The sequence below is a fragment of the Desulfofalx alkaliphila DSM 12257 genome (genome assembly GCF_000711975.1).
Lineage (GTDB): Bacteria > Bacillota > Desulfotomaculia > Desulfotomaculales > Desulfohalotomaculaceae > Desulfofalx > Desulfofalx alkaliphila.
In genome coordinates this window covers 1-57,671 of the sequence record NZ_JONT01000013.1, presented here as the reverse complement: position 1 = coordinate 57,671, position 57,671 = coordinate 1, and the positions used below count along the sequence as shown (strand labels likewise).

Here is a 57,671-nt window from a genome sequence, read left to right as displayed (position 1 = left end):
ATGCCCAACCTCTTAGCCTTAAGGAGCAACTCCTTATTTAAAGGCTGTCCCTTGGCCACCAGTTCTTTTATTGTTTCTTCCATCTGTATTATATTGTTAATGGCATTTAAAAACCACTTATCCACCTTGGTAAGGCGGTTTATACTGTCTACTGACTTGCCCCGGCGCAGCGCCTCGGCCAGGACAAAAAGCCTTTGGTCATCAACCTGCATCATTTTTGCCAGCAGTTGTTCATCGTTCAATTGTTCAAGGCCCGGCAGTTGTAAATCCGTCACCCCTATTTCAAGGGAACGAACGGCCTTTTGTAAAGCCGCCTCAAAGGTGCGGTCAATGGCCATCACCTCTCCGGTGGCCTTCATTTGGGTGCCTAATTTACGGTCTGCACTTTCGAATTTGTCAAAGGGCCACCGGGGAAATTTCACCACCACGTAATCAAGGGTGGGCTCAAAGCAGGCATAGGTTTTACCGGTTACGGAGTTTACGATTTCATCCAGGGTTAAGCCAATGGCAATTTTAGCTGCCACCTTGGCTATTGGATAGCCGGTGGCTTTTGAGGCCAGGGCAGAAGAACGACTGACCCTGGGGTTTACTTCAATTACATAATATTGGTCACTATGGGGATCAAGGGCATACTGTACGTTACATCCGCCCTCTATTTTTAAAGCACGGATTATTTTTAGCGCCGCAGAGCGCAGCATCTGATGCTGTTTGTCAGTCAAGGTTTGGCTGGGGGCCACCACTATGCTGTCACCGGTATGCACTCCAACGGGATCGATGTTTTCCATATTGCAAACGGTGATACAGTTGTCAGCACCGTCCCTGATTACCTCATACTCAATTTCTTTCCAGCCCGATACACTGCGCTCGATGAGAATTTGCCCAATTAAGCTGTGCTTTAGCCCCCGCACTGCGGTGGACTTTAATTCAGCCAGATTATTAACTATACCGCCGCCGGTGCCCCCCAAGGTATAGGCAGGGCGGACAATGAGGGGAAATCCCACTTCTTCGGCAAAATCTACCGCTGCATCCAAAGAGTCCACAATGGTGCTCTCGGGAACAGGCTGGTCAAGCTCATCCATCATATCCCGAAACATTTCCCGGTCTTCGGCTTTTTTAATGGCTAATAATTGAGTGCCCAGTAATTTTACCCCGTTCTTTTCCAAAATACCGCTATCGGCCAATTGCATGGCCATATTTAGGCCCACCTGTCCCCCGAGGGTGGGCAGCAGGCCATGGGGCTTCTCTTGTTCTATTACCCGGGTAACAAAGTCCAGAGTAATGGGTTCTATATATATTTTATCTGCCATGTTAGCATCGGTCATAATGGTGGCGGGGTTAGAGTTAATTAGCACCACTTCTAAGCCCTCTTCCTTTAATGCACGGCAGGCTTGGGTGCCGGCATAGTCAAACTCCGCTGCCTGCCCAATTACAATGGGGCCGGAACCGATAACCAGCACTTTTTTTATGTCAGTTCGTAACGGCATAGGCACTCATCCTTTCATTAACTGCATTTTTTTACAAACTCGTCATACAAATATATGCAATCCTCCGGACCGGGTGCACCTTCGGGATGATATTGAACGGAACTGATTGGGAAAATTTTATGTTTTATGCCCTCCACGGTGTTATCGTTTAGGTTGAGGTGGGATATAGTCACCTCTGGGGGCAGTGAATCTGCATCTATTACAAAACCGTGATTTTGAGAAGTAATAAATACTCGGCCGGACTCCAAATCCTTCACCGGGTGATTGGCACCCCGGTGACCGAACTTTAATTTATAGGTTTTAGCCCCCAGGGCCAGCCCAAGTACCTGGTGGCCCAGGCCGATGCCAAAGATGGGTAATTTACCTGCCACTTCTTTTACTGTTTCCACAGCAAAGGGTACATTCACAGGGTCCCCCGGACCATTGGACAGTATTATACCGGCGGCATTTAACCCCAATATATCCTCGGCTGTGGCGGTAGGCGGTACCACCACCACCTCACAGGCCCTTTTAGATAACTGCTGCACAATACTTTGTTTGGAGCCAAAATCAATTACCGCCACCCTGGGCCCACTGCCCGGCACAGTATATATCTCTTTGGCGGCCACCTCTTCTACAAATCTTTGTCCGGTAAGATCCGGCAACCCCTTTATTTTTTCCAACAGCACCGCCGGATCACCTTCTACGGTACTGATAATCGCCCGCATGGTTCCTTTATCCCTTATTACCTTAGCCAAGGCCCGGGTATCAAGGTCCGAAATACCCACCACTTCCTTGCGGGTCAAAAATTCATCTAGACTGCCGCCGGAACGCCAATTGCTGGGCTGATCACATTTTTCACGCACCACAAAACCGCGCACAAAGGAGTCTTTCTTTTCTATACTGTCTTTATCAAAACCGCTGTTGCCAGCCAGCGGGTAAGTCATCACCACAATTTGACCGCAGTAGGACGGGTCAGTTAAAATCTCTTGATAACCGGTCATGGCAGTGTTAAACACTATTTCACCCCAGCTCTCACCGGTGGCCCCAAAGGCCCTACCTTTAAATACTGAACCGTCTTCCAAAACCAGCAGTGCTTGCATACTTTAGACCTCCGTTTGTTTATCCAAAGTCATAGTAACTATGCCCTGCTATGACATCACCCGTCTATCTTGCATTACAATCCTTCCGCCAACCACCGTCATGAGGGGTACCCCCCTTAAGAGGCGGCCTGCAAAGGGAGTGTTCCTTCCCTTGCTTGCAAAATTATCGGGGTTTACTTCTTCCTGGGCCTTTGGATCTATTATTGTAATATCGGCTCTTTCTCCCTCTGCCAGTATTCCCCCGGGAACACCCAGCACCTTAGCGGCATTTAAACTGAGTTTTGCTATAGCCTGGGCTGAGGTCAACACCCCCGTTTCCACCAGCTCAGTAAATACCAAACCCACCGCCGTTTCTAAACCAACCAGCCCAAAGGGGGCATACTGGTACTCCACCATTTTTTCCTCAACGGTGTGCGGCGCGTGGTCAGTGGCGATAACATCAATGGTGCCGTCTGCCAATCCCTGTTTTATAGCCTCCACATCCGCCGACGTCCTCAGGGGTGGGTTTACCTTGGTGGCTGTATCATAACCTGTAACCGATTGATCGGTAAGTGTAAAATGATGGGGGGCCACCTCACAGGTTACCTTGATACCCTTTTCCTTAGCCCGCCGCACAAGTTCCACCGAGCCGGCGGTGCTCACATGTGCTATATGCACAGCACAGCCGGTGTTTTCAGCTAAAATAAGGTCCCTGGCCACCATCACCTCTTCCGCAGCGGCTGGTATACCGGGCAGGCCCAGTACAGTACTGTAGTACCCTTCATTCATCACACCCTTATCCACCAAGCTTTTTTCTTCACAGTGAGGTATGATGGTTAAATCCAGCATACTGGCGTATTGCATGGCCCGGCGCATTACTCCGGCATCAGTCACCGGCAGGCCGTCATCAGATAAGGCAACGGCCCCTGCCTCCTTTAAATCAGCCATTTCAGTCAGTTCCTGTCCCTTAGAACCTTTAGTGATGGCCGCCACGGGATATACCCTGACAAGACCTTCCGCCGCCGCCCGTTCTAAAATATAGCGCACCACCGAAGCATTGTCAGCTACCGGGTTAGTGTTAGGCATACAGGCCACCGCAGTAAAACCGCCCCTTGCCGCCGCCCTTGTTCCGCTGGCTATGGTCTCCTTAGCTTCATAACCCGGTTCCCGTAGGTGCACATGCATATCTATTAAGCCGGGGCAAACCAATTTGCCCTTGGCATTTACCACCTGGGCACCACTTGCAGGTAAATCCTTGCCAATGGCAGCAATGATGCCATTGTCTACCAATACATCCACTCTTTCCAATAGGCATTTTTCCGTGTTGACAAGTTCTCCGCCCTTAATAAGTAGTTTCAACGGTTTCCCCTCCTGTTAGCAGATACAACAAAGCCATGCGCACCGCCACTCCGTTGTTCACCTGCTCATTTATCACTGCCTGTTGACTGTCTGCCACCTCGGCGGTAATTTCTATCCCTCTGTTCATAGGCCCGGGGTGCATTACTAAAACATCGGCCTTTGCAAGGGCAATACGTTCTTTATTAATGCCGTATAACTGTGCATATTCCCGCAAGCTTGGGAACAGCCCTTGTTTTTGCCTTTCCAACTGAATGCGCAACACGTTAACCACATCGGCACCCTCCAAGGCATCCTCTACCCTGGTAAACACTTTGACACCGAGTTTGTCCATCTCAGGGGGAAGTAGGGTTGCAGGGCCGGCCACCCTAACCTCTGCACCCATTTTTGTTAAACCCCATATGTTAGAGCGGGCTACCCGACTGTGAAGGATGTCGCCAATTATAGCTACCTTTAAGCCCTTTATTTTGCCCTTGTGTTCCCTGATGGTGAACATATCTAACAAGGCCTGGGTGGGGTGTTCATGAAGACCGTCCCCGGCATTTATCACCGCACAGTTCACCGTTTTAGCCAATAACTCTGCGGAACCCGACGCCGGATGCCGTAGCACCACCACATCTGCACCCATTGCTTCCACCGTGCGGGCAGTGTCTATCAATGATTCACCCTTTTGCACGCTGCTGCTGGAGGCGCTTAAGCCCACCGTGTCGGCGCTGAGGTATTTTGCAGCCAAATCAAAGGACATTCTTGTACGGGTGCTGTTTTCATAAAAAACTGTGACCACCGAGCGGCCCCTTAAGGTAGGTACTTTTTTAATTTTACGCCCTATGATGTCCTTCATGGGCTTAGCGGTATCCAATACTTTTTCAATGTCTTGCACTGAAATGTCTTGCAACCCTAGCATATGTTTACATTGTAGGCCCATTTCCAAACCCCCTGTCTTATCAGTGAAAACAAAAACCCCGGTCCCGCTAATTACGGGCCGAGGCCAACAAAACAAGAACCAAAAAATTAGGTTCTCCCTTTGTAAGCCTCTCGGGACCAACTTAAAAGGAAACCGTTCATTCTGGCTTTTCCATTATTACCACACTATCTTCATTGTCAATTTCTTTAACCCGCACCGATACCAATTCCCTCTTGGATGTGGGAACGTTTTTACCCACAAAGTCTGCCCTAATGGGAAGTTCACGGTGTCCCCTATCCACCAGCACCATCAATTGTATGGTTTGCGGTCTGCCTAAATCCATTATTGCATCCAGTGCCGCTCTTATGGTACGGCCGGTAAAGAGCACATCATCCACCAAAACAATAATTTTGCCGGTCACCGGAAAATCCACTATAGTTTGGTGCACCACCGGCTGGTGTGCTAAAGTTGTCAAATCATCACGGTACAGGGTGATGTCTAATATGCCCACCGGCACTTCCGTTCCTTCTATTTCTTTAATACGTCGGGCCAGCCTATCGGCCAAGGGTACACCCCGGCGGCGAATACCCACCAATGCAACATTTTCTATACCTTTGTTGCGCTCAATAATTTCATGGGCTATACGGGTTAATGCCCGCCGTATTCCGTTGGCATCTAGAATTTGCGCCTTTTCTTTACCTACTTTCATATTGAGGAAACACCTCCAGAACAGTGCATAAAACCTGACTTGCGCCAAGTCCTTTAGACGCAGGCGAAAGCAGCCGGTTTTGTCCTGTGCCGTCAGCTCCCTGACAGCACAAAAAAGCCTATTACCCCACTGGCAATAGGCATAGTTTGACCTTTATACGGCAACTCTATTATCCTTACCAGCCTCACGGGACTGTGTTAAAGGGTTTTCAACTGCAATAATTCTATAGTAAGGGGATGAAACTGTCAAGACTAATTCTTGGCCACACCGATAAAAATTAAGCATACCCCGGCTGCTATACAGAGCATTTTGCTCAGGGGAATTTTGCCGGCCAAACCCACTAAGCCTAAGGTTGTAACAATCACCAGCACCGTGGGGCCCACAAGGGCCAAGAGGGCATTAATTTTAAAAGCCGTTTCCACCTTATTAAACTTTAGCATTAACAGTGCTGCAGAAAACTCTATAAAAGAAGATAAAAAGCGCATGGCAGCCATGCTGAAGACTATTTTATCGAAAACATGAAACAAACACATCATCCTCCGTTATAAAAATTTTACTTAATCATTTCTTATGACGTATTTGTTTCTTTATGAATACCTTCAAGTGGGCGGGGGAAAATAATTTTGTGCCACATGAAAGGGTGAGACAATGTAATGAAAACAAACAAATTAACGCTGGCTGCACTGGCCGGCGTGCCTCTGGTTATGGTATTAGGAAACTCCTTACTGATACCTGTGCTTCCATCAATTCAAAATGCCTTAAACTTAACTGCGGTGGAAGTCAGTCTGGTAATTACATTATTTTCAATACCGGCCGGATTGGTAATCCCTCTGGCTGGTTTTTTGTCAGACCGTTACGGCCGCAAAATTGTCATTATACCGTCATTAATACTTTACGCCTTGGGAGGTGTAGTGGCCGGGCTGGCAGCAATTTTTTTAAAAGAAAGTGCCTTTTACCTGATTTTAGGCGGTCGGGTCCTGCAGGGCATTGGGGCTGCCGGTACTGCACCCATTGCCATGGCCCTGTGCGGCGATCTCTGGCAGGGCACAGAGCGAGCAAAATCATTGGGAATCATTGAAGCAGCCAACGGCATGGGTAAAGTTATCAGCCCGGTGCTAGGTGCAGCCATTGGTCTTATTTTTTGGTATGCGGCCTTTATATTCTTTCCCCTTGTAATCATCCCTGTGGTATTGGCCATGTGGTTTTTTGTAAAAGAACCGGAAAAACAAAAGGAACCGCCCGGCTTAAAATCATACCTTAATTCCATTAAAAATATTTTTAAAGAAAAAGCCCCCTTACTCTTATCCTGTTTTCTGGCCGGAGCTTCAGCCTTGTCTTTAATTTTTGGGGTATTGTTCTTTTTATCAGATTACCTGGAAAGATCCCTTCACTTGACTGGTATTATTAAGGGTCTTGCTTTGGCGGTACCGGTACTGTTCATGAGTACAACCTCCTATATCACCGGGGCTTTAATCAAAAAACAAGTGGTTTTAATGAAAACCTTAGTGGTGTCCGGTTTAGTGCTGATAGCAATTTCTTTGGCGGTGCTGTCCTTCTTTGATAACATCTACATATTTTATGTTTCCATATCAATGGCGGGGGTTGGCACCGGCTTAGTTTTACCTTGCTTGAACATGTTAATTACCAGTGCAACATCGTCAGAAGAAAGGGGTATGGTTACCTCCCTGTATAACGGCGTAAGGTTTATCGGCGTCGCCCTGGGACCGCCGGCCTTTGGTTTGCTAATGGGCTACGGCCGACCGGTGATGTTTTGGGCTGCCGCCGGTCTTGCCGGTGTCTCAGCGGGAATTTCATTTTTCTTTATTAAAATCAGGGCCATTAAAAGCTCATCCCAAAAAGAGGAGCAAGGTGAAAAGGAAAAGGATAGTGAAAAAAGGCATAAGCCCAGTACAGAAGCCTGCGAAATTTCCGGCGGTGGAATGTTAGTATACCTTTCACCTAAGGGAGATACCACAATAATAGCCCAACAGCCTGCTAAAAAACCCCTGGATAACTATTTAGAGGGGCAAGAGGTAAAAAATGGGGAAGGCAATAACCAGTAACCGTTGGCAGTTGTTGCGAATACACTACAGGCAGAGGTGCAAAACACGGGTTATATTTGTCCGGGAGGTGCCAGAAATCACAATGTCTAGTACATGGTGATTAAACCCGTGAAAGGAGTTGTGGAAATGACCGAGCCTCGGGTCACCAACTGCTGGCTAAATATTTTAAACTTTCCCCTGGATGGTCGCAGTTGTAAACCAAGAAATGACGGTTTAACAATGGTAATTGACAAGGGTATGGGGTTGGATGAAACAAGAGATTTGCTCAATTTAGGTGGGCAATACATCGATTTTCTAAAGCTTGGTTTTGGAACCTCTGCTCTCTATGCCGGTGATGTTTTAGAAGAAAAAATAAACCTTGTGCGTTCCTATGGCATAGATATATACCCAGGGGGTACCTTTTTCGAAGTGGCAGTGTTGCAAAATAAGCTTGAGCAGTATCTGGAAACAGTGAAGAAATTAGGATTTACTGCTGTGGAGATATCTGATGGCACAGTGGATATAAGTGCAGAAACAAGAAAAAGGGCCATCAACATGGCGGCAGAAAAGGAATTAATTGTGCTCACAGAGGTGGGCAAAAAAGATCCCCGTACCAGATCTCCCCTCAGTGATTTGATACGCCAGGTATTGTCTGATTTAAAATACGGTGCTGCCAAAGTCATTGTAGAGGGACGCGAATCCGGCAAAGGTGTTGGCCTATACGATTCCATGGGACAATTGATTGTTTCGGAAATGGAAGAGTTGATAACTACTTTACCGGATCCGTCGGTTTTAATTTGGGAGGCACCCATAAAGGAACAACAACAGGAACTGTTGTTGCGTTTTGGTTCAAATGTAAATCTTGGCAATATCAATGCCCATGAAGTATTGGCATTGGAAGCACTGCGCGTGGGATTACGGGCAGACACCTTAAAATTAGTATGTAGGTAAAAGTAAAATCCAAAAACGGCTGCCGGCAGCCGATGGCAAACCGCCCTGGCCAGGCGGTTTGTCTCTTTTTTTGTTATTCCAAGGGCTGGGTCTGCATATAGATTAGACAAACCCTGTTAGTGAGGCGAAGAATATTGCGAGCGGAAATAATGTTGGTGGCCCTGCTGATAATTGGCATCATATCCCGTTCTAACTTAATTGCCACCGCCGCATGTGTACTGCTAATTTTAAAACTGTCCAACCTCAGTTTTATCTTCCCACTGCTGGAAAGACGCGGCTTAGAACTTGGACTGCTGTTTTTGCTGTTGGCAATATTAATTCCCATGGCAACGGGCCAAATTACAGAAAAAGATTTTTTTTATAGTTTTACCTCAATCCCCGGCATCATGGCCATTATTGGCGGTGCCTTGGCCACCCACTTGAACCAGCACGGGTTAAAGCTGTTACAAATTAACCCTGAAATAATATTTGGCCTGGTGCTGGGCTCAATTATCGGCATTGTATTTTTCAACGGTCAGCCGGTGGGGCCGCTAATGGCTGCCGGCGTGGCTGCCTTGTTTCTAGAGGTTTTCAGTTATTTCAACCGCTAACAAGGATATTGAAAAAGTAATCATTGGTTTCTAATTTTATTAATTGCCGCCAGAAAATGTTTTGGTAAAGGTGACTTAAATTCAATTTGTTCTCCGGTGCGGGGGTGTTTAAAACTTAAGAACATGGCATGTAAAAGCTGCCCTGTTAATTTAAAAGCTTTGGTTTGACCGCCATATTTGGCATCACCCACCACCGGGTGTTTTATATATGCCATATGAACGCGGATTTGGTGAGTGCGCCCTGTTTCCAATTGGCACTCCACCAATGTATAGCGGCCAAAACGTTCTTTGACAGTAAAATGGGTCACCGCTGCCTTAGAATTCTTATGGACAACGGCCATGCGCTGGCGTTCCTTGGGGTCACGACCTATGGGTGCATCGATGGTACCCACATCACTTTTTATATTTCCATGTACCAGGGCCAGGTACTTTCTAATCACCTTGTGTTCTTTTAATTGCTGAGCCAAGTGGGTGTGGGCACTGTCATTTTTAGCCACCACCAATAAGCCGCTGGTATCTTTGTCTATGCGGTGCACAATACCCGGCCGCAATTCCCCGTTGATGCGCGAAAGTTCTTTGCAGTGATACAGCAAGGCGTTCACCAGGGTGCCGGTATAATTGCCCTCTGCCGGGTGCACCACCATACCCTGGGGCTTGTTTACCACTAAAATATCGCTGTCTTCATAACAAATATCAAGGGGTATGTTTTCCGGTTCAATGGAAAGCTCCACCGGGTCGGGCTCTTCCAAGACAATGGTGTCACCCTCTTGAACTTTATAACTGGCCTTTGTCTTTGCGCCGTTAACCGTTACCAAACCATCATCCAGTAAAGATTGAATATAGGTGCGAGTGAGATTATTTATTTCCTGGGCCAAATACTTGTCCAGCCGCCGGCCGGCCTCATTTTCTCCAACCTGCAAACGATGCAACATCGGCATAATTTACTTTGCCTCCTCACCCTTATCAATATCCGGTCTTGCTAATATGTCATATATTAAAAATGCCACTCCGATTACAATAAAGGTATCCGCCAGGTTAAAAACGGGCCAGATGCGAAAATCTAAAAAATCAACCACCTCGCCATAACGAATGCGGTCAATTAAATTGCCCACCGCACCCCCTGCAACCATACCTAAGGCCAACTGTACCGGCAACCCTTCATTTTTAATATGTTTATAAAAAAAGGCTATGCCCAAGAGTACCAATACTGTAACCACTATGAAAACAGTGGTTTGGTTAGCCAAAATACCAAAGGCGGCTCCCGGATTATGTATATAAGTGATATGGAATATGTTTTCTATTACCGGTATGGACTGGTACAAGTTCAGCTTAGTCATTACAATATATTTAGACCATAAATCCAAAAATAATACTACCAGCGCAGTAAGAACTAATCTCAAGGGGACAACCTCCACTCACATAATTTACAGCCAAATACTATTAATATAGCATAATTATCCTAAAAATAAAAACATGGGCGTTTTCTCTAAAAAAACACCCATGTTATATTTGATTAATATTTTACTTTATTTTCTCATTGTTTATCATGTCATAGTCTTGGGGGCTTTCGGTGTTCTTGTGGTGTTGTTTACCCACATTAATTTTTTCCACCGGTTCACTGCCAAACTCCTCCATGGGCCTAAAACTTTCGTAAAACATCCCATCGTCACCAAGCTCATAGGGAATATTTTCCACCTCTTCGGCTGCACCCTGAACCTGGCCTTGGTCACCCTCCGGGTCTATGCTGTCCACCTCATATTCCGGATCAATTTCATAGCTGGTGCCATGTCTGGCCACCTCCTGCCAGGTATCCTCCCCGTCGTAAAAGTTTTTTTCTGTATTATCATTAAAACTGCGCTCAAAGGGCGCTAGCAGCACCTCTTCTTCTACGGGCCGGGAATACCTGCCTGTGGCTGCATTCTCATCTTCAGTTTTACAATGCTTACATATGGTGGTATATGGCATTGCCTCTAGACGCTCGTAGGGAATATTTGCCCCGCACCTTTCACATTTACCATAGGTACCCTCATTCATGGCCTGCATAGCTTTGTCTATGGCCTTAATTACCGTGCTGGCCTGTTCCTTCAATGCAAAATCTTTACTGCGTTCAAACATTTCTGTGCCCACATCTCCGGGGTGATTGTCTATGGTGGACAGTTCACCAAAGGAGTTGTCCATCGATTCCCCCAAACCGCCTTCATTAATGCTTCTGATGCGTTCTAGTTGTTGCTGCTTTTCCTTCAGCATTAAATGCTTCAAATATTGCAACTGTCTGTGCTGCACCCTGCATCACCCTCCACGCCTCTAAAGTAAGAAAAACACAGCCGTCAATATGTACCCAGTCTTATTTGTACAATTTCAATTATCTGGGCCACAAAGTTGCCGATCACCGGAACAGTCACCAAAGATTTTAAAATATAAACCACAAAGGCACCCAGCACTGCAAAGCCTACGCCAATTCCCAACCCCCTGGCCACACCGCCAATAAAGTTAATCCATACCAATTTCAGGGGACTTTCTAACAGTTGAACATATTCAGCCAGCCTCATTTTTTCCATATTAAAGGCCAACTTATGAATGCGCTCTTCCAGGGCTTTTAAAGTTTTATCAGTCACTTCAGCCATTATTCATCCCCCTGGATAATTTATATAAGTCAATGATGAAGATGAATTATTACTTAAACTATTTGCCCTGCTGTTAATTTGCCCTATAATACATTTTTTATCATTTCATCAAAAAAGAAAAATTATCAGCAAAATACACGCCCTGAGTTGGAAACTGCTTATAAAGGAATAATACCCCAAGGATATTTGGATGAACTTAAAGATGATTTTTAGGTCAATGCCTTTTAAAATTGGATAGGTAATAACATTCTTACTGTAAAACTTTTATATGTTAATGAAACCCCCGTTGGCTGTATTGCTTTTGGGAAAGCAAGGGATATAAAGTTTTTAGATTGGCGGGAAATTGTTAGTATATACATACTTCCTGATTATTGGAGAAAAGGGTACGGACATAGGCTGTTAAAAACAGCATTAACTGATATGAAAAGTAAGGGGTACAAGAATTGTTATTTATGGGTGTTGTGGGATAACCATGGGGCGAGAAAGGTTTTATGAGAAGTTTGGTTTTTACTGCAATAATGATGAATATGAATTAGAAATTAATAATAAACCACTGACAGATGTACGCTATGTTCTCAGCTTATGAAGGGCAACAAAAGAAAATAGAAAGGACCTTTAGTATAAATAATTTTCAACTAAGGGGGGCCGTTAGTTGAACAAGAAAGGACATAACATATTACATGTGACTAATATGTTATGCCCTTATAAATTAGGCCTTGGTAAAAAATAGCCCGCCCATCTTCTAGACAGTCCTACCCTGACTGCCCTTATTTCCGTCCCAATGTATTTATACCTAGTTCTTCAAACTGTGAATGGGCGCCGGTATTCTGCCTCCCCTTTTCACAAAAAGACTGGATGAAGCTTGTTTTACAGGCATCACCGGGGCTTTGCCAAGTAAACCGCCGAACTCGACGCTGTCCCCTACTTTTTTGCCAAGGGCCGGAATTATTCTGACGGCAGTGGTTTTCATATTTATCATCCCAATGGCCACCTCGTCTGCTATAATGGCGGCAATTGTTTCCGCAGGGGTATCGCCCGGCACCGCTATCATATCTAAACCCACTGAACATACACAGGTCATGGCCTCCAGTTTTTCCAGGGTTAATACCCCTTCTTCCACGGCCCTGATCATCCCGGCATCTTCACTTACCGGTATAAAAGCACCGGATAAACCACCCACGTAGCCCGAAGCCATGGCGCCGCCCTTTTTCACCGCATCATTTAAAAGGGCCAAGGCAGCAGTGGTGCCGTGGGTACCGCAGCGTTCCAGTCCCATGGCTTCGAGAACTTCAGCCACACTGTCTCCCACCGCAGGGGTAGGGGCCAGCGAAAGATCCACTATGCCAAAGGGAACATTTAATTTTTTTGCCGCCGTCCGTCCCACCAGTTCACCCATGCGGGTAATTTTAAAGGCGGTTTTCTTAACGGTGTCAGCCAGCACACCAAAATCCTGATCCTTAACCTTTTCCACTGCATTCTTAACCACACCGGGCCCGCTCACCCCAACGTTTATTACACATTCCGGTTCCCCCACCCCGTGGAAAGCCCCGGCCATAAAGGGGTTGTCTTCAGGAACGTTGGCAAATACCACCAGCTTGGCACAGCCCAGTCCATCCCGATCGGCAGTGCGCCGGGCAGTTTCCACCACCACCTGGCCCATCCGATACACCGCATCCATGTTGATGCCGTCTTTAGTGGTGGCCACGTTCACCGATGAACATACCCGGTGGGTGACATCCAATGCTTCCGGGATGGAATCTATCAGTATTCTGTCCCCCTTGGTAAAACCCTTATGTACCAGTGCGGAAAAACCGCCGATAAAGTTTACCCCCACCTGTTCGGCAGCTTCATCAAGGGCCTTGGCAAAGATTACATAGTCATCGGTATCGCTGGCCTCAGCCACCATAGATATGGGAGTTACAGAAATCCGCTTGTTAACTATGGGGATTCCATATTCCTTTTCTATTTCTTCCCCTGTCACCACTAATCGTTCTGCCAACCTGGTTACTTTATCATATATTTTTCCCGTTGCAACTTTAGGGTCCGGGTGGGCACAGTCCCTTAGGCTTATCCCCATGGTGATGGTGCGAATATCCAAGTTTTCTTCCTGTACCATGCGTATAGTTTCTAATATTTCCTTCATCGTCAGCATCCCTTACTGCCCCCTATATCCTATGCATGTATAAAAATACATCTTCATGTTGGGCATCAATGCGAACACCCAATTCTTCACCCTTGGCGATGAGCAGATCTTTTAATTCCGCCATGTCTACTTTACTTTCATTCATATCGGCCACTAATATCATGGCAAATAAATCCTGCATAATGGTTTGACTAATATCTAACACATTTATATTGGACTGCTGTAATATGGTGGTAACTTCGGCAATTATACCCACCCGGTCTTTTCCAATTACCGATATGATAACTCTATTGCCACCTTCACCTTTTTTTAAATGTTTCAACTGCTTACCCCCCTCAAAGGATCATGAGCTTTTTTATAAGTATAAAAAAATCACGCGGGCTAACCCGCGTATTTTATTATTTAACTCTGTTCACCCCGCACCAGCCTTTTACGGCGTCTTTCACCGATTATGTCATACCACAGGGTACCGGCCAAGAACATTGATGAATAAGCCCCGGCAGTAACACCGATGATCAAGGCCAGGGCAAAGCCCTTTAAGGTGGTGCCGCCAAAAATAAACAAGGGCACCAGCACAAACAATACTGTAAGTGAAGTATTAACGGTTCTATTCAAGGTTTGCCACACACTGATGTTAATAACTTGGTCTACTTTCATGCCCCTTTTTAATACCATATTTTCCCTGATTCGATCAAAGATTATAATGGTGGCGTTAATGGTATAACCAACTATGGTTAAGACAGCGGCAACAAAGGCACTGTCAACTTCCAACTGTAACAGTGATATTATACCCACCGTCACCAGCACATCATGTACTATGGTGGCAATGGTTGCAAGGCCCTTGGTAAATTCAAACCGCCAAGCAATATACAACATCATTAACACCGCAGCAATGGCTAAAGCTATCAGTGCATTGCGGGCAATTTCCGCGCCGATGGTGGGGCCAACCTTATCGCTGCGCAATAGGGTCATGCCACCCAATTCTTCATCCAGTGCAGCCAGCAAAGCATTAGTCTCTTGCTCTGTCAACACTTCGGTACGTATTAAAAATACACCGTCGGTACTTTCTTGAATATACCGATCAGTCAGCTCCTGATTTCTTACCACTTCCCGCACCTGGGCTGTGGTCACTGATTGATCCACCCTAATCTCAGTGATATTTCCGCCGGTAAAGTGGATACCCAGGTTTAACCCTTGGAAAAACAAGGATATAAGACCGGGGATGATGAGTATTGCCGATATAATATACCAGTATCTCCGCTTATGAACTATATTGAAAGGATTAAAAGGCACGCTTCTCCCCCCTTATGCCCCAAAATACTTTGTATTTTTAATCAACCGGGTATCCACCGTAAGATGTAGCAACCATCGTGTTAATGTAACAGCGGTAAACATGCTCACTGAGATGCCGATAAACAGCGTAAGCGCAAAGCCCTTGATTACACTGTGTCCAAGGAAATACAGCACTCCCGCCGCCAGCAGTGTGGTGACGTTGGCATCAAGCACAGCCGTAAAACCTCTTTTAAACCCTGAATCCACAGCTGAACGTAAACTTTTACCGTTTTTCAATTCTTCCTTAATGCGCTCAAATATAACAATGTTGGCATCCACCGCTATACCCACCGACAGAATAAATCCGGCAATGCCGGGTAAGGTCAGCACAACATTAAAGGCAGTAAAGAGCCCCAATACAATTAATGAATAGATAAGCAAGGCTATATTGGCAATTAATCCCGGTATGCGGTAATAGGTAATCATAAAGGCAAGAATCAGTGTTACACCGATTATCCCGGCTTTAACAGAGCTGTCCAATGAGTCCTGGCCCAGGGTGGGGCCGACGGTGCGCTTCTCTTCCACTTCCACCTTTACCGGCAAGGCCCCGGAACGCAACAGCACAGCCACATCATGGGCCTCCGGCAAACTGCTGTAACCGGTGATCATAGCCCTACCATTTAAAATTGGCTCATCTACATTGGGATTCTGCACCAATTCTCCATCTAAATATATGGCAATATTTTGGTTAACAAATCTAGTGGTGGCTTGGGCAAATTTAGCTGCACCCTCCGGCGTAAACTCTAAATTTACCTGCACTCTACCGGTTTGGGGGTCTTGACTTTCTTGGGCATCTTTCAAATCGGCACCGGTAAGAATTATCTCCCCGTCAGGGCCAATAAATTCCAGGTAAGCAGTTCTTACCATAGAATCCACCGCCGCCTCGGGGTCTTCAATACCGGCAATTTCCACCACCACCCTGCGTTCACCCTGCTGTTGAACAACAGGTTCCGCTGCGCCAAAGGCGTTTACCCTGCGCTCAATGTTGGCCAACAGGGCATTCATTTTCTCTTGATCTACTTTAATGTCATCGGTATCTTTAGCTTCTAAAACTACGTGTACCCCGCCCTGTAAATCCAGTCCCAGGTTGACATTATCGGTTAAGGGCAACCATGGCACCTTATCTTTGGGAAAAACAGGGGTTACGGCCAGTACAGCAACCATTGCTATCAGTGTTAGCAATACAAATAATTTAATTGTGCTGCCCCATCTCATAATCAAAAGTTCCCCCTTTTACTACAATAAACAAAGAACATTATATACCTGTATACAGGACCCTGTCAATTAATTACACCCTATGCCACTGCCTTTAAATTAGCTTTGAGCCATTAATGACCAGTTCAAAGGAACAGCCCAAATGGGCAGCTGCCCGGCGGCAAAGTATCATTCTGTCTAAGAATATCTCAAAATATTCCATTGGCGAGCTGATGGCAATATCTATGTTTAACTCCATTGTAATGGTGCGTGTTTCCTCGTTAATTGAAATATAGGCCTGTTCAGCGGCATAGTTCACCCGATCGTGAATATCAAAGGTGGCAAAATCGGTGTTGCGCACCCGTGAACGATGCACATCGGACTTATCGGCAATGATTAGGGCTGCAGCCACATGATTTACCGGATGCCCGTATTGTTCTTCGTGATTGGCAATGGCAGAGACCACTGTGGCCACATCATCAGGGGGCATACCCATCTGTAGTAGTATGGGAAAAACTATGTTTGCCCCTGATATGCCATGGTCATTTCTGCTGATAACATTACCCACGTCATGCAAGTAACCGGCTATGGCTGCCAGTTCTGCATCTTCTTTAGAATAACCCAGTTTTTCAATGATTTCCCGGGCGATGCTGGAAACCAAATTAATATGGCGGTAACTATGCTCGGTAAATCCCATTGCGCCTAAAAATTGGTTACCCTTTCTTATGCAAGCATCTATAATGGGATTGGCTTTAACATCCTCCAAGGTTATCAATTTAGTATTGCCCTCCTTCTATATTTCCTTTAAATTATGTGGAAAAAGAGTAGACAAAGTCTACTCTTTTAGTCGTCATCATCCTTTGGTTCATTGGCCTTTCGGCGCACCTGACCAACAGCGGTTTTAAGGAACTCCACCCTTACATTGTCAGCCAGTCTTAATACCACAGTGTCTTCCTTGATTTTTACTACCGTGGCCAAGATACCACCGACGGTGGTTACCTCATCGTTGACTTGCAACTCATTAATCATTTTGTTGTGTTCCTTTTGTCGCTTCTGTTGTGGGCGAATAAATAAAAACCACAGCAGCGCAAATAAACCGACTATATAAAGAACTGATACTATTTCAGGACTCAAAACCAAACCCCCCTTCGATAAGCAGAATAATGAGTTTTTTATTTCCAAAATAACCTATTCTGTTTTATTATATGAATTCCTTCTTTTATATCCATATTTTTCATTATTGCCGATACTTATCAAAAAAATGCTCCCTAAATTCTAATAAATTATCATTTTTTATTGCCTCTCTTAATTTCTCCATCAAGCGCGAAATAAAATACAAGTTATGCCAGGTGGTAAGCCGTATTCCCAGCACCTCCCCTGCCTTTATTAAATGTCGAATATATGCCCTGGTATAGTTTCGGCAAACATAACAATCACAATCCTCTTCAATGGGATTAAAATCCCTGGCAAATTGTGCATTTCTCAAATTTAGCTTGCCATATTGGGTAAATACCGTTCCGGTGCGTGCCGTTCGGGTGGGCAGCACACAGTCAAACATATCCACCCCTCTGATTACCCCTTCTATTAAGCAGTCAGGCGAACCCACCCCCATCAGGTAGCGGGGTTTTTCAGGGGGAATTAAGGGAAGGGTATGTTCTAACATTTCATACATCAAGTGCTTTGGCTCACCCACCGACAGGCCCCCGATGCCATAACCGGGGAAATCCATTTCTATTAATTGCTGGGCACTTTGCGCCCGCAGATCCGGGTAAACAGAGCCCTGAATAATGCCAAAGAGTGCTTGGTCTTCCCTGTTGTGGGCATCCTTACACCGTCTTGCCCAGCGGGTGGTTAACTCCAATGATTTTTTCGCATAACTATAATCACAGGGGTAGGGGGCACACTCATCAAAGGCCATGGCAATATCGGCCCCAAGGGCCATCTCAATCTCCATTACCTTTTCCGGAGTAAAAAGATGCTTTGACCCATCAATGTGTGAGCGAAATTCTACCCCTTCTTCACTGATTTTACGCATCTTGCTAAGACTAAATACTTGAAAACCGCCGCTGTCCGTTAGAATTGGGCCATGCCAATTCATAAATTTATGGAGGCCTCCCGCCTCCTTGATTAGTTCATGGCCGGGTCGCAGGTATAGGTGGTAGGTATTGCTCAGTATTAACCGGCCACCCACCTCTTTTACCTCGTCGGCAGTCATGGTTTTTACGGTGGCCTGTGTGCCGACGGGCATAAAGATTGGGGTTTCCACCTCCCCATGGGGGGTAAACAAGCGCCCTGTTCTGGCTCGGGTACGCCTGTCTTCTTTTTCTACTTTAAAAGTTACCGGTGCTTTCATAGTTCCTCCAAATTATATGATCAGCATTGCATCACCAAAACTAAAAAATCTGTACTTGTGCTGCACTGCCTGGCCATAGGCTTCCAGTACCTTATCCCTGCCCGCCAGTGCAGACACCAACATTAACAGTGTCGATTTTGGTAAGTGAAAGTTAGTTATTAAACAGTCTACGCATTTAAATTTATAGCCGGGATAAATAAAAATATCTGTCCAGCCGCTGCCCGCTTGTACCTCACCCTTGGAATCAGCCACCGTTTCCAGGGTGCGCACACTGGTGGTACCAACTGCTATAATGCGTCCTCCCTGTTTACGGTTTCTGTTTATAATGTCAGCGGCCTGGGGGGTAACCTGGTAATATTCTTCATGCATTTGGTGCCGGCGAACGTCCTCCGTTTGTACCGGGCGAAAGGTTCCCAGGCCCACATGCAATAATATTTTTGCAATTTGTATCCCCTCTTGCTGCAAACCGGCAATTAATTCCGGTGTAAAGTGCAAGCCGGCAGTGGGCGCCGCTGCCGAACCCTCCTGCCGGGCGTAAATTGTTTGGTAACGGTCCTTATCCTTTAACTGTTCCTTTATGTACGGTGGCAGGGGCATAGTGCCAATGGCATCAATTACTTCCAGAAAGTTACCCTTGTAGTTAAATTGCAGCACCTTACCACCGGCAGCGGTATTATCTGTCACCAGAGCATCCATTATTACCCGGCCCTTGTTTTTAAATATAAGTTTTTCACCTATTTTTGCCTTTTTGCCGGGCTTGACCAGCACTTCCCATCGGCTTTCACTTAATTGTTTTAAGAGCAGCACTTCTATTTTTGCCCCGGTCTTCTGACGTTCACCGAAAAGTCTGGCGGGTAGTACCTTGGTCTCATTGACAACCAAGGTATCCCCCTTTTTTAAATATAAAAGAAGATCACTAAAATTTCGGTGCTCAATTAGTCCTGTTTCTCTGTGCAGCACCATCAGCCTGGACTGATCCCTTTTTTCCAGTGGACTTTGGGCAATTAATTCCTCAGGCAAGAAATAATCATAGTGAGAAGTATTATACATATCCAGTCTACATCATACTCCATAATTATAATCTAGTTTTACATCTGTGTAGTAGTATTGCAAAATGTCCTGATAGTTATAACCCTTGTTGGCCATTCCCAAGGCACCGTATTGACTCATTCCTAAACCGTGCCCCCAGCCATTACCTTCAAAGGTCACCGCAGACAGCTTGTTATCACTGTCATATTGTTTGTCCATGGTGAAAAGGCTGCTTTTTAGACCCAATACTGTACGTACCCGGTCGGCATTGGAAATGACAATTTCCTTGGGGTTGCCCTTGGCATCTAAACCCACCAGGCGTAAAGAAGTTACCCTTGATTTACTTTCATCCCGTTTTACTTCTTGAATATCATAGACTGCACTAAACTCACAGTCCCTTGAAGTCAGTTGATTAGCCAGTTGCTGTGCACTGACGGTTACCGACCACTTGTAATGTATGTCATTGTAGTCATAGGGATCTGGCTTTGCTTTAAGATAGGGCACATTTTGCAGCCAAATCTCACCGCAGTTACCAATATAACCGCCGCTGCTGGAATGGAAAACCGACATTATCAAACTATCACGGTGGGTTAAAACCTGACCCTGAGTTTGCTGCACCGCCCGGGTGGTTGACGGATGTTCGTAATCGTATCCGTGGTAAACCTGACTTTGCTGGGTGGCCAGCAAATCAAAGCCGTATGAAATATATTGGCCTCTGGAATATAGGGCATAGGTACGGGCCACCACTGCCTGGGCTTTCAATGCCTCTTCCGGCCAAGTGGCAGGCATCTCGCTGGGCACCACACTGTATAAGTATTCTTCAAAGGGTACATCGTTAATGGCGGTAATGCCGGCATCGCCCATCCTAAAATCAAAATCCCCGCGGTATCGTTTAGATGAACCGCCATGGTACAGTGTAACCAAGTGCAGTTCATCATTGGCCACCAGTTTGCCGGTCCCCTGGGCAGATAGGACGGCATAGGCGGATAAATTGTCGGAAAGTGATGTGACTGCGCCGGTGGCATCAACTGCACTTAAACTGTGGGCACCGGTTCTTTTAACCAGCGCACCGGAGCCCGAGGTAATGCTAATTTCTTCGGTTACCCGCTGCAACACTATGGGTCCTTTAAAGGAGCCTAACTGCATACCCCCGGCCCTTAAACTAATGGAATTCCCTCGGTCTGCCGGCTCCACCACATAGGCTTGACCCGGCTCCGCCATGGCTATCACCTGTCCGTTGTATCCATTCTTTAGCATGTATTTACCCTGCACAGAAAAATGAACCTCCGGCACATCCCGCAACAGGCCGATGCGTATGGTAGTAGGAGTTACAGCAACCCCACCTTCAGCAGTACTCAGGTTATTGAGACAAAGCATGGGTGTACACAAGACCACTGCCAATATGGTCAAATATGCCAGTGTTTTTTTAAACATTTGCTGCTCCCCCTGTTATTTAAACCAATTTTGACATAAATACTATATTTCGACAGATGTTGCCAACTCCCTGCCGTGGGGAGCGAAAAGATGAAATTTCTAGGGGCGGCCCCTGGGGGCTGCCCCTAAAAGTCATCTTCTAAAAAATAAATTGGCCAAAATTGTTAACAGTAAGCTAATCACTATCATGGTGCCTATGGGAAAGTAAACGGTAAGGTTTCCTTTTTGCATATGAATATCTCCGGGCAGTTTGCCGAAATTAAAAATTTTACCGAAACCCATCATTAGTCCACCTATCACTAACAGCAGCACTCCCATAAGCAGCACCATTTTTCCCAGGGACTGAATGGGTTCCATCTTATTTCTCTCCTTTCTTCATATAGCGCTCTTTCTCGCTGTAGATACAGCCGCAGTACTGCTGCCTGTAGTGGCCGGTCTCCTTCGCCTTCATATAAGCGTCTTTAAAGCCCGGGCGAAAGTCAGCATAGTAAAAGGGTACGCCATATTTTTCCCCCACCTCTTCACCAATTTCCTTTATCAGATTATGTTTTTGGAAGGGACTGACAAGAAGCGTAGTGGTAAAGGCATCGAACTTTCCCTTGCGGGCCAGCTGCGCCGTCCTGTTTAACCTCATCCAGTAGCAGTACCTACACCGGGTTGTCTCCCGGTGCACCACCCTTTGTAAAAAGCCCTCCAGGTCGTAGTCATCTTCAATAATGGCTTTTAGGTGATTATGGTCAGCAAACCACCTAAAGTTTTCCTTGCGCTTTTGCCATTCGGTGTAGGGGTGAATGTTTGGATTATAAAAATGTGCCATAACGGTGAATTCTTCAGTTAACAAATGCTCCAAAGGGTAAATTGTACATGGGCCGCAGCAACTGTGCAGTAGTATCTTAGGCATAAACATCCCTTCTTCAATAATTAAGATTGATAATTAGCACCAAGGGCCATCCTTTGCTGCACCATTAGCTTGGGCGGGCTATTCCCAGATGGCGATATGCCAAATCAGTTGCAATTCTACCCCTGGGGCTCCTTGATATTAAGCCCTGCTGCAGCAGATATGGCTCCAGCACATCTTCTATGGTACCTGCCTCGTCACCGGTGGAGGCTGCAAGGGTATCTAAACCCACCGGGCCGCCGCCGAATTTTACAATTATAGTTTCTAATAACCTGCGATCAGAACTGTCCAAACCCAATGAGTCCACCTCAAAAAAACCTAAGGCCCTGTCAGCAACTTTCTCTGTTATTACTCCGTCTGCCTTAACCTGGGCATAGTCCCTCACCCGCTTCAACAGCCTGTTTGCTATGCGCGGTGTCCCCCGGGATCTTTTGGCAATTTCCTCCACGCCCCCTTCCCCCAAGGGCACACCTAATATACGGGCCGAGCGGCATAGGATAGCCGCCAATTCACTGGGCTTATAAAACTCCAGCCTGCTGAGCACACCAAACCTGTCCCTAAGGGGGGAGGTCAACAAACCTGCCCGGGTGGTGGCCCCAACCAAGGTAAATTTAGGCAGGTCAATCCTTATCGAGCGTGCCGCCGGGCCCTTGCCAATTACAATATCCAGGGCAAAATCTTCCATGGCAGGGTACAAAACTTCTTCCACCGAACGACTTAAGCGATGTATTTCGTCTATAAACAGCACATCCCCGTGATTTAAGTTGGTAAGAATGGCTGCCAAATCCCCGGGGCGCTCAATGGCCGGCCCGGAGGTGATGCGAAGGTCAACCCCCATTTCATTGGCAATAATCCCCGCCAAGGTGGTTTTGCCAAGGCCTGGCGGACCGAATAACAAGACATGATCCAGTATTTCTCCCCGTCCTTGGGCAGCCTTAATAAACAGCTCTATTGTTTCTTTCACCTTTTGCTGCCCTATATATTCCCCCAAAAAACGGGGCCTTAAACTGTTTTCCAATTCATTGTCATGCTCAGTTACAGTGGCAGTAACCATGCGCTGATCCCTTTCAATCATCTTTTATCACCGCTATTTGTCATTAAGTATTTAAGTGCCAGTTTTACTAAACCGGCAGTATCCTCCGGCGCAGGCTGATATTCTGCCGCCCACAGCACCGCCTCTTGTGCCTCGGATTGTTTATAACCCAATGCCAACAAGGCAAATTCTGCATCAACCCTCAAAGAACCAAGGGAATTTCCCGGTGACTGGCTATTTTGTTCCACCGGTTTAATATCAGCAAGCTTATCTTTTAATTCCAAAATTAGCCGCTGTGCCGTTTTCTTGCCAACGCCGGGCACCTTAATAATTGCCTTTATATCCTCACGGTCAATAATACTTTTAAACTCCCCCGGCCGGTATACGGACAGCACCGATAAGGCCCCCTTAGGGCCCACACCGGTAACATTCAGTAGGGCTAAAAATGTAGAGAGCTCATCCTCCGTACTAAAGCCATAGAGCTGCATGTTATTTTCACGTACAACTAAATGAGTGTACAAAAAAACCTCTTCACCTATCTTTGGCATCAGCGCAGAGGTACTGTTAGGCACCAGCAGTCTATAACCGACACCGTTTACATCCAGCACCACCGAACCAATTGTTTCAGCAGCCAATTTGCCGCGCAGAAAAGCTATCATAGGGAAACCCTCCCCATGGCACCGGTAAAATGGGCGTGACAAATGGCCACTGCCAGAGCATCTGCTGCATCATCGGGCTTAGGCACCGCCGGCAATTTAAGTATTTCCTTCACCATATACTGTACCTGATGTTTTTGGGCACGCCCATGACCTACCACAGCCTGTTTCACCTGCAAGGGCGTATATTCAAATACATCCAACCCAACCTTGGCTCCCGCAAGTAAAGCCACACCCCTGGCGTGGCCCACCGCCAATGCGGTACGGGTATTTTTGTTAAAGAAAAGCTCTTCAACCGCATACTGCTGGGGCTTAAATTCATTAATCAGTGCAGTTAAATCGCTGTACAAGGTGCTTAACCGTTTATATAGAGGTAATGTTGATTGGGTCCTAATCACTCCACAATCAACCAGTTTAAATCTGTTGCGAGAATAATAAACCAGTCCATAACCTGTAATGGCTGTTCCAGGATCAACCCCCATTATAATCATTCACTTACCTCCAACTAATTAACTAAAGAACAATTGTTCACATGTATATTATACCATTAGCCCCAAAATGTGACTACCCCATCCTAGTGAAGCTCATCCAAGTTCTCTAAAACAGCATTTAACTTCTTTTCGTTTTCAAATTCCAGTTCTTTTTTTAGCAGTTCCTTAGTTTGCAAAGGTAAGTCAGTGAAATTCTTGGCCTGCTCCAGCTGTTCCCGCATAGCCGGCGGTAAATCTTTGACGGGGCGCTGCAGCACCTGCAGCATAACAGCATCCACCCCTAAAGGCCCTTGAAACACAGCCAGCTTTTCTTGGTAAACTCCCAGGTGCCGGTATTGCTGATGCCTTGCGCACAATTCACCTATCATTCTGCCCAGCACCAGCTCATTGGGCGAATCAAAAGTTACTTGCCAGCCGTCTTCCGGTGAAAAAATTTGCTGTAAATCTTCATAAGTCATGCCCTTTAACCCGGTAACAGCGGCTTCTTCCCCCAAGTCTTCTTCATCATTACAAGTATAAATATTTTTGATGCGCAGCACCGTATCATCACTGACAACCAAATCTGCCCCGTTTGCAGACACATTCATTGCAAGACCTTGGTTTATTGGGCTAAATAATTTTACAGTGACCAAATAGGCAAAGCCCAACAAAAAAACCACCGCTAACAAACTTACCGTTAGGTATATTAATCGGCGCCCATTCATCCATACCCACCTCATCAATATTGCTCTTCTAGCTAGATATTTTTTCCATAAGCGCCCCTATTAATACATAAAAACGGCTGCCCACTAACAAATCACTGCACCCCTGCATACATTAGTAAAAAAATATAAGGTGAAAAGTATGTTAAAACTTATTCTTAAATTCCCCTTTCTGGCAATACTGGCTTGGCAAATAATAAAGAAATAAAAAAATACCTCCAAGTAGATAATCTAATTTTAATCCTTAGACTGTCTACTTGGAAGTATCTTACCGGTGATCGTTCACCTACTTATGCATCTTCCAGCTCAAAGTTTGCATATACATCTTCAACGTCATCCAATTCTTCTAAAAGCTCCATTAGCTTAATCATTTTTTCGGCATCTTCACCTTCTAGTTTTACCGTTGTTTGGGGCACCATAGTAATATCTGCCTCGGCAATATCTATATTTTGCTGCTCCAACTGTTCTAAGACTGTGGCAAAGTCATCCGGCGCCGTAAAAATCTCATACACATCTTCTTCAGACTTTACATCCTCGGCACCGGCTTCCAGGGCTGTGAGCAGCAATTCATCTTCGTTGACGCCACTTTCTTTCTCAATAACTAACAAACCTTTACGTTCAAAAATCCAAGAAACACAGCCGCTCTCACCCAGGTTACCGCCGTGCTTTGAAAAAAGGTGACGTATTTCACCGGCTGTCCGATTGCGATTATCGGTCAATATATTCATCATTACGGCCACACCGCCGGGGCCATAACCCTCATAGATTATCTCTTCCATGCCGGAACTACTCAATTGTCCTGTACCCTTTAATATTGCCCTTTGAATATTATCATTGGGTATATTGGCCTCTTTAGCCTTTTCTATGGCAGCCTTTAAACGTATATTTCCCGCAGGGTCTCCACCCCCCAGTTTTGCAGCCAACATTATCTCTTTGGACAGCCTTGTGAAAATTTTACCCCTTTGAGCATCTACCTTTGCCTTTTTTCTTTTTATATTAGACCACTTTGAATGGCCAGCCATAAAATTCACCTCTTGCTTGTGAAAATTAATTCTTTCCTTATATAATGTCCCTATATTATGTCTCTTAAGTTATATATCCCCCAGCGGCATGTATGCTATAAAATAAATTGGGGACAGTGTAAGCTGCCCCCTGCAAAAAATCATATATTTAAAACTTTGGCGGTTTTGGGGGTAAGCGACGCTTGTGTTCGCTCTTGCGATTAAGTTCATCCACGATTTTTTTAACACGGGGTTCTGCTTGTCCTGTTTTAAGATAGTCATCCAGTTCCCTATAGGTAATACCCATTTCTTTTTCATCATCTTGCCCGCTCCATAGACCGGCAGACGGTGGTTTATTAATTATTGGTTCAGGCACACCTAATATTTTAGCTAATTCAAAAACATCTTCTTTAACCAAATTGGCCAAGGGAAGTAAATCACAACCGCCGTCGCCATATTTAGTAAAGTAACCCACTGTAAGTTCCGTTTTATTACTGGTGCCCACCACCAGTCCATGATATTTTGCAGCATAGAAGTAAAGTGTTGTCATCCGCAATCTAGGTTTAATGTTAGCAAAAGTTAAATTGGTTATATTGTCTTCATAACACTCATCGGTAATTTTAGACAGCAAGACATCAAAAACCTCATCGAGCACCACCGTTTTAACATTGATGCCTAAGGCGTCCTCTAGCAGTTGGGCATCTTTGGCATCCTGTGGATTACTATAACAAGGCATAATTATTCCGTAAGTATCATTTGGCCTCACCCTTTTACACAGCGCAGCTACCACGGCAGAGTCAATACCACCACTCAATCCCACTATAAAACTTTTAGCACCTGACTCCTCCAGCTCGGTCTCTAGCCATTTTGTGAGTTTATCCGCCACATCCTTAATTAACAAGAACAAACCCCTCCACATGTAAAGTCAGATTTACAACATCAATATTATCACAACATATAGTTCAAGTGCAAACAAAATAATTACAGTTAGAAAACAAAAAAGGGGCCTGGCATTTTTCCCTTTAAGATTGTGACCCGCCAGACATGCGCTTGTTAGCATTAAATAATTGCACTAATGCACAGCAAAAAACGGAAATTCTATCATATCAGATAAATTACACAAAAAAAAGGGGTTGCTTAAAAAGAAAGATAGCAGTACAATAATACTAATCACAGAAATGTTTGAATATTTTTATTTTACAAAAATTTGACAAATATACTACCATGTTATGGCATTATTTACTTGTAGCTGCCTAGTAATTTTTTACTAACCCTAAGCATAGGTTTAAAATATCTTCACAAATGGTCACACAATACCCTTCTTTACGATAACTAGTTAACTACTGGAGGGGTTGACATAATGAAAACAGAAAGGTGGTGTTAGTTAAGAGAAGTTTATCCACTGTAAATATTTATTACTAGGGTGATAACACAATATCACAAATAGCTCCAAGGAAGCATGAAAGGAGGATCCGACTACATGGGCGCAGAATGCAACTGCAACTGCCAGTCCGAAATGGACAAAAAAGTAGATGCTCTAATTACAGAGAACCGCGGTAACCCTAACAACCTAATAGTGGTTATGGCCGGAATTCAAGAAGCTTTGGGATACCTACCACAAGATGTGATGATTAGGGTTGCTGAAGAATTGAATGTACCACTTACCGATGTGTACGGTGTAGCTACCTTCTACGCTGCTTTTACCCTGCGGCCAAGGGGCAGACATAGCATAAACCTATGTCTGGGAACCGCCTGCTATGTTAAAGGTGCCCCTGAAGTACAAGCAGCCATTGAAAAAGAATTGAATATTAAAGCCGGTGATACCACCGAAGACCGCCGCTTTACCTTTGATGTTGTTCGTTGCTTAGGTGCATGTGGTATTGCTCCGGTTATGACAATAAATGGCGAAGTACATCCTCGGGTGACCCCCGATAAAGTTGCCGATGTACTGGCTAAGTATGAATAATACCTCCGGGGAGGTGAATATATAAAATGACATTTCAAGAATTAGAAAATATTAGAAAAAGTGCTAAAGAGGCTCTAGCCGTACGCCTCGGCGGAGCTCCCACCGATGAATATAAATATCACGTATTGGTATGTGGCGGGACAGGCTGCCACTCAACAGGTTGCCAAGCAGTGGCAGAAGAATTAGAAAAAGCAATTGCCGACAGTGGTCTTAAAAATTCGGTTAAGTTATTGCAAACGGGCTGCATGGGGGCATGCCAACTGGGCCCCGTAGTGATGGTGTACCCAGGTGCCTACCATTACTGCAGTGTGCAACCCGGCGACATCGCTGATATTGTAAACGATCACCTTAAAAACGATAAGATTGTTGAACGCCTGTGTTACCGCAATGCTGCCGGTGAGTTACAGGCTACTCTACCGGAAATGGACTTCTTCAAAAAACAACACAAAATTAGTTTGCGCAACTGCGGTCTGATCGATCCGGTTTCCTTTGAAGAATATCTGGCCGTTGACGGTTTTGCAGCCCTGGCCAAGGTCCTAAACGAAATGACACCTCAACAGGTTATTGATGAAATTAAAAACTCCGGTCTGCGCGGACGTGGCGGAGCCGGTTTCCCCACAGGACTAAAATGGCAGTTTATGGCCGACCAAGAGGCAGATCAAAAGTATGTCATTTGTAACGGTGACGAAGGTGACCCGGGTGCATTTATGGACAATGCCGTATTAACCGGCGACCCTTACTCTGTAATTGAAGCCATGGCCATTTGCGGTTATGCAACCGGTGCCAGCAAAGGCTATGCTTATATTCGCTTAGAATATCCACTGGCAATTAAAAACTTTAAGAAAGCTTTAGAAGTCAGCTATGAAAAGGGTATGCTGGGTAAGAACATCATGGGCACCGACTTTAGTTTTGACATCGAAATTCGCGAAGGTGCAGGTGCCTTTGTATGTGGTGAAGAAACTGCCCTAATGGCATCCACCGAAGGCAAGCGCGGTGAACCGAGACCCCGTCCTCCCTTCCCAGCGGTGTCAGGCTTATTTGGAAAGCCCTCAACCATTAATAACGTGGAAACCTGGGCCAACATTTGCCCAATCATTTTAAAAGGCGCTGAATGGTACGCCGGAATAGGCGTAGGTAAGTCTAAGGGCACTAAGGTATTTGCCCTGGCCGGTAAAGTGGTCAACAGCGGCCTGGTAGAAGTGCCAATGGGCATAACCCTGAGAGAAGTTGTTGAGGAAATAGGCGGCGGCATAGCCGACGGCAAACAATTTAAGGCTGCCCAAACCGGAGGTCCCTCCGGCGGCTGTATACCCGCAGACCACCTGGATGCTTCCTTAGATTATGAAACTCTGGCTTCTCTAGGTTCAATTGTAGGTTCCGGCGGTTTAATTGTAGTGGATGAAAGTACCTGCATGGTAGACTTGGCAAAGTTCTACCTTGGATTCACCCAAGAGGAATCCTGCGGTAAGTGTACACCCTGCCGCTTAGGCACTAAGCGGATGTTAGAAATTATTGAGCGCATCACTAAAGGTCTAGGCCGTGAGGGTGATATTGAGTTATTAGAAGAGCTGGCTTACAACATTAAACAATCTGCCCTGTGCGGATTGGGACAAACAGCTCCCAACCCTGTGTTAAGCACTTTGAAGTACTACCGGCATGAGTATGAGGCTCACATTAAGGACAAAACTTGCCCGGTAGGCGTATGTAAAATCAGAGGCGCTAAGAGAGCCACCTCGTAGGATAGGAGGGAAACTAGGCATGGCAACAGTAACCTTGACGATTGATAACCAGAAGGTGGAAGTGGAACAGGGTACCACTATCTTGGAAGCGGCCAAGTTAATTGGCATTGAAATTCCCACCCTCTGCTACATGAAAGACATAAACGCCATCGGTGCCTGCCGCATCTGCGTGGTGGAAGTGCAGGGTGCCCGCGCCCTGCAAGCTGCCTGCGTGTGCCCGGTGGCTGAGGGAATGGTAGTTAAAACCAATTCAGAGCTGGTGCGTAAATCCCGTAAGTTAACCCTTGAGTTAATACTGTCAGATCACCCCGCAGAGTGCCTGACATGTCTAAGAAACACAAATTGTGAACTGCAAGATTTAGCCGAGGCTTTTGGAATAAAAGAAGTTCGCTTTACCCGTGGTGCTGCCAAAAGTGCCACCATTGACGATATTGACGATTCCGCCCCATCCATTGTTCGCGACCCGCGCAAGTGCGTTCTATGCCGCCGTTGCGTAGCTGTGTGCGAAAAGATTCAAGGCGTAAAAGCCATTGGGCCTGTTAATCGTGGTTTTGAAACCACCATTGCACCTCCCTTTGGCAAACAGTTAATTGACGTTAACTGCGCCATGTGCGGACAATGTACACTGGTATGCCCCACCGGCGCCATTGTTGAAAAAGACGATACCGCCAAGGTATGGGCAGCATTGGCAGATGAAAACAAGCACGTGGTGGTGCAAACCGCCCCTGCAGTACGGGTCGCCATAGCAGAGGAATTTGGTATGGAACCCGGTACCATTAGCACAGGCAAAATGGTAGCTGCATTAAGAAGGCTAGGTTTTGATAAAGTCTTTGATACCGACTTCAGTGCCGACCTTACAATTATGGAAGAAGGTACAGAATTAATTGACCGGGTAACTAACGGGGGCGTATTACCCATGATTACCTCATGCAGCCCCGGTTGGATCAAGTATATTGAACACTATTACCCGGACCTACTGCCTCATCTGTCCACCTGTAAGTCTCCGCAGCAAATGCTTGGTGCTTTAATTAAGGCTTATTACCCGCAAAAGGCCGGTATAGCTGCAGAGAATATTTACAGTGTATCTATAATGCCGTGTACTGCTAAGAAGTTTGAGTGCCAGCGGGATGAAATGTACGACAGCGGCTACCAGGATGTGGACGTTGTTCTCACCACCCGTGAGCTGGCCCGGATGTGCCGTAACGCCGGCATCAACTGGGATACCCTACCGGAAGAAGACTACGATGATCCGCTGGGACTCTCCACCGGCGCAGCCGTTATCTTCGGTGCCACCGGCGGTGTGATGGAAGCTGCCCTGCGTACGGCATATGAGTTAATCACTAATGAAACCCTGGAAGACATTAACTTCACAGCTGTTCGCGGTATGGAAGGCATAAAGGAAGCCACCGTTAAGGTTGGTGACCTGGATGTAAAAGTTGCGGTGGCCCATACCTTGGGTAATGCACGCAAGCTATTGGATCTTATCCGCCAAGGCAAGGCAGATTACCACTTCATAGAAGTTATGTGCTGCCCCGGCGGATGTATTGGTGGCGGCGGTCAACCGATACCCACCAACTTAGAAGTAAGGCTGGCCCGTATTGCGGGAATTTACAAAGCGGACGAAGAACTGCCCCTGCGTAAATCCCACGAAAACCCGGCAATTAAGGCCATATATGAGGACTATCTTGAAAAGCCACTGGGCGAGCTTTCACACAAATTGCTGCATACCCACTATGTGCCCCGTGGAGTATATCGCAAGCCCGAAGGTCTGCCTGAAGGCGATAGCGACCACTAATAGAAATGACCAAAAGGCCCGCTCGCTATCGAGCGGGTTTTTTGGTTACATAGTGTCAGTTATTTGAACAGTGACCAATGAAGGAATTTTTTAAATAATGTCGAAAAATACTCCTATGCCTTGCCAGTGCTTTACTCAATCCATCACAATCGGGAGGTGGTAACTAAAAAAATCAGTCTAAATTTACAAGCTATTATTTACTATTATCGAGGAGGTTAAAAACGTGGCACAACGCGAACAATGGGGTACCAGGGCAGGCTTTGTTTTAGCTGCCGTAGGTTCCGCCGTGGGCCTGGGAAATATTTGGCGCTTCCCATACGTAGCCTATGAAAACGGCGGCGGTGCATTCTTTATTTCTTATTTATTTGCTCTATTAACAGCAGGTATTCCAATTTTAATTCTTGAATTTGGCTTAGGCCATAAATTCCGTGGTTCTGCACCTCTAACCTTTGCCAAAATTAACCGCAAATGGGAATGGCTTGGTTGGTGGCAGGTACTGGTTTGTTTCTTTATTGCAGTTTATTACGTAATTATTGTTGCATGGGCAATTTCTTATGTAGCCTTTTCTGTATCAGGAGCATGGGGAAGTGACCCAGGCGGGTTCTTCTTTGGCTCTTATCTCGGTTTAACCGACAGTCCCTTTGATCTGGGTGGACTAAAAACCGGTATTCTTATTCCGCTGATAATTGCCTGGGGTATCACATTTGCCGCCCTTTACGGCGGTGTTAAAGGCGGTATTGAAAAAATTAACCGGATACTGATGCCTACACTGTTTGTCTTGATTATTCTGATTACCGTTCGCGGCATCACCCTGCCCGGAGCACTGGACGGCTTAAACTATCTCTTCCAGCCTGATTTCAGCAAGCTATTGGATTTCCGAATTTGGACTGCGGCATACGGTCAAGTGTTCTTTTCTTTAAGTATCTGTTTTGCTATCATGATTGCTTATTCAAGCTACCTACCTAAGAAGTCTGACTGTGTAAACAACGGCTTTATAACCGGTTTCTTAGACAGCAGCTTTAGCTTACTGGCAGGTATTGCAGTATTCGGTATTCTGGGCCACATGGCATATGCCCAGGGCGTAGGTCTTGAAGAAGTTGTGGCTTCCGGTGTCGGTCTGGCCTTTGTAACAATTCCGACAGCCATCAGCACCTTGGGATCCTTTGCACCTATATTTGGCATATTGTTTTTCTTATCCCTTACCTTTGCCGGCATATCTTCGTTAATTTCCATTAACGAGGCCGCCATATCCTCCTTTATGGATAAATTTAATATGGCCCGGAAAAAGGCAGTGGTAATTTATGTTGCTGTTGCCGCCACCTGCAGTCTAATATTTGCAACCGGAGCAGGCCTGTATATACTGGACATTTTAGACTACTTCGTCAACAACTTCGGTATCGTGTTTGCGGGTCTAATTCAGGTTATTTTGGTGGGCTGGTTCTTTAACCTAAAAACTATCCAAGAGCACGTCAATCAAGTTTCCGACTTCGCTGTGGGTTCCTGGTGGATCATCTGCATTAAGTTTGTCACCCCGGCGGTACTTGGTTACATGGCGATACGGAACTTGGTCGGAACTGTCAGCGACGGTTACGACAGTTATCCGCTAAATGCACTGATTTCTTTCGGTTGGCTGGCCTTTGGTATAGTTATTATTGGCGGCTTCCTCCTAGCTTCATTAAAGTGGAAAGACGAAAGGTCTTTATTTAAGGGGGTAGATAAATAATGACTACCAGCGCAGTTGTAATGATGGTTTTTGCTATGATACTAATGTGGGGCGGAGCGGCCATATGTATTGGTATCGCAACTAAGAACCGCGACAAATAAACAATAAAGAAATCCTGGGCATAATGCCCAGGATTTCTTTATTGGCTCCCCAGCAAGGCCTCTCCCCCTATGCCGCCTATTATGCCACCGGGGATGCTAACCCAGGTTTCGGGCACATCTCCCACTATAATGCTTTCGGTAAGGGGTACAACAGTATGTACAGTGATATCTTTTTCATAAAGGGGGATTACAATTTTTACATCTGTATTTAAGTCCAGCTTAATTTGATGTCTTGTTTGGTTGATTCCCTCGGCGCTAAAGGAGTCTGAAACCAGCACCTTAACGCTGCCCACCGGCAGCACACTGACATTAATTCGTGGACCATAGTTAGCTAAAAAGTGACTGCCCAGGGCTTGACCCAATGAAATTTTTAACTCATTCAATTCGATTTGTCTCAGAGCTTTGACAACTTCAATGGTAAGATCGGTGGAAATTTGATTAATTGTTACAGTGTTGGCTTGCATCATTACTATCTTACCATTGGCATCCTTGTGCACAGTGACCAAGTCTTGATATCTGACCTTCTCCTCCGCCACCTTTTGCTGCACCGCCACACTCACCGCTTCACTGACAATCAACTTAGCCTGTGCTTCGGCAATGCCTAAAATGGTGGGGCGTAAATTTCTATCAACTATCAAGTATATAAATAGAATTGATACAAACATTAAAAACAGAAAAAAGGCTGTGCTTGAGATGTGACGCCTTTTTTTAAACATGCACTCCCCCCCCATATATATTATGAGGCGGGAGTGCCTTATTTGTTATTATTGGGGTAATATTTTTGCAAATTTTCGTTTTCCTACATTAATAATCATTTCCTTATCAACATTAAAGCGCAGGTTGGCATCTGTAACCGTTTCCCCGTCAATTCTTACTGCCCGCTGTTTTACAAGCCTTCTGGCTTCACTTGTGCTGGCAACCATGTTGGCGGCCAACAAAAGCTTAGGTAAAACCACCTGCCCCTCCTCCATCATTTCATCGGTAATTTTAAACTCGGGTATATCATCAGGCAGGTTTCGCTGCTGAAATACCTTTACAAATGCCTCCTCAGCCCTACGGGCAGCCTCTGCTCCGTGGTAGATAGTAACGATCTCTCTACCCAATCGCATTTTAATATCCCTGGGATGGGCACTGCCCTCTTTTAGGGACGCCTCTATTTGACGTACTTCCTCCAGGGGTACCCGGGTTACCAATTCAAAATAGCGGACCATCAAGTCATCCGGAATAGACATTGTCTTGCCGTACATTTCGTTGGCCGGTTCATCAATACCGATATAATTACCCAGGCTTTTGCTCATTTTGTTAACACCGTCCAGCCCTTCTAATATCGGCATTGTTATGGCTATTTGCGGTTGTTGGCCATATTCTTTTTGCAAATGACGACCCATCAATAGGTTGAATTTTTGGTCGGTGCCGCCAAGTTCTATATCAGCTTCCAGCGCCACTGAATCATACCCCTGCATTAGGGGGTAGAAAAACTCGTGTATACTGATTGGCAGGTTTGCTGTAAATCGTTTTTGAAAATCATCCCGTTCAAGCATTCGGGCCACGGTATACTTAGCCGAAAGGGTGAGCACCTCTTTAAAGGTCAAGGGCGCCAGCCACTGGCTGTTAAACACCACCCTGGTCTTTTCCTTATCCAGCACCTTAAATATTTGTTTCTCATAGGTTTGAGCATTAAATAACACTTCTTCTTCGGTGAGTTGTTTTCTTGTTTCTGATTTACCGCTGGGGTCGCCAATGCGCCCGGTGTAATCACCTAATATAATAATTACGCTGTGTCCTAAATCCTGAAATTGGCGAAGCTTTTGCAGCACCACCGTGTGACCCAGGTGAATATCCGGGGCAGTGGGGTCAAGCCCCAGCTTTACCTTTAAGGGTTTATTGTTTTTAATCGATTCCTTTAATTTCTCAACCAATTCTTCTTCCGGTATAATTTCAGCGACACCGCGCCGGATTACTTCCAGTTGTTTTTCTAAATCCTGCTCTATAAAGGACACTTTACATAACTCCTTTCAAAATTAGGCATTGGCGCAAATAAAGCCGACCTTATGACTAAACGGCTGATAAGTATGCTGCTTTAGTGAATTTAACAGTTGCCGCAAGCATCAAACCTTATGTATTATATCAAAATTAAACAAGCTCTGACAAGGTTGGTAAATTTTATCTACAATACTTTTACCTCTATATGTTATAATCGAGGTAAAAAGTCCGAAGGAGGACTTGGTCTTGACAAAGAAAACTCGTCGTCGCAGAAAACTAAATGTATTACGTTTTGCTCTGGTAACTGTAATTTTTTTTGCCATGGTTATCGGTGCCGCAGGGCTGGCCTTTGTTTACTCAAGTGTTGCCGACATGCCGGCATTTAGTCCCAGTGACATTAACTTTGCTGCATCCACAGAAATCTATGACAAAGATGACAACCTGGTGGCCCGAGTGGGCATTGAAAATCGCACGCCTGTGGACATAAAAGATGTTCCGGAAATGGTAAAGAACGCCTTTATTGCAATAGAAGATACTCGTTTCTATAGCCACAGGGGTGTAGATATTTACCGAATCTTTGGTGCAGCCTGGGCTGATTTAAAAACCGGCAGCCTAGATCAAGGAGCCAGTACCATTACCCAACAGTTAGCCCGTCAGTCATCGGTGACAAACATTGGCACAGAAAAGAAGTTTAGACGAAAAGTGCAAGAAATGTTTTTAGCCATCCAAATAGAGCGTCATCTAACCAAGGATGAGATACTGCAGGAATATCTAAACGGCATTTATTTTGGTGAAGGGGCCCATGGTATTCAAGCCGCCTCTATCGTTTATTTCAACAAAAACGTAGACCAGCTAACTTTAGAGGAAGCTGCCCTATTGGCAGGTTTGCCCCAGGCGCCCAGTGCCTATAACCCCTACCACAATGAAGAGGTGGCTAAAAACAGGCGCAACATTGTACTGGATCAAATGGCCAAACACGGGTACATAACCGAACAGGAGGCCCAAGAAGCTAAAAATACAGAGATAACACTTAGCAGCGGCAAGTTAAATACTGCCACAGCCTATCCTTATCCTTACTTTGTAGACCATGTAACTGAACTATTGATAGCCACCCATGGTGAAAATGAAGTGTTTAGAAAGGGTTTAAGGGTATATACCACCTTAGATCCAAAAATACAGTCGGCAGCTGAAGAAGCACTGGCAAACGAAAATCGGTTTCCTAACTCCAGTCGGGATGAGCAAGGCAACCTACTGCCCTATGCTGCCGCTGTGGTATTAGACGTCAAAAACGGCCATGTAAAGGCACTGGTTGGCGGCCGTGAGCATTTAGCCAGCCGTGGTTGGAACAGGGCCACCGATGAAAAGCGACAGCCCGGTTCCACCTTTAAGCCCATAGCCGCATATGGGCCTGCCATCGAGTACATTGGCAAAGGCCCGGCATCAATTTATGACGATATACCCACCACCTTCGGTGGAAGTTATACTCCCCGAAATTATGGTGGCAGTTACCGCGGCTTGATAACGATGCGACAAGCCATTACTGTATCAGCTAACCTTGCTGCAGTAAAAGCATTACAAGAAGCGGGTATAGGCAATGCTACAAAGTTTGTGTCGGCACTTGGCTTAGCTGATGAAAACAACCAATTAGAAGGCCTTTCTGCAGCCCTGGGCGGTATAAGGCACGGTGTTACTCCTTTGCAACTGGCGGCAGCCTACGGGGCCTTTGCCAATGACGGTATATATTCCGAGCCCGTGGTAATAAGAAGGGTAGAAAGACTGGACGGCACGGTATTAGAAGAAAATACCGCTCAACAGCACCGGGCTATGAAATCCACCACAGCATTTTTAATTACCGATATGCTTCGCTCTGCAGTGGTGGGCCCCGGAGCCACCGGTGGGGCAGCCAGCTTACCCCAAAGGGATGTGGCCGGTAAGACAGGCACCACCGACGACAGCACCGACGTGTGGTTTGCCGGTTACACCACAGATTTTGTGGCTGTCACCTGGATAGGCAGCAAATCCCAAAGGCAGTCACTGCCCAGCGGTTACTCCAGTGGCACCACAGCAAGCCTATGGCGGGATATTATGATCAAAGCCCACGAAGGCTTGCCGGAACGGCGATTTTCCGGCCCTCCTCCGGGTATTGTCAGGGCCACGGTGGACAATAAATCCGGACTGCTGCCAGGGCCGCACACACCGGATGAACATATGACAACAGACTATTTTGTTCAAGGCACGGTACCCACGGAAACAGACAGCAGCCATGTGCTAATGGAGGTTTGTGCCGATAACGGTCTACTTCCTAATGAGTATTGCCCTAACAGAATAACTAAGGTGCTAATTAAACTGCCCTACACCGTAGACAGTAGGGTGCAAGACTATCACCTGCGGGCCCCCACTGAAATGTGTGATTTACACAATGAGAGCAACAGTGGCGGTTGGCTGCCGGATTTCCCGGACTTTGATGATCCCTGGGCTCCGCCCAAAAATGATGACGAACTGCAAGACGGTCATAGGGACCGGGACTCCGATGAAGAAGATGACTGATGATTAGGGTAAGATCTTTAACGGGTAGCTTATTAGCTACCCGTTAAGTTTTTCTTCTCTCAGCAAGCGCATAAATTGGCACCTTGTCGCTTCTTGTTTTCTATAGTATTGTTATATAGTGTCATAGTTCTTTTCATCATTGTCAGGAGGAAGTATTTTGGAAACGAAAATAGCATCTAATGAAACCGCTGAACCAATGACCATAAATGACGGGTTAAAGCTTGGCCTGCCCATTGCCATAGGCTACATACCCAGCGCCATTGCCTTTGGTTTATTGGCTAAGTCGGCCGGCCTTCCGGATCACATCAGTATAATGATGTCTTTTTTTGTTTTTGCCGGGGCCAGCCAGTTTATGGCAGTAAATCTACTTACACTGGGAGTTGTGTACTGGGAAATTGTTTTAGCCACCTTTATCTTAAATTCACGCCACTTTTTAATGTCTGCTGCACTTTCCCAACGGGTACGGCAGGGCACATCAAAGAAATGGCTGTCTCTGGTTTCCTTTGGTGTTACCGACGAAACCTTTGCTGTGGCATCCCTAAGCACTAAGAAGCCTTTAAGCCCCAAGTTTCTCTTAGGGCTAAATTTTATTGCCTTTTTTGCTTGGAATGTAGGTACATGGGTGGGCGTTTTTTTGGCCGCAGGGTTACCTGAAGCTTTAAAGACCAGCATGGGCATGGCCCTTTACGCCATGTTTATTGGCCTGCTGGTTCCGTCCCTAAGAAAATCTTTACCTGTATTGACAGTTGCCTTGATGGCAATGGTTATTCACTCGGTACTTTACTGGGTTCCCATGTTCTCTGGGATTTCTTCGGGCTGGAGTATCATTATCGCTACAATAATTGCCGCCACAGCGGGTACTGTATTGTTTCCCAGAGGGGTGAATAATTAATATGGACAAGCTGATATTCTTGGTAATTGCCATGGCCATAGTAACTTATCTGCCACGTATGCTGCCTATGGTTTTATTAAGTAACATTCAACTGCCGCCCTACTTGCACACTTTTTTTGAGTTTATACCCTTTGCTGCCTTGGGAGCCCTTATCTTTCCCGGCATTTTATCATCCACCGGCAGCACCGATTCTGCAATGGCAGGATGCATTGTGGCCATAGCAATAGCTTATTGCAGGTTAAATTTAATGTTTGTGGTTATAGGCGGTATTTTGGGCGTATTTGTATGGGAAATGTTTTTCTAGCCCGCCATGCCCCCACGGCACGGCAAGGATGAAAATACTTTTACTTTAAATCTACCACCGTAACGCCGGCGCCCCCTTCTCCTATTTCGCCCAGCCGGAAGTTTTTTACCCGGGGGTGGCCCTTTAATTCCCGATGCACCGCCGCACGCAGTGCGCCGGTGCCTTTTCCGTGGATTAGATTCACCTGTTTCAAGCCGGTCAGAAAAGCATCATCCAGGTACTTATCCATTTCCAGCACTGCTTCCTCTGCCAGCATGCCTCGCATATCCAAGCTATTGCTAATTGTCTTTGCCTTATTCATAATCATCCTGCCATACTGGCTTTTACCGGCTTCTTCTTTTGGTGCGGTTGTCAATTGCAATTGTTCCTTTTCTACCGTCACTTTCATGATGCCCACCTGCACCGTCACCTGCTTGTTATCTCCCACATCAAGCACATAACCCTTTTGGTTGTACTGGGGTATAAACACCTCGTCTCCCGGTTTTAACTCCTTAGGCGGCCGGTGGTTTTGTACCCTTTTTATTTTCTTTTTAACGGTCTTATCATGTAATTGGTACAGTTGTTCCCTGGCCTGTTTAATTGCTTCTTCCTGTTCCCGGGCAGTTTGTTGCGCTATCCTATCCCTTAGTTCTTTGATGATGTCTTCAGACTGCCGGCTGGCATTTTTAATTATTAACCTGGCTTCTTCCCTGGCTTTATCCAATATTTCGTCCTTGCGAGCGGTTAGCTCCTGTTCAAGCCTTTGGTATCTATCTCTTAGCTGTTGGCTGTCCCGGCGCATTTGCTCGGCCTGCTGCCGCTCTTTTTCTGCCTGCTGCTGGGTATATTCCAGTTGCCGCATTAAATCAGCTACCTGTAATTGTTCTTTACCCAAAAACTCCTTAGCCCTTTCTACCAATTCCTTTTTCAAGCCCAAGCGGCTGGCAATTTCAAAGGCATTGCTGCGACCCGGTTTGCCAATTAACATTCGATAGGTGGGCTGCAGCGTTTCGCTATTGAACTCCACGCTGGCATTTTCAATACCGGCATTGGCATAGGCAAAGCTCTTCAGTTCACTGTAATGGGTGGTGGCAATGGTACACACCCCTTTACTGTGCAGGTGTTCTAATAAGGCTTGGGCCAGGGCCGATCCCTCGGTGGGATCGGTGCCAGAACCCAATTCATCCATCAAGACCAAGCTGCCTTGGCCGGCCCTATTGATAATATCAACAATGTTTGTCATGTGGGAAGAGAAGGTACTTAAGGACTGTTCAATACTCTGTTCGTCCCCGATGTCAGCAAAAACCTGGCTAAAAATTCCCACCAGGGAACCGTCATCTGCCGGAATGTGTAGGCCTGCCTGGGTCATCAGCACAAATAAACCCACAGTCTTTAAAGCCACAGTTTTACCCCCGGTGTTGGGACCGGTAATTACCAGGGTAGTAAAATCTTTGCCCAGGTTTAAGTCCAAGGGCACCACATCACCGCTTAGCAGCGGGTGCCTTGCTCTCTTCAGATCTATTACCGCATCCGGCACAATTTTAGGCTGCCAGGCATCCAATTTGCGGCTGTAAGAGGCCTTTGCCAGCACAAAGTCTAAATGACCCAGTAATTCCATGCAGTAAGCCAAATCCTCCACTACCCCTGCTGCCAAACCGCTAAGATGAGTTAATATCCGCTGTATTTCTTGTTTTTCTGCGGCGAGCAGTTGCCGCACTTCATTATTTGCCTCCACTACACCCATGGGTTCCACAAAGACAGTGGCCCCACTGGCAGACTGATCGTGCACTATACCCGGAATCTGCTGGCGATACTCCAGTTTTACCGGCACCACATATCTGTCCCCTCTGATGGTGACGATGGCCTCCTGCAGGTATTTTTGCTTTTCCGGTGAGCGAATAATGCGCTCTAAACGCTCTTTAACCTTGGCCTGGGCATTGACTATTCGCCTGCGAATTTGGGCTAATTCCGCAGTGGCGTTATCATCTATCTCTCCACCGGGAAGTATGGCAGCAAGAATTTCTTTTTCGATAGCCGGTAGACTAACCAGCCCTTCAGCCAAATCTCCCAGTACAGGGTATTTTAGCTTGCGCTCTGTTAAGAATAGTTTAATTCTTCTGGAGGCTGCCAGTGTTTCCCCCACACGATAAAGTTCATCGGCAGACAAGAGTGCCTGCCGTTTCAATCGCGATATTTCACTGCGCACATCATGCCAGCCGCTAAAATCGCAACCCGGCTCAAAGCGCATTAACTCCCTTGCCTGGGTGGTTTCCGCCTGCCAAGCTAATACGGTATCTATGTTGGTGCTGGGTTGCAATTGCTCCGCCAACTCCCTGCCCAGGTTTGAGCCGGTATATTCCGCCAGCTGTAAACGCACCTTGTTAAATTCCAGTCGGATTAAGGTTTTTTCATCCATATATGCAAATATCCCCTTATACTACTCCACGATAATAATGTCCCTTTGTGAATTCTTCAGAATTACGCTCCAGTTTTTCCTTTGCCGCAGCAGCTGCTTGCTGCCATTGTTTATTAGGCCACAGATCCAATATCTGTACATAGGCCGCTGTCACCTGGGAGGCCCTCTGGGCGTCCATTATTCTGGCATCAATGCGCACTGCAGATACCCCTGCCTCCGCCAATATACCTAGATCGTCCAGCAAGCACAACTCTTTGGAGTTAAAAATGTGTTGATGGCAAAACTGATCTACCTCCACCGGAAAAACAACCCCTTTGCGGTCCTTTAAACCACAGCCGGTGTTCCGGCAGGGCTTGGAACACCTATTTTTTATATCCATACCCCCAAGCAAGCCGGCCATGGTGCAATGCTCGGTGACCATCACCGGCAGAGCCCCATGAACCACTGCTTCCAGTGGTAAAGTTGCCCGGGGTACCAATTCTTTAATCTGATTCATGGTAAGCTCCGGCGAGAGGGTGGCCCGTACAGCATTGCTTTCTGCCAGCAAGGCAAGAGTTGAGCTGTTAAAAGCATTTAACGGAAAGTCCGCTATTATTTGCTGCCGGCCTTGGCTTAACTGCTTTAATAGCCCTAAGTTACCAACCAGCACACCTTGCACCTGGGATAATACTTGCTCTAAAAAGCGATTGAAGCTCTGCAGTTCGTCATCCTGCAATATGCGGGGAGTGGACAAGACCAGCTCCACACCCCGTTGGTGACAATAGTCTGCTGCCTGCTGTACCTGCTGTGGTGTAACAGGCTTGGCAGAACGGTAACTTTCGCCGCCAAAATATACCACCTGGGCACCGGCATCTACCACTGCTTTGACAGCAGCAAGCTGTGTGACATTCACCGCCAGCTTTGGTTTGCCCTGTGGAAGCGGCTGTGCTTTATCTAACTCTGCCATTGATTCCTTTACTCTGCCGGAAAACACCTGGGGCGAAAGCTTCTCCCGGGAAAATGCCGCACTTCTATGCCTTTCCAGGTCTTCCAAGACACTACGCCGCAGCTCATTAATCACCCGCACCGGGTACATCACATCACCGCTTATCTTACATTGCAGCCGGTCCAGGGCAAAGGGGGTATTGCCCAACCTGTTCAGTTGTTTTGCTAAGAACTCCTCTGTGAGCGGCCTTTTTTCCGCCCGCTGCCCCACTGTCTGGGAATAACCCTCGGCTGTAAAACCCTCAGGATCTTCCACCCTAAGATATAGGGGTTGACCCTCTTGGGCCTGGACAGTGAATTTTAGCGGTATGCTGCAAATTTCCTTGCTGGAACTGTAGCTGGCCCGGGCACGCTCCATTAATTCTGCATCATGGGTTTTAAATACCCGGTCTCCCGGTCTAACCTTGCCGCGAACGGGAATCCATACATCACTGCCCGCAGCGGCACTTTCAACCCGCCGGCCTTTCACAATTATAAAGGGAACCTCTACACCTACCCGGCCGCCTTGGGTAACCCAAACTTCTATACCGTCACCTACGCGCAGTGGTTCCTGCAGTGCTAACTCCACCAAGTCACTGTCTTTGCTGAACCGTTTAACCCTTCCCAGCAGTACACCGCGATTGTTGGGGCGTTTATAGCTCATCAGATCTATGCCCGGATTGCCGTAAAAATAGCCGGTGGAAAAGTCCCTGTTAAATATTTGAGTTAATTCCCTGGCAAGGGTGGCATCAACACCGTATTCCTCACCGGATAGGGCTTGATCTATCAGATGGCGATAGATGCGGATTACCGTTGCCACATACTCCGGCCGTTTCATGCGCCCCTCTATTTTAAAGGAATTAATGCCTGCCTTTATTAAGTCAGGTATATGGTTGCTTAAATTTAAGTCCCTGGGGCTCAGCAGGTACTCCCCCGCCTTTGCAGGATTTACCAGGGGCTTGCCGTCCTTGCCCACCAGCTGATACTGCAGCCTACAGGGCTGGGCACAGCGTCCCCGATTACCGCTGCGCCCACCTATTAAACTGGACATCAGGCACTGGCCGGAGTAACAAATACACAGGGCCCCATGGATAAATACTTCCAGTTCTGCCCCCGTATGCTCCTTTACCTTCCTAATGCCCTCTAAATCCATTTCCCTTGAAAGCACTATCCGCTCAAAACCGGACTGCTGCAGCAACTCAACACCGGCAGTGTTATGCACTGTCATTTGTGTGCTGGCATGCAAGGGCAGTTCCGGAAGCACTTGGCGGGCCAGCCTTGCCAAGCCAAGGTCCTGCACTATTACCGCATCCACCCCTATGTTGTGCAGGTGATAAAGAAAGTCCAGGGCCTCAGATAATTCATTTTCTGCAATTATAATGTTTACGGTAACAAATACCTTGACACCCCGCACATGGCAATAATCCACCGCCTTAGCCAATAACTCATCATCGAAATTTGCCGCCGATTGACGGGCATTAAATGCCTTACCGCCCAGATAGACAGCGTCGGCACCGTTTTGTACGGCAGCCACCAAGGCCTCCCACGAACCTGCAGGTGCAAGGAGTTCCGGTTTATACATAAGTTTTATCCCCCGCTACTTTACCTTTTGTGGCGCAAGAGGCCGGCGGTAGGTACAATTTCTATACCGCCCTCTTCCAGTTTGTCTAAAATTAAGTTCAAGCCCAATGAGTCGCTGGCCATGTGACCCGCTATGATAACATTTACATGGTTCTTTTCTGCTTCTTTACGGTGCTTTTCACTAATATGCATTACCACCATGGTGCCAACCCCGGCTTGCATTAGATTCTTGTAGGCATGTTCAGAGCCGCCGGTTCCTCCGGTCATATCCACCATCACTTTACCGGCCCGGCGTTCTTTATTACCCACCACTATGGTGGGCCCGGCATTATACTTAACTGCCTCTGCATATTCCGGCTCTTCCTTCAATAACTTAACCACGTCACCTAATCTTTCAGGTTTTTTCTCATCCATTTTTTTCTGTAAATAGGTGTTTACCATGTTGTCTGCCGGAGTGTGGATACACATTAATGGGTAACCCAGCAGCCTTGCTGCATCCACCGCCCTGTTATGGTTAATGGGCATTAAAGCCCGGCGCACTTCACCGATGCGCGCTGCCATTATCCCCTCGGCAACATTAATAGGAACGCCATGTTTAGCTAAGATATCTTCTTGCATATGCATTACCTCATGCAGGGCGGCCATGGCTTTACCCTCAGGGTGGTGGGCTATGATCAAGTCAATTACTTTTCCCTTCTCAGTGAGGCGGTCGGCCAGCAGCACCTCGGCTACCTCCATGTCTACACCCACCAAGACTCGTTTAATTTCCTTGTCCAAGTCACCATTCAATACCCGGGTGTCACTGTATGGATTAAACAATTTATCCTGGTCGTAATCCTTTTTATCTTCATCCTCTAATTTGTTGTATTTTTCCATATTATTGTTGAGAATCTTTTGCACTTCTTCTAAACCCCGGGGGTCATTGGCCTTGCCCAATTCAATTGCCAGTTCATATATTTCCCGTAACTTCATATGGTAAAGTCCTCCTTTGTATTGGTTTTAGCTCACTTCCTAGAGATATAGGGGTTATCCTTTATGTAATAGCGCAAAGGCAATTCTGCCCCTGCCTTAATGCCTATGCGAGTTGTGGTAACTATTTCATCTGCCTTTAAACCAAGATAACCGGCATAAATTTTTACCGGACCGGTAACTAGGTCGGCACCATTGTGTTCTTTACTTATGCCCATTGCCTGCACCAGTTTTGCCGGACCGGAGCATAAGTCTCGCAGCCGCTCCCTAGCCCGCCGCTCTTGCATTAATTCAATGCCGAATTCCGGCTGCAGCGCCCTAATCAGCACTGCGTCGCCCACCCCTTCAGGCATGGTCACCACATTAAAACAATAATGCATACCGTAGGTAAAATAAACATAGGCCCTGCCCGGGGGGCCAAACATCACCTTGTTTCTGGGAGTCATACCCCTGCTGGTATGGCAGGCAGGATCGTTGTGCTGTAAATACGCCTCTGTTTCAACAATGATGCCCCCGGTGCTTGCTTCATTATTGTGATGCACAAGCAGGCAGCCCAGCAATTGTTGAGCCACCACTTTAGTATCCCGGTTGTAAAAAGCTTTATCCAACAGTTTTAAATCGCCAATGTTTGTTAAAACCATGGTAACCACCCATAACCGTTTCAATAAGTTATCTTAAGGTTTTTAAAAGTTCATCCACCTCTAAAGTATTTACAACATCCTCCGGTCCCAGCCATGCCCTTCTGGCCACCGCCACACCATATATAATGTCCTCTAACCTGCCCGTATCGTGGGCATCGGTATTTATTGCTATCTTTACACCTAAATCCCTGGCAAGGGCCGCGTTATCTTCATTTAAATCCAGGCGTTCCGGGGAGGAATTAATTTCTAACACGGTATTGTACTTAGCGGCGGCCTCCAATACCTTCTCCATATCTACCTCATAGCCACTGCGCCGCCCCAGCAGCCTGCCGGTAACATGACCGATGATATCCACGTGTTCGTGCTCTATGGCCGCAATGATTCTATCGGTCATTGCCTTTTTATCCATTTTAAAGTTTCTGTGCACCGAAGCCACCACAACATCCAATTCTTCCAGCACACGGTCGGGGTGGTCAAGTCTGCCGTCAGATAAAATATCACATTCCACCCCGGTGAGGATGGTAAAATCCTCTTCCTGCCGGTTAAGCCGTTCTATAACTTTACACTGTTCTGCCAGCCGCTTTTCATCCAGCCCGTTGGCAATTTTAAGGGAGCCGGAGTGATCAGTAACAGCTAAGTATTCATAACCCCTGTTCTTGGCGGCGGCCACCATTTCTTCCAGTGATGCCGAAGCGTCACTCCAGGTGGTGTGACTATGTAAATCACCTTTAATGTCATCTATTTCCACCAATTTAGGTAAAGTTCCTGTTTTGGCCGCCTCTATTTCTCCCCTGTCCTCCCTTATTTCCGGAGGGATATATTGCATACCCAGCGCCCTGTATATATCCGCCTCATCCTTGACCTCCACGGGTTTACCGTCAACCGATAACCCGCCATGACTCAATTCTATTCCCTTTTCTTTGGCTAGTTTTTGCAGCTGCCTATAGTGGTTTTTACTGCCGCTATTCCGGTGCCAGGCAAGTACAAACCGGTGGGGCGGAACAACTGACAGCTCAACGGGCACACCCCACCAAGTTAACACCTTTATACTACGTTCGCTTTGATCCAGAACCTCTGTAACCCGAGGATGCTTTAGCATGGCAGCAATTACCAATGAAGCCTGCTCTGCTGCCACCACCAGGTCTAAATCAGACACCGCCTCTCTCCACCGGCGGGTACTGCCGCCAATCTCAACTCTTTTAACTCCCGGCAGAGATAATAAATATTTTCTAAGCTCTGCACCTATTTCCCGGGCCAGCCCCAGTACCGTTTTTTCTCCGGATGACCTAATGGCTTTAATATTCCGCAGTATTTCCAATTCAGTTTTCGAGCTCATTCCGGGCACCTTACGCACCTGCCGGTCTTTGGCTGCTTGCTCCAGCTGGTCCAATGAAAGGACACCCAGTTTCTTGAATAATAACCGCGCCTTTTTGGGGCCAATGCCGGGCAGGGAAGTAATTTCCAACACACCCCGGGGAATTTCTTCCAGTAGCTCTTGGTGGGTTTTACAAGTCCCTGTTTTTATTATTTCTTCTATTTTGGCAGCAATAGCCTTACCGATACCGGGCAGTTTATTTATCTCTCCCGACCGGACCAGTTGGTCCAGTGGCTGTTCCAGCCTATAAATGGTTTTGGCGGCATTGCGATATGCCCTTATTTTGAAAAAGTCTCCGCCCTTTATCTCCAGCAAATCTGCTATTTCATGAAATATCCATGACACTTCTACATTTTGCATTGTCAACGCTCCTAAAAATCTTAGTAACCGACCATACCGGTGGGGCACAGTGATAGTTTTTCCTATAAATAGACAACTTACCCAGTCAAAAGAAACACTCATGAAGAAGCTGTATAATTCCTTCATGAGTGTCTATACCGTAAATAAAACTAATCTTTACTGTCGGTATCCATCATCCTCACCAGATTATCGTAATCCTGCTGCAGCTTAGTGAGTTCGCTGGCTATGTTTACCGCTGCCAACACCGCTGCACTTGTATAAGGAAGCTTTGGATTACGTGCGATAACCTGCTTAATCACTCTATCTACATGTTGAGACACCATTATCATGTGCTCTGGGGATTCCTCGCCCTTCAGCTTGTAGTACTCCCCGTTTATTTCCACCTCTACCCGGGTTTCCTTAACAGCCATCATAGCCCCTCCTAGTGGTTTTAATTCTTATCTTCGGCAAATTATAGCAAATTCCTGCTTTGTTCACCGGGTAAATGGCTGAGTTAAGAACGCAATTGGGCATCAAACTCTGCATTAAGGGCTTTAGATATCTTTTTAATTTGCGATGAAACCTCTTGATCGGTCAGGGTGCGGTCGGATGCCTGGAATAACAATGAAAAAGCTACACTTTTGTAACCTTCCGCCACCTGTGAGCCAACATAGACGTCAAATACCTTTACACTCTTCATAATCTTACCGGCGGCTTTATTTATGACATCAATCATCTGCTGAACGGGCACAGATTGTTTTACTATTAATGCCAAATCACGTTCCACCGCTGGGAATTTAGGCAGTGACTGGAATTTTGGCTGCTGTCTTTCTGCGTCCATCAGATCCTGTATGTCAAATTTACAAGCCACCGCCCGGTGGGGCAATTGGTAGCTTTCCAGTACATTGGGATGTAGTTCACCCAGCACACCAATCATTTTGCCATTCACCTCTACGGCCGCCACCCGTCCGGGATGGAAGCTGGGTGCACCGCCAAAGGGCACATATCTCACATCTTTTATACCTATTTTGTTAAACAACACTTCCAGCACACCTTTGGCATAGTAAAAGTCCATGGCTACCGCCGGCTTGTTCCATGATTCCACGGTGCTGCCTGAAAAGGCCATGGCCAAAGTAGCCCTTTCATCGGGTAAGTCTTGACCTTCCACGGGATAGTACACCTTACCGATTTCAAATATTGCCCCGCTATGTATTTGCCGGTTGTGGTTTCTCTGTAATACTTCCAGCAAACTTGGCACCGGAACGGTGCGCATGATCGACTGCTCTTCACTGAGGGGATTTTGCAATACCAAGGCATTTCTAAACACACTGTCTTCCGGCAAGTTCATCATGTCATATACCTTAGGGCTAACAAAACCGTATGTCACCACTTCGGTTAAGCCGCATCCCACCAGCACATTTTTTATTTTATTTACCAGACGCTGACTCTCGGTGCGCTTACCTTGGGTGGTAATGCCATAAATGGAGGTGTCGGGCACCTGGTTGTAGCCATACATCCGGGCCACCTCTTCTATTAAATCCACCTCTATACTAACATCCGGGCGGAAGGAAGGCACTGTCACCAACAGTTCTTCACCCTGATCCTGAACCTTAAACTGCAGGCTGTTTAAAATAGAAATTATATCTTCCTTGGGCACGGCTACGCCAAGCAAATACTCCACCCGGGCCGGCCGCAGCACCACCGTTTTTTCCACCAGCGGGTTAGGGTAATTATCAATTACTCCCCGGGCCACACTGCCGCCGGCCAACTGCTGCATCAAATAGGCAGCCCGATGGGCAGCCCTAACACAGCCGCCAATATCTATTCCCTTTTCAAACCTGGCAGACGACTCAGAGCGCAGTGCCAAGGCCTTAGAGGTCCGGCGCACACTGACCGGGTTAAAGTATGCAGACTCAATTAAAACATTGGTTGTGTTATCAGTCACTTCACTGTCCAAACCGCCCATTACACCGGCTACGGCCACAGGCCCCTTGGGGTCGCAGATGGCTAACATGTTTTCATTTAGTTTGCGCTCAAATCCGTCCAGGGAAACAATCTTTTCATCTGCCTTGGCCCGGCGCACTATGATATGACGGTCAGCCAGTTTATCGTAATCAAAGGCGTGTAGGGGTTGGCCCAATTCCATCATTACATAGTTTGTAACGTCAACGATGTTATTTATGGGCCTGACTCCGGCGGCGCGCAGGCGCTGCTGCATCCACTGGGGAGAGGGGCCGATTTTAACATTCTGCACCACCCTGGCAACATAACGGCGGCACAGGTCCGCATCCTCAATATCTATTTTCGCTAAGCCAGATACATCTGCCTCACCCTCTGTGGGATTGCACTGGGGCATACGCACTTCTACACCCAATAGGGCTGCCACTTCCCTGGCCACACCTATCATTGATAGGCAATCGCCCCGGTTAGGTGTAAGATCCAGTTCAAGGATGTGGTCATCCAAACCTAAGTATTCAACTATATCCACATTTAACGGAGCGTCCTCCGGCAACAGCATAATACCGCTTTGCTGCTCAGGGGGCATCAGCTTGCTGTCAATGGCTAATTCCTGTCCGGAACAAAGCATTCCCCTGGACTCTTCACCCCGCAATTTAGACTTTTTAATCACTATACCACCCGGTAGTTTGGCCCCTTCTTTGGCCACCGGTACTTTATCACCTTCACTGACATTTGTGGCCCCGGTGACAATTTGAATGCGGTTTTCACCGTCGGTGGTAACCTGGCAAATAATTAGCTTGTCCGCGTTGGGGTGAGGATCAATTTTTACAATTTGGCCGGTGACAACATTGCTAATGCCCTCGCCAAGGTAATTAACATTTTCCACCGCAACCCCTGCCATTGTTAAGCGGTCAGCCAGTTCTCGGGGGGAAATGTTAAGGTCTACATATTCTTGCAACCATTTATATGAAACCTGCATGTTTTTATACCTCCTGACAGTTTAATTAAAACTGCGCTAAAAAGCGTAAGTCATTATCGTAAAAGAGTCTAAGATCATCAATGCCGTACTTAAGCATAGCTATGCGCTCAATGCCCATGCCAAAGGCATAACCTGTTACCTCTTCGGGATTATAACCGGACATCTCCAGCACCTTTGGGTGAACCATACCGGAACCCAGTATCTCTAACCATCCTGTATGGCTGCACACACGGCAGCCCTTACCCTTACACATGACGCAGGATATATCCACCTCTGCACTGGGCTCAGTGAAGGGAAAGTAACTGGGGCGAAATCTTGTTTTGGTATTTGGACCAAACATCTGGCGGGCAAACAAACTCAAGATACCCTTTAAGTCACTGAAGGTGATGCGCTTGTCAATGGCCAAACCCTCCACCTGGGTAAACATCGGTGAGTGTGTGGCATCGTCGTCCCGCCGATACACTCTGCCCGGACAAATCACCTTCACCGGAACATGGGGCGTGGTTTTTTCCATGGTACGCACCTGCACCGGTGAGGTGTGGGTGCGAAGCAGCACCTCAGAGTTAATAAAGAAGGTGTCCTGCATATCTCTGGCAGGGTGATCTTTAGGTAAGTTTAAGGCTTCAAAATTATAGTAATCTAACTCTATTTCCGGCCCTTCGGCAATGTCAAATCCCATTCCTAAGAAAATGTTTTCAATCTCCTCCTGCACCTTTGTCAGGGGGTGCTTGTTACCCATGGGAAAGGGTGTTCCCGGCAGCGTAACGTCAATGGTCTCTAAAGCCAGGCGGCGGCCTTTTTCCTCTTCCTTAAGCCGCTTATTGCGTTCGTTAATTAAAGACTCCAGTTCTGCACGAATTTTGTTGGCCAGTGCCCCTATCTTGGGTCTTTCCTCAGCCGATAGGGAGCCCATACCCCGCAGCACTGTAGTCAATTCCCCTTTTTTGCCTAAATATTTAACCCGTAAATTGTTCAGTTCTGCAATTGTAGCTGCCTCTTCTAAAGACCTTTTTGCCTCGGCAGCAATGTTCCTTAATTTCTCTTCCATAAAAATACCTCCAAACGAGAATTCTACAATACTTCCACACTAAACCATTTTACACCATATCACCGCAGAAAACAAAAAATTCCGCCATTTAGGGACGGAATTTATAACCCGCGGTACCTACCTTATATTGCTGCTTATACTATGTATAAAAACAAGGGCGGAAAAAACGGCACCACCTATTACATTAACAAAAACTTAATGAACAATCATTCTTTTATATAGCATGTAAGCTCTGACGGATCCGGTTGCTTCAAACAGCCTCCAAAAAAACTCGGCGTTAAATATCATTTAAACACAACCTTTCCTCAGTTTTTTGAATCTTTACGCATTTGATTATATCATAGAGCACCATGCAATACAAGAAAGTTTCCGGATAATATGTGCCTTTTTTAACAATTAATCCAGCGCTTTTGATAAGTTGCTTAAATTTTCTCTCATTTTGCCAATGTAACTGGCACCTGCATTCATTTCATCTTCAGTTACCGAAGCGATAGGATTGAGGCAAAGGGTGTCAACACCGGCCTCCTGGGCTATTACTTCACTTACCTTAGGACTTATCATGGTCTCATGGAAAATATACTTAAGCCCGCTGTCCTTAGTAATGTTCACTATTTCTTTCATAGTTGCCGGCCCCGGTTCGCTATCAGCAAAAACTCCCCTAATGGCAATTTGCTCTAAACCATAGCGTCGGGCCAAATATTCAAATGCAGCATGTGAAACCACGAACTTTTTCAGTGTGGTATTTGCTAACGCCTCTTGGTAATCTTTATGTAGGTCATCAAGCTGATTAAGGTAGTTTTGGGCATTGGCGGTGTAATACTCTTTGTTCTCCGGGTCCCTTTCTATCAAGACCCTTAATATGGTTTTTACCTGCTCTTTGGCATTTAACGGATCTAACCAGATGTGGGGATCATAGACCGGCTCATCTTTGCCATGGCTGTGCTGGTGGTCATCATCATGGTGTGAGTTGGAGATCAGTTCAATGCCTTCACTGGCATCAACTGCCAAGATGTTAGGATAATTCCCCAATAACTTGTCTAGCCAGGCCTCCATGCCAAGACCGTTATAGATAAAAATATCTGCATTTTTTAAGTTAGCAAGGGCAGAGGGGGTGGGTTCCCAATGATGGGCATCTTGACCCAGCGGTATAAAATTGATTACCTCAACCAGGTCGCCTCCCACATTGCGGGTAAAATCGTAGAGGGGAAAGATTGTGGTGTAAACTATAAGTTTATCCTCCCCTTGATTAACTTCAGTATCCCCCGCTGTTGACGAAGTGGCACAGCCAGTCAAAAAAAGCATTGCTGTTAAAACAATTACCAGGGAAATGTAGTAATTCTTTCTCAACAATGCATCGCCTCCTAAAACAGTAATTACTACTATTACTCACAAATATTATGTTATGCCACCTGCTATCATTACAACTTTTTACAAAGCAACTATTAAAGCCTCTGCCTTACCACTTCGTACAGCATAACCCCACAGGCCACTGATACGTTTAATGACTCTGCGTTCCCGGGCATGGGTATGGTGGCATTGAGGTCGGCGGCCTTGGTAATTTCTGTACCGGCCCCCTTGGCCTCGCTACCCACCACCAGGGCCACCGGCTGTGTTAAATTTATTTGGTTGATGTCAACACCACCGCGGGGCTCACCAACCACAATCTTAATGCCCTTTTGTTTTAATATATTTACAGTTTCGTTGGGCTGCTGCTCTGTGATAATGGGCAAATGAAAGATTGAGCCCATGGTCGATCGCAGTGTCTTTGGGTTATACAAATCTACGGTGCCCTTGAGGGTAATAACCCCCGTTGCAGCGGCGGCATCGGCACTGCGAATAATGGTGCCTAAGTTGCCGGGATCCTGCACCCCGTCCACCACAACCAATAAGGGGTTACTCGCTGTTAAAATGTGCTGTATATCATAACAGGGCATGTCAACCAGGGCCAGCACACCCTGGGGGGTTTCGGTATCCGCCAGCTCCTTAAAAAGATTTTCTGAAATCTGCCAACAATCAATTTTTCTCCCCTTGGCCTGCTCCAAAAGCTTTTTACCCCGGCTGTTTTCCAACAATTTGGTTGAATAAAATAAACTTTGTACTTGCCAACCGGAGCCCAGCAACTCTTCCACAAATCGTACCCCTTCAATAATAAATTTTCTTTCCTTCAGGCGAAATTGCCGGCGGCCAAGTTTGCGAAGATATTTAATTTTCCAATTGCTTTTATTTAGCTCCATATTTATATTCTACCTACTCCTTTGGTTTTTCAACCCTTTAGAAACAGTTGAACTGGGTAAAAAAAGCATGGGGTTACCACCCCATGCTTATTGATTCAACTTACCCTTTGCCACTTCTACCAATTGATTGAAGGCGTTGGCATCATTTACGGCCAAATCTGCCAGCATCTTACGATTTACTTCCACACCGGCCTTCTTCAAACCGCTGATTAAGGTGCTATAATTCATTCCGTTATTGCGTGCAGCGGCATTAATACGGGCAATCCAAAGTTTGCGGAATTCACGTTTACGAGCCTTGCGGTCGCGATATGCATAAGTTAATGATTTCAACAACTGCTGATTAGCTACCCGGTACAGCTTGCTTTTTGCGCCGCGGTAACCCTTAGCCAGTTTCAGTACTTTTTTATGTCTCTTACGGGATACAACACTGCTTTTCGCCCGTGGCATAAGACATACCTCCTATTCTATATCAATCTGTAATTTTTATGGTATTAACCTATCAATACTTGGGGCGTCTGCAGCACTAACTATGCTACCTTTGCGCAGGTGGCGCTTACGCTTTGCTGTTTTCTTGCCTAAAATATGGCTTTTATAAGCATGCCAGTACTTTATTTTACCGCTACCTGTGCGCTTAAATCTTTTGGCAGCACCACGGTGGGTTTTAATCTTAGGCATAATCCAATGCACTCCTTCCTAGTCCTGTTTATCTGTTTTTGGTGCTAAAATCATAATCATATTTCTTCCCTCGAGTTTTGGCCGCCTTTCTATAACACTTAGCTCTGACAATTCATTTGCCATGCGCTCTAGTATTGCCTGACCCTTAGGGTTGTGTACTATTTCCCGTCCTCTAAACATAATTGTTGCCTTTACCTTATCGCCATCCTTTAAAAAACGAACGGCGTTGCGAAACTTAACCTGATAATCATGCTCATCAATATTAGGACGCATCTTCACTTCTTTAACATTAATAATACGCTGCTTCTTCCTGGTTTCTTTTTCCCGTTTGCTTTGCTCATACTTGTGTTTACCGTAATCCATTAAACGACAAACCGGGGGCTTTCCCTGTGGAGCCACCTCAACCAGGTCTAAGTTACGTTCCTCCGCAATACGTAAGGCGTCTCGGACTGGCATTATTCCTAGCTGATTATTTTGTTCATCCACCAGCCTAACTTCCTTAACACGTATCTCCTCATTAATCCGCAAATCCTTACTGATACAAGTTCACCTCCCAATTAATCTTAACAAAATAATAAGGGTGGCATTTTGCCACCCTAACAATAACGACTTTAAACCAGACTCTCCGATCCGGTAAAACATTCTATAGATAAACCTTACTAACAGCAACTGGGCGTCGCAAGGTGAGAAGCAGGTGGCCTCTACTTGGTAAAAAATATATTCAATTCGCAACATCGGTATTATAACATACAGCACCAGATGAGTCAATATTATGATTTTGATTGAATTTCTTCTAATATTTTAGATTCAAACTCATCCACAGACATGGCACCTAAATCACCTTCGCTGCGGTGTCTTACGGCCACACTATGCTGTTCCATTTCTTTATCGCCCACCACCAGCATATAGGGTATCTTTTGATGTTGTGCCTCACGAATTTTATAGTTTATCTTTTCATTGCGATCATCCAGCTCTACCCTAATTCCTTTGCTGTCCAATCGCTTTGCCAGGTCAGCGGCATACTGGCCGTGGCGATCGGTAATGGGTATCACCTTGGCTTGCACCGGTGCCAGCCAAACAGGAAAGGCGCCGGCAAAGTGTTCCGTAAGAATGCCGATAAACCTTTCGATACTACCGAATACCACCCGGTGAATCATAACCGGGCGGTGTTTTTGCCCGTCCTCACCCACGTAGTTAAGATCAAATTTTTCGGGCATTAAGAAGTCAAGCTGAATTGTGCCGCACTGCCAGGTGCGCCCAATACTGTCCTCCAGGTGAAAGTCTATTTTAGGACCATAGAAGGCGCCGTCACCTTCATTGATCTTATATTCTATGCCCTTATCATCCAAGGCTTCTTTAAGTGCCCCGGTGGCCATGTCCCATATCTCGTCAGAACCCATTGCCTTCTCCGGTTTAGTGGAGAGCTCCACATGATATGAAAGCTTAAATATGTTATAGAAATAATCAAATAAGTCTATTACTCCCATAATTTCTTCTTTTACCTGCGAAGGCAGCATAAATATATGGGCATCATCCTGGGTGAAGCAGCGTACCCGCATTAAGCCGTGCAGCACCCCGGAAAGCTCATGGCGGTGTACCAAACCCAATTCGCCCATCCGGATGGGCAAATCCCGGTAGCTGTGCATCTTTGTCTTATATACCATAATGCTGCCGGGGCAGTTCATTGGTTTCACCGCAAAATCATGATCATCTATTTTGGTAAAATACATGTTCTCTTTATAATGCTCCCAGTGGCCAGACTGCTCCCACAGGGAACGGTTTAAAATTATTGGGGTGCGAATTTCATAATAGCCCCGCTTTTTATGCTCCTGCCGCCAAAAATCTTCCAGCTGGTTTCTCAGTACCATGCCCTTGGGATGGAAAAAGGGAAAACCGGGGCCCTCCTCCTGAATACTAAACAAATCCAGTTCTTGGCCTAACTTACGGTGGTCGCGACGCTTAGCTTCCTCCAAACGGTGGATATAGTCATCCAGTAAAGATTTTTTGGGAAAAGAAGTTCCATAGATACGTTGAAGCATCTTATTCTTTTCACTGCCCCGCCAGTATGCTCCGGCTAAATTCATTAATTTAACAGCCTTGAGCTTGCCGGTGGAAGGCACATGGGGGCCGGCACATAAATCCACCCAGTCCCCTTGGCGGTAACAGGAAATAACTGCATCGTCGGGCAAATCCTCTATTAATTCAACCTTGTATTTTTCACCGGAATCAGTGAATTTTTTTATGGCCTCTTCCCTTGACAACTCAATCCGGGTAAAGGGCAAATCTTCCTTAATTATTTTTTTCATCTCAGCTTCAATTTTCTCTAAATCTTCCGGTGTAAATTTATGGGGTGAATCAAAGTCATAGTAAAAACCATCTTTAATAGCCGGGCCAATGGCAAGTTTAGTACCCGGGTACAAACGCTGCACCGCCTCTGCCAACACGTGACCGGTGCTGTGGCGGTAAATATCCTGGCCCTCCTCATCGTTAAAGGTGATAATTTCCAGACTGGCATCTTCATTAACAGCATAACTCAAGTCCACCGGTTTGCCATTAACCTTACCGGCTAAAGCCACCCTCGCCAAACCGGCACTAATGTCTTTTGCTATTTCTTCCACAGTGATGCCCGGCGGATATGTTCTTACCGAACCATCTTTTAAACTAACGTTAATCATTGTTGCTCTCCCTTCCTTGCCGCCCAGCAAATCCTAATTCTTTTGTTTCGGTAAATGCCCAGGCTAAGTCTATGTTTAAAAAATAAACCCCGTCCCATATCAGGGACGGGGTTTTTGCCCGCGGTTCCACCCTGTTTAGCAGATATATAAAAATCTGCTCAACTTGGTTAGGCAGGTAACGGTTGCCCACCGGCCTAGCTTAATTGCAGTTAAAATAACTGCTTTCAGCCAGCGACTCAAAGGTGGTTTTCAACTGCACCAGTGCCAAAGGTGCTTTCAGCCAGGGCACCCTTTCTCTGATGGATGGATACAGTTTACTTTTCCTTATCATGGTCTGATATTTAGATTCATTTAGCATTATTCATTATTATATTTAACAGTCATAACACTGTCAACTTTGACGGTGTCAACTTTTTGTAGGATATTTCTTTCCGACCACTCATCTTGGTTTTTAGATTTTAAATGACCCATGCTGTATACCTTTTAAACATCGAAACATAGGTATTACTTTCCCGCGGTTTAATATCGTCACATTCTTAAATTGTTCCTGTGTCTGTTTATAAATATTGCACATCTTGGCTGTACCAGCTTTTCCTAGACTATAGGTATTATTACACAGCCGTTTTAAATGTTCCAATTTAACTTTTCCACCACTGCTGGTATATGCCCGCAGTTCTGCCATGGCTTTTAGACCTTTTCGGCCCCAGCCCATAGGACGACTACTTAAACGAGCCGATAATACATGGCTTACATGTCCTTCTGTTCCACTTCCACCACAGTCCTCTTCACAATATATCTTTAT

The 57,671-nt window shown here is 46.1% G+C and carries 56 protein-coding genes, 1 pseudogene and 1 other annotated feature (1 of these 58 running past the window's edge); of the genes and pseudogenes, 12 read left to right on the top strand and 45 right to left on the bottom strand.

Annotated features, from left to right (window positions below):
• The 6 genes from carB to BR02_RS0108475 all read right to left on the bottom strand — a co-directional run.
• Window positions 1-1,484 carry the 5' portion of a carbamoyl-phosphate synthase large subunit gene (gene carB, locus BR02_RS0108500; RefSeq protein ID WP_031516142.1) on the bottom strand. Its footprint begins 1,759 nt before the window's first position, so 1,484 of the gene's 3,243 nt are visible here — the first part of the coding sequence; the start codon lies at window positions 1,482-1,484; the stop codon falls past the left edge of the window.
• Between the two features lie 17 nt (window positions 1,485-1,501).
• Window positions 1,502-2,566, bottom strand: a complete 1,065-nt coding sequence (gene carA / locus BR02_RS0108495; protein ID WP_031516140.1) for a glutamine-hydrolyzing carbamoyl-phosphate synthase small subunit — start codon at window positions 2,564-2,566, stop codon at window positions 1,502-1,504.
• 48 nt (window positions 2,567-2,614) lie between these two features.
• Window positions 2,615-3,904, bottom strand: a complete 1,290-nt coding sequence (locus BR02_RS0108490) for a dihydroorotase (protein WP_031516138.1) — start codon at window positions 3,902-3,904, stop codon at window positions 2,615-2,617.
• Complete coding sequence (locus BR02_RS0108485) at window positions 3,888-4,826, bottom strand: aspartate carbamoyltransferase catalytic subunit (RefSeq protein WP_031516136.1); 939 nt, start codon at window positions 4,824-4,826, stop codon at window positions 3,888-3,890. Before BR02_RS0108485 ends, BR02_RS0108490 begins: the two co-directional genes overlap by 17 nt.
• A 136-nt stretch (window positions 4,827-4,962) precedes the next feature.
• Complete coding sequence (gene pyrR, locus BR02_RS0108480; RefSeq protein WP_031516135.1) at window positions 4,963-5,514, bottom strand: bifunctional pyr operon transcriptional regulator/uracil phosphoribosyltransferase PyrR; 552 nt, start codon at window positions 5,512-5,514, stop codon at window positions 4,963-4,965.
• A gap of 251 nt (window positions 5,515-5,765) precedes the next feature.
• Window positions 5,766-6,041, bottom strand: coding sequence for a YqhV family protein (locus BR02_RS0108475; RefSeq protein WP_031516132.1), 276 nt, complete (start codon window positions 6,039-6,041; stop codon window positions 5,766-5,768).
• A 126-nt stretch (window positions 6,042-6,167) separates the two neighbouring features.
• On the opposite strand from BR02_RS0108475, the gene BR02_RS0108470 reads away from it, so the two are divergent.
• The 3 genes from BR02_RS0108470 (at window position 6,168) to BR02_RS0108460 (ending at window position 9,097) form a co-directional block, all read left to right on the top strand.
• Complete coding sequence (locus tag BR02_RS0108470) at window positions 6,168-7,577, top strand: MFS transporter (protein WP_031516130.1); 1,410 nt, start codon at window positions 6,168-6,170, stop codon at window positions 7,575-7,577.
• Between the two features lie 126 nt (window positions 7,578-7,703).
• Window positions 7,704-8,507, top strand: a complete 804-nt coding sequence (gene comA, locus BR02_RS0108465) for a phosphosulfolactate synthase (RefSeq protein WP_031516128.1) — start codon at window positions 7,704-7,706, stop codon at window positions 8,505-8,507.
• Window positions 8,508-8,656: 149 nt separating this feature from the next.
• Window positions 8,657-9,097 carry a DUF441 domain-containing protein gene (locus tag BR02_RS0108460; RefSeq protein WP_031516126.1) on the top strand — a complete coding sequence of 147 codons (441 nt, stop codon included), beginning with the start codon at window positions 8,657-8,659 and terminating at the stop codon, window positions 9,095-9,097.
• A 20-nt stretch (window positions 9,098-9,117) separates the two neighbouring features.
• Here BR02_RS0108460 and BR02_RS0108455 read toward each other — a convergent pair whose 3' ends face one another.
• From BR02_RS0108455 to BR02_RS0108440, 4 genes are all read right to left on the bottom strand, one after another.
• Window positions 9,118-10,035 carry an RluA family pseudouridine synthase gene (locus BR02_RS0108455; RefSeq protein ID WP_031516124.1) on the bottom strand — a complete coding sequence of 306 codons (918 nt, stop codon included), beginning with the start codon at window positions 10,033-10,035 and terminating at the stop codon, window positions 9,118-9,120.
• Window positions 10,036-10,038: 3 nt separating this feature from the next.
• A complete protein-coding gene (lspA, locus tag BR02_RS0108450) occupies window positions 10,039-10,497 on the bottom strand; it encodes a signal peptidase II (protein ID WP_031516121.1) in 459 nt (152 codons plus the stop codon).
• A 121-nt stretch (window positions 10,498-10,618) separates the two neighbouring features.
• Entirely contained in the window at window positions 10,619-11,380 is a 762-nt protein-coding gene (locus tag BR02_RS0108445) for a TraR/DksA C4-type zinc finger protein (protein ID WP_051688225.1), read from the bottom strand.
• Between the two features lie 44 nt (window positions 11,381-11,424).
• Complete coding sequence (locus tag BR02_RS0108440; RefSeq protein WP_031516118.1) at window positions 11,425-11,721, bottom strand: DUF5665 domain-containing protein; 297 nt, start codon at window positions 11,719-11,721, stop codon at window positions 11,425-11,427.
• Between the two features lie 234 nt (window positions 11,722-11,955).
• Here BR02_RS0108440 and BR02_RS15885 point away from each other — a divergent pair, with 234 nt between their 5' ends.
• Complete coding sequence (locus BR02_RS15885) at window positions 11,956-12,216, top strand: GNAT family N-acetyltransferase (protein WP_337999132.1); 261 nt, start codon at window positions 11,956-11,958, stop codon at window positions 12,214-12,216.
• Window positions 12,217-12,514: 298 nt separating this feature from the next.
• Here the strand turns inward: BR02_RS15885 and BR02_RS0108435 are convergent, their stop codons facing one another.
• The 17 genes from BR02_RS0108435 to nadE form a co-directional block, all read right to left on the bottom strand.
• A complete protein-coding gene (locus BR02_RS0108435) occupies window positions 12,515-13,873 on the bottom strand; it encodes a PFL family protein (RefSeq protein ID WP_031516116.1) in 1,359 nt (452 codons plus the stop codon).
• A gap of 13 nt (window positions 13,874-13,886) precedes the next feature.
• Complete coding sequence (locus BR02_RS0108430) at window positions 13,887-14,186, bottom strand: ACT domain-containing protein (protein WP_031516113.1); 300 nt, start codon at window positions 14,184-14,186, stop codon at window positions 13,887-13,889.
• Between the two features lie 80 nt (window positions 14,187-14,266).
• Complete coding sequence (secF, locus tag BR02_RS0108425) at window positions 14,267-15,157, bottom strand: protein translocase subunit SecF (protein WP_031516111.1); 891 nt, start codon at window positions 15,155-15,157, stop codon at window positions 14,267-14,269.
• 12 nt (window positions 15,158-15,169) lie between these two features.
• Complete coding sequence (gene secD / locus BR02_RS0108420) at window positions 15,170-16,411, bottom strand: protein translocase subunit SecD (protein ID WP_031516109.1); 1,242 nt, start codon at window positions 16,409-16,411, stop codon at window positions 15,170-15,172.
• 94 nt (window positions 16,412-16,505) lie between these two features.
• Window positions 16,506-17,165, bottom strand: a complete 660-nt coding sequence (locus tag BR02_RS0108415; protein ID WP_031516107.1) for an HD domain-containing protein — start codon at window positions 17,163-17,165, stop codon at window positions 16,506-16,508.
• A gap of 68 nt (window positions 17,166-17,233) precedes the next feature.
• Entirely contained in the window at window positions 17,234-17,524 is a 291-nt protein-coding gene (gene yajC / locus BR02_RS0108410) for a preprotein translocase subunit YajC (RefSeq protein ID WP_084170991.1), read from the bottom strand.
• A 103-nt stretch (window positions 17,525-17,627) separates the two neighbouring features.
• Window positions 17,628-18,743 carry a tRNA guanosine(34) transglycosylase Tgt gene (gene tgt, locus BR02_RS0108405; protein ID WP_031516103.1) on the bottom strand — a complete coding sequence of 372 codons (1,116 nt, stop codon included), beginning with the start codon at window positions 18,741-18,743 and terminating at the stop codon, window positions 17,628-17,630.
• Window positions 18,744-18,755: 12 nt separating this feature from the next.
• Window positions 18,756-19,793 carry a tRNA preQ1(34) S-adenosylmethionine ribosyltransferase-isomerase QueA gene (gene queA, locus BR02_RS0108400; RefSeq protein WP_031516102.1) on the bottom strand — a complete coding sequence of 346 codons (1,038 nt, stop codon included), beginning with the start codon at window positions 19,791-19,793 and terminating at the stop codon, window positions 18,756-18,758.
• Window positions 19,794-19,805: 12 nt separating this feature from the next.
• Window positions 19,806-21,206 (bottom strand): SpoIID/LytB domain-containing protein, encoded by a 1,401-nt coding sequence (locus tag BR02_RS14810; protein ID WP_051688224.1) that lies wholly within the window; start codon window positions 21,204-21,206, stop codon window positions 19,806-19,808.
• A 132-nt stretch (window positions 21,207-21,338) separates the two neighbouring features.
• The gene (locus BR02_RS0108390) at window positions 21,339-21,563 is read right to left on the bottom strand and encodes a DUF2905 domain-containing protein (protein ID WP_031516098.1); all 225 of its coding nucleotides are present in this window, start codon (window positions 21,561-21,563) and stop codon (window positions 21,339-21,341) included.
• A gap of 1 nt (window position 21,564) precedes the next feature.
• The gene (locus tag BR02_RS0108385) at window positions 21,565-22,107 is read right to left on the bottom strand and encodes an epoxyqueuosine reductase QueH (protein WP_031516096.1); all 543 of its coding nucleotides are present in this window, start codon (window positions 22,105-22,107) and stop codon (window positions 21,565-21,567) included.
• A gap of 64 nt (window positions 22,108-22,171) precedes the next feature.
• Window positions 22,172-23,179, bottom strand: coding sequence for a Holliday junction branch migration DNA helicase RuvB (gene ruvB, locus BR02_RS0108380; protein ID WP_031516094.1), 1,008 nt, complete (start codon window positions 23,177-23,179; stop codon window positions 22,172-22,174).
• Complete coding sequence (gene ruvA, locus BR02_RS0108375) at window positions 23,176-23,796, bottom strand: Holliday junction branch migration protein RuvA (protein ID WP_031516092.1); 621 nt, start codon at window positions 23,794-23,796, stop codon at window positions 23,176-23,178. Before ruvA ends, ruvB begins: the two co-directional genes overlap by 4 nt.
• A complete protein-coding gene (gene ruvC, locus BR02_RS0108370; RefSeq protein WP_031516090.1) occupies window positions 23,793-24,284 on the bottom strand; it encodes a crossover junction endodeoxyribonuclease RuvC in 492 nt (163 codons plus the stop codon). The genes ruvA and ruvC overlap by 4 nt, the downstream gene beginning before the upstream one ends.
• 83 nt (window positions 24,285-24,367) lie before the next feature.
• Entirely contained in the window at window positions 24,368-24,988 is a 621-nt protein-coding gene (locus tag BR02_RS0108365) for a hypothetical protein (protein ID WP_031516088.1), read from the bottom strand.
• A 287-nt stretch (window positions 24,989-25,275) separates the two neighbouring features.
• Window positions 25,276-26,007 carry a YebC/PmpR family DNA-binding transcriptional regulator gene (locus BR02_RS0108360; protein WP_031516086.1) on the bottom strand — a complete coding sequence of 244 codons (732 nt, stop codon included), beginning with the start codon at window positions 26,005-26,007 and terminating at the stop codon, window positions 25,276-25,278.
• A 148-nt stretch (window positions 26,008-26,155) separates the two neighbouring features.
• On the bottom strand, window positions 26,156-26,887 hold the full coding sequence (nadE, locus tag BR02_RS0108355) for an NAD(+) synthase (protein ID WP_238442434.1): 732 nt from the start codon (window positions 26,885-26,887) through the stop codon (window positions 26,156-26,158).
• Between the two features lie 579 nt (window positions 26,888-27,466).
• Here nadE and nuoE point away from each other — a divergent pair.
• The 5 genes from nuoE (at window position 27,467) to BR02_RS15290 (ending at window position 33,310) form a co-directional block, all read left to right on the top strand.
• A complete protein-coding gene (gene nuoE / locus BR02_RS0108350) occupies window positions 27,467-27,952 on the top strand; it encodes an NADH-quinone oxidoreductase subunit NuoE (protein ID WP_031516081.1) in 486 nt (161 codons plus the stop codon).
• A 26-nt stretch (window positions 27,953-27,978) separates the two neighbouring features.
• On the top strand, window positions 27,979-29,691 hold the full coding sequence (locus tag BR02_RS0108345) for a NuoF family protein (RefSeq protein WP_031516079.1): 1,713 nt from the start codon (window positions 27,979-27,981) through the stop codon (window positions 29,689-29,691).
• Between the two features lie 19 nt (window positions 29,692-29,710).
• Window positions 29,711-31,486, top strand: a complete 1,776-nt coding sequence (locus tag BR02_RS0108340) for an NADH-dependent [FeFe] hydrogenase, group A6 (RefSeq protein ID WP_031516077.1) — start codon at window positions 29,711-29,713, stop codon at window positions 31,484-31,486.
• 223 nt (window positions 31,487-31,709) lie between these two features.
• Entirely contained in the window at window positions 31,710-33,209 is a 1,500-nt protein-coding gene (locus BR02_RS0108335) for a sodium-dependent transporter (RefSeq protein ID WP_031516076.1), read from the top strand.
• Entirely contained in the window at window positions 33,209-33,310 is a 102-nt protein-coding gene (locus BR02_RS15290) for a MetS family NSS transporter small subunit (protein WP_114638835.1), read from the top strand. The genes BR02_RS0108335 and BR02_RS15290 overlap by 1 nt, the downstream gene beginning before the upstream one ends.
• A 38-nt stretch (window positions 33,311-33,348) precedes the next feature.
• On the opposite strand, the gene yunB is transcribed toward BR02_RS15290, so the two are convergent.
• Entirely contained in the window at window positions 33,349-34,026 is a 678-nt protein-coding gene (gene yunB, locus BR02_RS0108325) for a sporulation protein YunB (protein WP_031516075.1), read from the bottom strand.
• 48 nt (window positions 34,027-34,074) lie between these two features.
• Window positions 34,075-35,310 (bottom strand): tyrosine--tRNA ligase, encoded by a 1,236-nt coding sequence (tyrS, locus tag BR02_RS0108320; RefSeq protein WP_420795388.1) that lies wholly within the window; start codon window positions 35,308-35,310, stop codon window positions 34,075-34,077.
• Between the two features lie 229 nt (window positions 35,311-35,539).
• Here tyrS and BR02_RS0108315 point away from each other — a divergent pair, with 229 nt between their 5' ends.
• The 3 genes from BR02_RS0108315 to BR02_RS0108305 all read left to right on the top strand — a co-directional run bounded on the left by BR02_RS0108315 (window position 35,540) and on the right by BR02_RS0108305 (window position 39,036).
• Window positions 35,540-37,840, top strand: coding sequence for a transglycosylase domain-containing protein (locus BR02_RS0108315; RefSeq protein WP_114638833.1), 2,301 nt, complete (start codon window positions 35,540-35,542; stop codon window positions 37,838-37,840).
• A 157-nt stretch (window positions 37,841-37,997) separates the two neighbouring features.
• Window positions 37,998-38,732: an AzlC family ABC transporter permease gene (locus BR02_RS0108310; protein ID WP_207641002.1), complete on the top strand. Its 735-nt coding sequence runs from the start codon at window positions 37,998-38,000 to the stop codon at window positions 38,730-38,732.
• Window position 38,733: 1 nt separating this feature from the next.
• Window positions 38,734-39,036: an AzlD domain-containing protein gene (locus BR02_RS0108305; protein WP_031516071.1), complete on the top strand. Its 303-nt coding sequence runs from the start codon at window positions 38,734-38,736 to the stop codon at window positions 39,034-39,036.
• Window positions 39,037-39,076: 40 nt separating this feature from the next.
• Here BR02_RS0108305 and BR02_RS0108300 read toward each other — a convergent pair whose 3' ends face one another.
• From BR02_RS0108300 to BR02_RS16100, 16 genes and pseudogenes are all read right to left on the bottom strand, one after another.
• Complete coding sequence (locus tag BR02_RS0108300; protein WP_031516070.1) at window positions 39,077-41,431, bottom strand: endonuclease MutS2; 2,355 nt, start codon at window positions 41,429-41,431, stop codon at window positions 39,077-39,079.
• A 16-nt stretch (window positions 41,432-41,447) separates the two neighbouring features.
• Window positions 41,448-43,976 carry a U32 family peptidase gene (locus tag BR02_RS0108295; protein WP_031516067.1) on the bottom strand — a complete coding sequence of 843 codons (2,529 nt, stop codon included), beginning with the start codon at window positions 43,974-43,976 and terminating at the stop codon, window positions 41,448-41,450.
• A 20-nt stretch (window positions 43,977-43,996) separates the two neighbouring features.
• On the bottom strand, window positions 43,997-44,947 hold the full coding sequence (locus BR02_RS0108290) for a Nif3-like dinuclear metal center hexameric protein (RefSeq protein WP_031516065.1): 951 nt from the start codon (window positions 44,945-44,947) through the stop codon (window positions 43,997-43,999).
• A 32-nt stretch (window positions 44,948-44,979) separates the two neighbouring features.
• A complete protein-coding gene (locus BR02_RS0108285) occupies window positions 44,980-45,585 on the bottom strand; it encodes a DNA-3-methyladenine glycosylase (protein WP_031516063.1) in 606 nt (201 codons plus the stop codon).
• Between the two features lie 28 nt (window positions 45,586-45,613).
• On the bottom strand, window positions 45,614-47,320 hold the full coding sequence (gene polX, locus BR02_RS0108280) for a DNA polymerase/3'-5' exonuclease PolX (RefSeq protein ID WP_031516061.1): 1,707 nt from the start codon (window positions 47,318-47,320) through the stop codon (window positions 45,614-45,616).
• A 149-nt stretch (window positions 47,321-47,469) separates the two neighbouring features.
• Complete coding sequence (locus BR02_RS0108275) at window positions 47,470-47,730, bottom strand: cell division protein ZapA (RefSeq protein ID WP_031516059.1); 261 nt, start codon at window positions 47,728-47,730, stop codon at window positions 47,470-47,472.
• An 83-nt stretch (window positions 47,731-47,813) separates the two neighbouring features.
• Window positions 47,814-50,237 carry a phenylalanine--tRNA ligase subunit beta gene (pheT, locus tag BR02_RS0108270; protein WP_031516057.1) on the bottom strand — a complete coding sequence of 808 codons (2,424 nt, stop codon included), beginning with the start codon at window positions 50,235-50,237 and terminating at the stop codon, window positions 47,814-47,816.
• Between the two features lie 25 nt (window positions 50,238-50,262).
• Window positions 50,263-51,285: a phenylalanine--tRNA ligase subunit alpha gene (pheS, locus tag BR02_RS0108265; RefSeq protein ID WP_031516056.1), complete on the bottom strand. Its 1,023-nt coding sequence runs from the start codon at window positions 51,283-51,285 to the stop codon at window positions 50,263-50,265.
• Between the two features lie 195 nt (window positions 51,286-51,480).
• Window positions 51,481-51,573 carry a YqzL family protein gene (locus tag BR02_RS15080; RefSeq protein WP_084170990.1) on the bottom strand — a complete coding sequence of 31 codons (93 nt, stop codon included), beginning with the start codon at window positions 51,571-51,573 and terminating at the stop codon, window positions 51,481-51,483.
• A gap of 108 nt (window positions 51,574-51,681) precedes the next feature.
• On the bottom strand, window positions 51,682-52,635 hold the full coding sequence (locus BR02_RS0108260) for a metal ABC transporter substrate-binding protein (protein ID WP_051688223.1): 954 nt from the start codon (window positions 52,633-52,635) through the stop codon (window positions 51,682-51,684).
• Window positions 52,636-52,727: 92 nt separating this feature from the next.
• A complete protein-coding gene (gene rlmB / locus BR02_RS0108255) occupies window positions 52,728-53,519 on the bottom strand; it encodes a 23S rRNA (guanosine(2251)-2'-O)-methyltransferase RlmB (RefSeq protein WP_031516052.1) in 792 nt (263 codons plus the stop codon).
• 87 nt (window positions 53,520-53,606) lie between these two features.
• Window positions 53,607-53,966, bottom strand: a complete 360-nt coding sequence (gene rplT, locus BR02_RS0108250; RefSeq protein ID WP_031516050.1) for a 50S ribosomal protein L20 — start codon at window positions 53,964-53,966, stop codon at window positions 53,607-53,609.
• A 36-nt stretch (window positions 53,967-54,002) separates the two neighbouring features.
• Window positions 54,003-54,194, bottom strand: coding sequence for a 50S ribosomal protein L35 (gene rpmI, locus BR02_RS0108245; protein WP_031516048.1), 192 nt, complete (start codon window positions 54,192-54,194; stop codon window positions 54,003-54,005).
• 18 nt (window positions 54,195-54,212) lie between these two features.
• Window positions 54,213-54,716, bottom strand: coding sequence for a translation initiation factor IF-3 (gene infC / locus BR02_RS0108240; protein WP_207641003.1), 504 nt, complete (start codon window positions 54,714-54,716; stop codon window positions 54,213-54,215).
• A gap of 248 nt (window positions 54,717-54,964) precedes the next feature.
• Entirely contained in the window at window positions 54,965-56,869 is a 1,905-nt protein-coding gene (gene thrS, locus BR02_RS0108235) for a threonine--tRNA ligase (RefSeq protein WP_031516044.1), read from the bottom strand.
• Between the two features lie 98 nt (window positions 56,870-56,967).
• Window positions 56,968-57,209: a binding site (T-box leader), on the bottom strand.
• A 290-nt stretch (window positions 57,210-57,499) separates the two neighbouring features.
• Window positions 57,500-57,671, bottom strand: a pseudogene (locus tag BR02_RS16100) (UPF0236 family transposase-like protein); the annotation flags it as partial.

Excerpts from the sequence above, each read along its gene's own strand:
- BR02_RS0108290 (WP_031516065.1), bottom strand. The coding sequence starts at position 44,947 with ATGAAGTTACGGGAAATATATGAACTGGCAATTGAATTGGGCAAGGCC.
- nuoE (WP_031516081.1), top strand. The coding sequence starts at position 27,467 with ATGGGCGCAGAATGCAACTGCAACTGCCAGTCCGAAATGGACAAAAAA.
- BR02_RS0108485 (WP_031516136.1), bottom strand. The coding sequence starts at position 4,826 with ATGGGCCTACAATGTAAACATATGCTAGGGTTGCAAGACATTTCAGTG.
- BR02_RS0108275 (WP_031516059.1), bottom strand. The coding sequence starts at position 47,730 with ATGGCTGTTAAGGAAACCCGGGTAGAGGTGGAAATAAACGGGGAGTAC.
- BR02_RS0108300 (WP_031516070.1), bottom strand. The coding sequence starts at position 41,431 with ATGGATGAAAAAACCTTAATCCGACTGGAATTTAACAAGGTGCGTTTA.
- yunB (WP_031516075.1), bottom strand. The coding sequence starts at position 34,026 with ATGTTTAAAAAAAGGCGTCACATCTCAAGCACAGCCTTTTTTCTGTTT.
- BR02_RS0108365 (WP_031516088.1), bottom strand. The coding sequence starts at position 24,988 with ATGAATGGGCGCCGATTAATATACCTAACGGTAAGTTTGTTAGCGGTG.
- pheS (WP_031516056.1), bottom strand. The coding sequence starts at position 51,285 with ATGGAAGAGAAATTAAGGAACATTGCTGCCGAGGCAAAAAGGTCTTTA.
- comA (WP_031516128.1), top strand. The coding sequence starts at position 7,704 with ATGACCGAGCCTCGGGTCACCAACTGCTGGCTAAATATTTTAAACTTT.
- pheT (WP_031516057.1), bottom strand. The coding sequence starts at position 50,237 with ATGCAGGTTTCATATAAATGGTTGCAAGAATATGTAGACCTTAACATT.
- BR02_RS0108390 (WP_031516098.1), bottom strand. The coding sequence starts at position 21,563 with ATGGAACCCATTCAGTCCCTGGGAAAAATGGTGCTGCTTATGGGAGTG.
- rlmB (WP_031516052.1), bottom strand. The coding sequence starts at position 53,519 with ATGGAGCTAAATAAAAGCAATTGGAAAATTAAATATCTTCGCAAACTT.
- BR02_RS15290 (WP_114638835.1), top strand. The coding sequence starts at position 33,209 with ATGACTACCAGCGCAGTTGTAATGATGGTTTTTGCTATGATACTAATG.
- BR02_RS0108295 (WP_031516067.1), bottom strand. The coding sequence starts at position 43,976 with ATGTATAAACCGGAACTCCTTGCACCTGCAGGTTCGTGGGAGGCCTTG.
- BR02_RS0108345 (WP_031516079.1), top strand. The coding sequence starts at position 27,979 with ATGACATTTCAAGAATTAGAAAATATTAGAAAAAGTGCTAAAGAGGCT.
- rpmI (WP_031516048.1), bottom strand. The coding sequence starts at position 54,194 with ATGCCTAAGATTAAAACCCACCGTGGTGCTGCCAAAAGATTTAAGCGC.
- BR02_RS0108470 (WP_031516130.1), top strand. The coding sequence starts at position 6,168 with ATGAAAACAAACAAATTAACGCTGGCTGCACTGGCCGGCGTGCCTCTG.
- BR02_RS0108435 (WP_031516116.1), bottom strand. The coding sequence starts at position 13,873 with ATGCTGACGATGAAGGAAATATTAGAAACTATACGCATGGTACAGGAA.
- rplT (WP_031516050.1), bottom strand. The coding sequence starts at position 53,966 with ATGCCACGGGCGAAAAGCAGTGTTGTATCCCGTAAGAGACATAAAAAA.
- secD (WP_031516109.1), bottom strand. The coding sequence starts at position 16,411 with ATGAGATGGGGCAGCACAATTAAATTATTTGTATTGCTAACACTGATA.
- BR02_RS0108285 (WP_031516063.1), bottom strand. The coding sequence starts at position 45,585 with ATGGTTTTAACAAACATTGGCGATTTAAAACTGTTGGATAAAGCTTTT.
- BR02_RS0108460 (WP_031516126.1), top strand. The coding sequence starts at position 8,657 with ATGTTGGTGGCCCTGCTGATAATTGGCATCATATCCCGTTCTAACTTA.
- tgt (WP_031516103.1), bottom strand. The coding sequence starts at position 18,743 with ATGAAAGCACCGGTAACTTTTAAAGTAGAAAAAGAAGACAGGCGTACC.
- BR02_RS0108305 (WP_031516071.1), top strand. The coding sequence starts at position 38,734 with ATGGACAAGCTGATATTCTTGGTAATTGCCATGGCCATAGTAACTTAT.
- BR02_RS0108440 (WP_031516118.1), bottom strand. The coding sequence starts at position 11,721 with ATGGCTGAAGTGACTGATAAAACTTTAAAAGCCCTGGAAGAGCGCATT.
- BR02_RS0108360 (WP_031516086.1), bottom strand. The coding sequence starts at position 26,007 with ATGGCTGGCCATTCAAAGTGGTCTAATATAAAAAGAAAAAAGGCAAAG.
- queA (WP_031516102.1), bottom strand. The coding sequence starts at position 19,793 with ATGTATAATACTTCTCACTATGATTATTTCTTGCCTGAGGAATTAATT.
- BR02_RS15080 (WP_084170990.1), bottom strand. The coding sequence starts at position 51,573 with ATGATATTTAACGCCGAGTTTTTTTGGAGGCTGTTTGAAGCAACCGGA.
- BR02_RS0108455 (WP_031516124.1), bottom strand. The coding sequence starts at position 10,035 with ATGCCGATGTTGCATCGTTTGCAGGTTGGAGAAAATGAGGCCGGCCGG.
- BR02_RS0108385 (WP_031516096.1), bottom strand. The coding sequence starts at position 22,107 with ATGCCTAAGATACTACTGCACAGTTGCTGCGGCCCATGTACAATTTAC.
- ruvC (WP_031516090.1), bottom strand. The coding sequence starts at position 24,284 with ATGATTATAATGGGGGTTGATCCTGGAACAGCCATTACAGGTTATGGA.
- polX (WP_031516061.1), bottom strand. The coding sequence starts at position 47,320 with ATGCAAAATGTAGAAGTGTCATGGATATTTCATGAAATAGCAGATTTG.
- BR02_RS14810 (WP_051688224.1), bottom strand. The coding sequence starts at position 21,206 with ATGTTTAAAAAAACACTGGCATATTTGACCATATTGGCAGTGGTCTTG.
- thrS (WP_031516044.1), bottom strand. The coding sequence starts at position 56,869 with ATGATTAACGTTAGTTTAAAAGATGGTTCGGTAAGAACATATCCGCCG.
- ruvB (WP_031516094.1), bottom strand. The coding sequence starts at position 23,179 with ATGATTGAAAGGGATCAGCGCATGGTTACTGCCACTGTAACTGAGCAT.
- carA (WP_031516140.1), bottom strand. The coding sequence starts at position 2,566 with ATGCAAGCACTGCTGGTTTTGGAAGACGGTTCAGTATTTAAAGGTAGG.
- ruvA (WP_031516092.1), bottom strand. The coding sequence starts at position 23,796 with ATGATAGCTTTTCTGCGCGGCAAATTGGCTGCTGAAACAATTGGTTCG.
- pyrR (WP_031516135.1), bottom strand. The coding sequence starts at position 5,514 with ATGAAAGTAGGTAAAGAAAAGGCGCAAATTCTAGATGCCAACGGAATA.
- BR02_RS0108340 (WP_031516077.1), top strand. The coding sequence starts at position 29,711 with ATGGCAACAGTAACCTTGACGATTGATAACCAGAAGGTGGAAGTGGAA.